The organism is Wenzhouxiangella limi (assembly GCF_010499265.1).
Taxonomy (GTDB): Bacteria; Pseudomonadota; Gammaproteobacteria; order Xanthomonadales; family Wenzhouxiangellaceae; genus Wenzhouxiangella; species Wenzhouxiangella limi.
This window is the reverse complement of record NZ_JAAGSC010000034.1, coordinates 1-57,003: the sequence shown is the minus strand read 5'-3', so window position 1 is coordinate 57,003 and position 57,003 is coordinate 1. Positions and strand designations below refer to the sequence as shown.

53 protein-coding genes and 1 pseudogene (1 of these 54 only partly in view) are annotated in these 57,003 nt (G+C 65.3%); 24 read left to right on the top strand and 30 right to left on the bottom strand.

Going from position 1 to position 57,003, the window contains the following annotated elements; all coding sequences use genetic code 11:
* The 10 genes from G3I74_RS04405 to G3I74_RS15660 all read right to left on the bottom strand — a co-directional run.
* Positions 1-237 carry the 5' portion of a prepilin-type N-terminal cleavage/methylation domain-containing protein gene (locus tag G3I74_RS04405; RefSeq protein WP_164210378.1) on the bottom strand. 192 nt of this gene lie to the left of the window's left edge, so only the first 237 of its 429 coding nucleotides appear in the window; it begins with the start codon at positions 235-237; its stop codon lies off the left edge, out of view.
* Entirely contained in the window at positions 234-788 is a 555-nt protein-coding gene (locus G3I74_RS04400; protein ID WP_164210377.1) for a GspH/FimT family protein, read from the bottom strand. The genes G3I74_RS04405 and G3I74_RS04400 overlap by 4 nt, the downstream gene beginning before the upstream one ends.
* Positions 785-1,192 carry a type II secretion system major pseudopilin GspG gene (gspG, locus tag G3I74_RS04395; RefSeq protein ID WP_203594537.1) on the bottom strand — a complete coding sequence of 136 codons (408 nt, stop codon included), beginning with the start codon at positions 1,190-1,192 and terminating at the stop codon, positions 785-787. The genes G3I74_RS04400 and gspG overlap by 4 nt, the downstream gene beginning before the upstream one ends.
* 43 nt (positions 1,193-1,235) lie before the next feature.
* The gene (locus G3I74_RS04390) at positions 1,236-2,447 is read right to left on the bottom strand and encodes a type II secretion system F family protein (protein WP_164210375.1); all 1,212 of its coding nucleotides are present in this window, start codon (positions 2,445-2,447) and stop codon (positions 1,236-1,238) included.
* An 11-nt stretch (positions 2,448-2,458) separates the two neighbouring features.
* Positions 2,459-4,213 (bottom strand): type II secretion system ATPase GspE, encoded by a 1,755-nt coding sequence (gspE, locus tag G3I74_RS04385; RefSeq protein ID WP_164210374.1) that lies wholly within the window; start codon positions 4,211-4,213, stop codon positions 2,459-2,461.
* Positions 4,214-4,279: 66 nt separating this feature from the next.
* Positions 4,280-4,900: an exosortase H-associated membrane protein gene (locus G3I74_RS04380; RefSeq protein ID WP_164210373.1), complete on the bottom strand. Its 621-nt coding sequence runs from the start codon at positions 4,898-4,900 to the stop codon at positions 4,280-4,282.
* Between the two features lie 4 nt (positions 4,901-4,904).
* Positions 4,905-8,735, bottom strand: a complete 3,831-nt coding sequence (gene purL / locus G3I74_RS04375) for a phosphoribosylformylglycinamidine synthase (RefSeq protein WP_164210372.1) — start codon at positions 8,733-8,735, stop codon at positions 4,905-4,907.
* A gap of 85 nt (positions 8,736-8,820) precedes the next feature.
* Positions 8,821-9,555, bottom strand: a complete 735-nt coding sequence (locus tag G3I74_RS04370) for a DsbC family protein (RefSeq protein WP_164210371.1) — start codon at positions 9,553-9,555, stop codon at positions 8,821-8,823.
* A gap of 92 nt (positions 9,556-9,647) precedes the next feature.
* A complete protein-coding gene (gene xerD, locus G3I74_RS04365; RefSeq protein ID WP_164210370.1) occupies positions 9,648-10,523 on the bottom strand; it encodes a site-specific tyrosine recombinase XerD in 876 nt (291 codons plus the stop codon).
* Between the two features lie 83 nt (positions 10,524-10,606).
* Positions 10,607-11,242 (bottom strand): hypothetical protein, encoded by a 636-nt coding sequence (locus G3I74_RS15660; RefSeq protein ID WP_203594536.1) that lies wholly within the window; start codon positions 11,240-11,242, stop codon positions 10,607-10,609.
* Between the two features lie 123 nt (positions 11,243-11,365).
* Between G3I74_RS15660 and G3I74_RS04355 the strand changes: the two genes are divergently transcribed.
* Positions 11,366-11,845, top strand: a complete 480-nt coding sequence (locus G3I74_RS04355; RefSeq protein WP_164210369.1) for an RDD family protein — start codon at positions 11,366-11,368, stop codon at positions 11,843-11,845.
* Here G3I74_RS04355 and lptG read toward each other — a convergent pair.
* Complete coding sequence (lptG, locus tag G3I74_RS04350; RefSeq protein ID WP_164210368.1) at positions 11,780-12,856, bottom strand: LPS export ABC transporter permease LptG; 1,077 nt, start codon at positions 12,854-12,856, stop codon at positions 11,780-11,782. The two genes, G3I74_RS04355 and lptG, sit on opposite strands and share 66 nt — an antisense overlap.
* Entirely contained in the window at positions 12,850-13,920 is a 1,071-nt protein-coding gene (gene lptF, locus G3I74_RS04345) for an LPS export ABC transporter permease LptF (RefSeq protein WP_164210367.1), read from the bottom strand. The genes lptG and lptF overlap by 7 nt, the downstream gene beginning before the upstream one ends.
* 55 nt (positions 13,921-13,975) lie before the next feature.
* Here lptF and G3I74_RS04340 point away from each other — a divergent pair, with 55 nt between their 5' ends.
* The 4 genes from G3I74_RS04340 (at position 13,976) to G3I74_RS04325 (ending at position 21,412) form a co-directional block, all read left to right on the top strand.
* Entirely contained in the window at positions 13,976-15,475 is a 1,500-nt protein-coding gene (locus tag G3I74_RS04340; protein ID WP_164210366.1) for a leucyl aminopeptidase, read from the top strand.
* The gene (locus G3I74_RS04335; RefSeq protein WP_164210365.1) at positions 15,465-15,866 is read left to right on the top strand and encodes a DNA polymerase III subunit chi; all 402 of its coding nucleotides are present in this window, start codon (positions 15,465-15,467) and stop codon (positions 15,864-15,866) included. The genes G3I74_RS04340 and G3I74_RS04335 overlap by 11 nt, the downstream gene beginning before the upstream one ends.
* Before the next feature lie 6 nt (positions 15,867-15,872).
* Positions 15,873-18,668 (top strand): valine--tRNA ligase, encoded by a 2,796-nt coding sequence (locus G3I74_RS04330; protein WP_164210364.1) that lies wholly within the window; start codon positions 15,873-15,875, stop codon positions 18,666-18,668.
* A 197-nt stretch (positions 18,669-18,865) separates the two neighbouring features.
* Positions 18,866-21,412: a TonB-dependent receptor plug domain-containing protein gene (locus G3I74_RS04325; protein WP_164210363.1), complete on the top strand. Its 2,547-nt coding sequence runs from the start codon at positions 18,866-18,868 to the stop codon at positions 21,410-21,412.
* A gap of 61 nt (positions 21,413-21,473) precedes the next feature.
* Here the strand turns inward: G3I74_RS04325 and rimI are convergent, their stop codons facing one another.
* The 3 genes from rimI to pssA are packed head-to-tail and all read right to left on the bottom strand — an operon-like array spanning position 21,474 to position 23,189.
* Positions 21,474-21,950, bottom strand: coding sequence for a ribosomal protein S18-alanine N-acetyltransferase (gene rimI / locus G3I74_RS04320; protein ID WP_164210362.1), 477 nt, complete (start codon positions 21,948-21,950; stop codon positions 21,474-21,476).
* The gene (locus G3I74_RS04315) at positions 21,950-22,396 is read right to left on the bottom strand and encodes a hypothetical protein (RefSeq protein ID WP_164210361.1); all 447 of its coding nucleotides are present in this window, start codon (positions 22,394-22,396) and stop codon (positions 21,950-21,952) included. Before G3I74_RS04315 ends, rimI begins: the two co-directional genes overlap by 1 nt.
* A complete protein-coding gene (gene pssA, locus G3I74_RS04310; RefSeq protein WP_164210360.1) occupies positions 22,383-23,189 on the bottom strand; it encodes a CDP-diacylglycerol--serine O-phosphatidyltransferase in 807 nt (268 codons plus the stop codon). Before pssA ends, G3I74_RS04315 begins: the two co-directional genes overlap by 14 nt.
* A 133-nt stretch (positions 23,190-23,322) precedes the next feature.
* Here pssA and G3I74_RS04305 point away from each other — a divergent pair, with 133 nt between their 5' ends.
* Entirely contained in the window at positions 23,323-25,026 is a 1,704-nt protein-coding gene (locus tag G3I74_RS04305; RefSeq protein WP_164210359.1) for a proline--tRNA ligase, read from the top strand.
* A gap of 21 nt (positions 25,027-25,047) precedes the next feature.
* On the opposite strand, the gene G3I74_RS04300 is transcribed toward G3I74_RS04305, so the two are convergent.
* Together G3I74_RS04300 and trhO are read right to left on the bottom strand one after the other, a co-directional pair.
* On the bottom strand, positions 25,048-26,157 hold the full coding sequence (locus G3I74_RS04300; protein ID WP_164210358.1) for a mechanosensitive ion channel family protein: 1,110 nt from the start codon (positions 26,155-26,157) through the stop codon (positions 25,048-25,050).
* Positions 26,154-27,092 (bottom strand): oxygen-dependent tRNA uridine(34) hydroxylase TrhO, encoded by a 939-nt coding sequence (trhO, locus tag G3I74_RS04295; RefSeq protein WP_164210357.1) that lies wholly within the window; start codon positions 27,090-27,092, stop codon positions 26,154-26,156. The genes G3I74_RS04300 and trhO overlap by 4 nt, the downstream gene beginning before the upstream one ends.
* Positions 27,093-27,442: 350 nt before the next feature.
* Here trhO and rpsB point away from each other — a divergent pair.
* From rpsB to lpxB, 13 genes and pseudogenes are all read left to right on the top strand, one after another.
* Positions 27,443-28,213: pseudogene (gene rpsB / locus G3I74_RS15840) on the top strand (30S ribosomal protein S2); the annotation flags it as partial.
* 338 nt (positions 28,214-28,551) lie between these two features.
* Complete coding sequence (gene tsf, locus G3I74_RS04285; RefSeq protein ID WP_164210355.1) at positions 28,552-29,421, top strand: translation elongation factor Ts; 870 nt, start codon at positions 28,552-28,554, stop codon at positions 29,419-29,421.
* 17 nt (positions 29,422-29,438) lie between these two features.
* Positions 29,439-30,182 carry a UMP kinase gene (pyrH, locus tag G3I74_RS04280; protein ID WP_164210354.1) on the top strand — a complete coding sequence of 248 codons (744 nt, stop codon included), beginning with the start codon at positions 29,439-29,441 and terminating at the stop codon, positions 30,180-30,182.
* A gap of 88 nt (positions 30,183-30,270) precedes the next feature.
* On the top strand, positions 30,271-30,828 hold the full coding sequence (gene frr, locus G3I74_RS04275) for a ribosome recycling factor (RefSeq protein ID WP_164210353.1): 558 nt from the start codon (positions 30,271-30,273) through the stop codon (positions 30,826-30,828).
* 1 nt (position 30,829) lies between these two features.
* Positions 30,830-31,558: a polyprenyl diphosphate synthase gene (uppS, locus tag G3I74_RS04270; protein ID WP_338063055.1), complete on the top strand. Its 729-nt coding sequence runs from the start codon at positions 30,830-30,832 to the stop codon at positions 31,556-31,558.
* A complete protein-coding gene (locus tag G3I74_RS04265; RefSeq protein ID WP_164210352.1) occupies positions 31,551-32,351 on the top strand; it encodes a phosphatidate cytidylyltransferase in 801 nt (266 codons plus the stop codon). Before uppS ends, G3I74_RS04265 begins: the two co-directional genes overlap by 8 nt.
* Positions 32,352-32,413: 62 nt before the next feature.
* Entirely contained in the window at positions 32,414-33,784 is a 1,371-nt protein-coding gene (gene rseP, locus G3I74_RS04260) for an RIP metalloprotease RseP (protein ID WP_164210351.1), read from the top strand.
* Between the two features lie 50 nt (positions 33,785-33,834).
* Entirely contained in the window at positions 33,835-36,264 is a 2,430-nt protein-coding gene (gene bamA, locus G3I74_RS04255) for an outer membrane protein assembly factor BamA (RefSeq protein ID WP_164210350.1), read from the top strand.
* Positions 36,265-36,288: 24 nt separating this feature from the next.
* Positions 36,289-36,861, top strand: a complete 573-nt coding sequence (locus G3I74_RS04250) for an OmpH/Skp family outer membrane protein (RefSeq protein ID WP_164210349.1) — start codon at positions 36,289-36,291, stop codon at positions 36,859-36,861.
* Between the two features lie 11 nt (positions 36,862-36,872).
* The gene (lpxD, locus tag G3I74_RS04245; RefSeq protein WP_164210348.1) at positions 36,873-37,922 is read left to right on the top strand and encodes a UDP-3-O-(3-hydroxymyristoyl)glucosamine N-acyltransferase; all 1,050 of its coding nucleotides are present in this window, start codon (positions 36,873-36,875) and stop codon (positions 37,920-37,922) included.
* Positions 37,915-38,382: a 3-hydroxyacyl-ACP dehydratase FabZ gene (fabZ, locus tag G3I74_RS04240; RefSeq protein ID WP_164210347.1), complete on the top strand. Its 468-nt coding sequence runs from the start codon at positions 37,915-37,917 to the stop codon at positions 38,380-38,382. Before lpxD ends, fabZ begins: the two co-directional genes overlap by 8 nt.
* On the top strand, positions 38,379-39,149 hold the full coding sequence (gene lpxA / locus G3I74_RS04235) for an acyl-ACP--UDP-N-acetylglucosamine O-acyltransferase (RefSeq protein ID WP_164210346.1): 771 nt from the start codon (positions 38,379-38,381) through the stop codon (positions 39,147-39,149). The genes fabZ and lpxA overlap by 4 nt, the downstream gene beginning before the upstream one ends.
* 22 nt (positions 39,150-39,171) lie before the next feature.
* Positions 39,172-40,347, top strand: coding sequence for a lipid-A-disaccharide synthase (lpxB, locus tag G3I74_RS04230; protein WP_164210345.1), 1,176 nt, complete (start codon positions 39,172-39,174; stop codon positions 40,345-40,347).
* Here the strand turns inward: lpxB and G3I74_RS04225 are convergent.
* The 3 genes from G3I74_RS04225 to G3I74_RS04215 are packed head-to-tail and all read right to left on the bottom strand — an operon-like array spanning position 40,334 to position 42,406.
* Positions 40,334-40,612: an acylphosphatase gene (locus tag G3I74_RS04225; RefSeq protein ID WP_164210344.1), complete on the bottom strand. Its 279-nt coding sequence runs from the start codon at positions 40,610-40,612 to the stop codon at positions 40,334-40,336. The two genes, lpxB and G3I74_RS04225, sit on opposite strands and share 14 nt — an antisense overlap.
* On the bottom strand, positions 40,602-41,072 hold the full coding sequence (locus tag G3I74_RS04220; RefSeq protein WP_164210343.1) for a TlpA family protein disulfide reductase: 471 nt from the start codon (positions 41,070-41,072) through the stop codon (positions 40,602-40,604). Before G3I74_RS04220 ends, G3I74_RS04225 begins: the two co-directional genes overlap by 11 nt.
* Complete coding sequence (locus G3I74_RS04215) at positions 41,069-42,406, bottom strand: virulence factor BrkB family protein (protein ID WP_164210342.1); 1,338 nt, start codon at positions 42,404-42,406, stop codon at positions 41,069-41,071. Before G3I74_RS04215 ends, G3I74_RS04220 begins: the two co-directional genes overlap by 4 nt.
* A gap of 156 nt (positions 42,407-42,562) precedes the next feature.
* Here G3I74_RS04215 and wrbA point away from each other — a divergent pair, with 156 nt between their 5' ends.
* Positions 42,563-43,153, top strand: coding sequence for an NAD(P)H:quinone oxidoreductase (gene wrbA / locus G3I74_RS04210; RefSeq protein WP_164210341.1), 591 nt, complete (start codon positions 42,563-42,565; stop codon positions 43,151-43,153).
* Positions 43,150-43,488 carry a DUF2069 domain-containing protein gene (locus tag G3I74_RS04205; protein WP_164210340.1) on the top strand — a complete coding sequence of 113 codons (339 nt, stop codon included), beginning with the start codon at positions 43,150-43,152 and terminating at the stop codon, positions 43,486-43,488. The genes wrbA and G3I74_RS04205 overlap by 4 nt, the downstream gene beginning before the upstream one ends.
* Here the strand turns inward: G3I74_RS04205 and G3I74_RS04200 are convergent.
* Positions 43,442-46,054 carry a hypothetical protein gene (locus G3I74_RS04200; protein WP_164210339.1) on the bottom strand — a complete coding sequence of 871 codons (2,613 nt, stop codon included), beginning with the start codon at positions 46,052-46,054 and terminating at the stop codon, positions 43,442-43,444. The genes G3I74_RS04205 and G3I74_RS04200 overlap by 47 nt on opposite strands.
* A gap of 28 nt (positions 46,055-46,082) precedes the next feature.
* On the opposite strand from G3I74_RS04200, the gene G3I74_RS04195 reads away from it, so the two are divergent.
* The gene (locus G3I74_RS04195; RefSeq protein ID WP_164210338.1) at positions 46,083-46,568 is read left to right on the top strand and encodes an asparaginase domain-containing protein; all 486 of its coding nucleotides are present in this window, start codon (positions 46,083-46,085) and stop codon (positions 46,566-46,568) included.
* Here G3I74_RS04195 and gcvT read toward each other — a convergent pair whose 3' ends face one another.
* From gcvT to rluD, 6 genes are all read right to left on the bottom strand, one after another.
* Positions 46,569-47,639, bottom strand: coding sequence for a glycine cleavage system aminomethyltransferase GcvT (gcvT, locus tag G3I74_RS04190; protein ID WP_164210337.1), 1,071 nt, complete (start codon positions 47,637-47,639; stop codon positions 46,569-46,571).
* 4 nt (positions 47,640-47,643) lie between these two features.
* Positions 47,644-48,936 (bottom strand): phosphopyruvate hydratase, encoded by a 1,293-nt coding sequence (gene eno / locus G3I74_RS04185; RefSeq protein ID WP_164210336.1) that lies wholly within the window; start codon positions 48,934-48,936, stop codon positions 47,644-47,646.
* A gap of 188 nt (positions 48,937-49,124) precedes the next feature.
* Positions 49,125-49,940, bottom strand: a complete 816-nt coding sequence (gene kdsA / locus G3I74_RS04180) for a 3-deoxy-8-phosphooctulonate synthase (protein WP_164210335.1) — start codon at positions 49,938-49,940, stop codon at positions 49,125-49,127.
* Entirely contained in the window at positions 49,937-51,577 is a 1,641-nt protein-coding gene (locus G3I74_RS04175) for a CTP synthase (RefSeq protein ID WP_164210334.1), read from the bottom strand. Before G3I74_RS04175 ends, kdsA begins: the two co-directional genes overlap by 4 nt.
* Before the next feature lie 142 nt (positions 51,578-51,719).
* On the bottom strand, positions 51,720-52,439 hold the full coding sequence (gene pgeF, locus G3I74_RS04170; RefSeq protein WP_164210333.1) for a peptidoglycan editing factor PgeF: 720 nt from the start codon (positions 52,437-52,439) through the stop codon (positions 51,720-51,722).
* Complete coding sequence (gene rluD, locus G3I74_RS04165) at positions 52,420-53,382, bottom strand: 23S rRNA pseudouridine(1911/1915/1917) synthase RluD (protein ID WP_164210332.1); 963 nt, start codon at positions 53,380-53,382, stop codon at positions 52,420-52,422. Before rluD ends, pgeF begins: the two co-directional genes overlap by 20 nt.
* A gap of 156 nt (positions 53,383-53,538) precedes the next feature.
* Here rluD and G3I74_RS04160 point away from each other — a divergent pair, with 156 nt between their 5' ends.
* On the top strand, positions 53,539-54,303 hold the full coding sequence (locus G3I74_RS04160) for an outer membrane protein assembly factor BamD (protein ID WP_164210331.1): 765 nt from the start codon (positions 53,539-53,541) through the stop codon (positions 54,301-54,303).
* A complete protein-coding gene (locus tag G3I74_RS04155; protein ID WP_338063054.1) occupies positions 54,288-55,199 on the top strand; it encodes a polyprenyl synthetase family protein in 912 nt (303 codons plus the stop codon). Before G3I74_RS04160 ends, G3I74_RS04155 begins: the two co-directional genes overlap by 16 nt.
* 12 nt (positions 55,200-55,211) lie before the next feature.
* On the opposite strand, the gene mog is transcribed toward G3I74_RS04155, so the two are convergent.
* The 3 genes from mog to G3I74_RS04140 all read right to left on the bottom strand — a co-directional run.
* A complete protein-coding gene (mog, locus tag G3I74_RS04150) occupies positions 55,212-55,799 on the bottom strand; it encodes a molybdopterin adenylyltransferase (protein ID WP_164210330.1) in 588 nt (195 codons plus the stop codon).
* Positions 55,800-55,874: 75 nt separating this feature from the next.
* Positions 55,875-56,432, bottom strand: a complete 558-nt coding sequence (locus G3I74_RS04145; protein ID WP_164210329.1) for a glutathione peroxidase — start codon at positions 56,430-56,432, stop codon at positions 55,875-55,877.
* 100 nt (positions 56,433-56,532) lie between these two features.
* Positions 56,533-57,003: NapC/NirT family cytochrome c (locus G3I74_RS04140; protein WP_164210328.1), on the bottom strand; the 471-nt coding region annotated here is incomplete at its 5' end.

Sequence of the window (57,003 nt, the reverse complement as noted above, 5' to 3'; positions counted from 1 at the left end):
GAAGCGCTCGTCGAAACGGCCCGAGGTCGTGCCCGGCTCGAGCATGTTCTCCAGGCCGGCCACGTCGAGCACCGACTGCGCCCACAGCGCGGCCTGGGTGTAATCACCGGCGCGGCGGGTGTTGCTCATCGAGGTCGACAGGATCTGCAGGGTGACGCCGAACAGCAGCGAAAAGACAACAAACGCGGCCATCACCTCAATCAGGGTGAAGCCCTGCTGGCGGCCAGAAAGGCTCACCAGTTGCGCTCCTCTTCCCGCTCGCGGTCGCGGCTGATTTCTCCGGTCAGCCAGGCCACGGCGATATGCCATTCGCGCTCCTGGGCCTGGAGCACGATACTGCCGCCGGTCGAGGCACCATCAGGGTAGAAGCGGATGTTGCCGATACCCTCCCCGGTCAGCTCGGAGCGGGCGGTGTTCATAGTGATCTCCAGTCCCTCGGGCAACTCGACCGGGTCGCGGCCGGCCGACTGCCAGGTGCGACGCTCGCTGTCGACGGTAAAGACCTGCTGGGCGCGCTGGATGATGGCCTGGCCGCGGGTGTGGCGCAGGCCGGCGACGATTTCACGCTCCACGCTGCGCAGCTCCGCGCCTTCGACCGAGCGACTAACCGACACCCCGACGACGGCAAACAGCAGCATGACCAGCATCATGACCACCATCAGCTCGATCAGGGTAAAACCACCGTGACCGCGCAGCCGCCGCGGCGCCCCGGACCGCCAAAGCGCGCGTCCGGGACCTGCATGCCTTTGCGCCAAAGCCGTCACCGCGATGCCGTCACCGCGACTCAATCCCAGTTGGCGATGCGGGCGTTGGGGCCTTCGCCGCCGGGGGCGCCGTCGGCGCCGTGGCTGAAAATATCGAAGGACCGGTGTTCGCCGGGATAGCGGTAGTTGTAGGGGTTGTCCCAGGGGTCGTTCAGGTTCGAGGCGTTGATGTACGGCCCGTTCCAGTTGTTGACGTTGGCCGGCCGCTCGACCAGTTCGCGGAGTTCGCGCGGGGCGCGGCCGGTATCCAGGTAGAACTCGTCGACGGCCATGGAGATGCGCTGGATCTCGGCGTCGGCCGCGCGCACCTTGGCGTCTTCGCCGCGCTGCATCACGTTGGGTACCACCAGGCCGGCAATCAGGCCCAGGATCACCAGGACCACCAGCAGCTCGATCAGGGAGAAACCCTGGGATGTCTTTGCTTTCATCATTCGTCTTACCTCGGGTTGGCGCCTTGAGCCCACGGGCTTTTTAGGCAATCAGTTCGTTGATACTCAGTATGGCCATCAGCACCGACATCACGATCACGCCGATCAGCATCGCCAGGCCCAGGGTCAGCGCCGGCACCAGCAGGGCCATCAGCCGATCGATCGTGGTCTTGACCTCGCGGTCGTAGGTGTCGGCGACTTTCAGCAGCATCTCGTCGAGCTTGCCGGTCTCTTCGCCCACGTTGACCATCTGCAGCGCCAGGCGCGGAAAATGATCGCTCTTGACCAGCGCCCGGGCCAGCGGCGAGCCGGTCTTGACCGCCTTGGCCGCCTCGGCCACGTCCTCGGCCAGCACCGTGTTAGTCATGACATTTTTCGCGATCGAAAGTGCCGACAACAGCGGTACACCGTTGACCAGCAGCGTCCCCGTGGTTCGGGTCAGGCGGGCGGTTTCGATCTTGGCGATCACGTCTCCGAGCCAGCGGGTGCGCAAAAACCGCCCGTCCCAGGCTCGCCGCGAGGCCGGCCGGCGCATCTGGCCGCGAAACCAGAGCACCAGCACCAGCGCGGACGCGATCAGCGCCCACCAGTAGTTCTGCAGCACATCGCCCACCCCGACCACAATCTGGGTCAGCAGGGGCAGCTCGCCGCCGAAGTCCTCGAACATGGGCGTGAACTGCGGGATCACGTAGACCATGAGCAAGATCAGCGAGGCCACCGCCAGCACCACCAGCAGGGCCGGGTAGATCAGCGCCGAGACCACGCCGTCCTTGAGCTCCTTGGCGCGCTCCATGTACTCGGCCATGCGCGCGAGCGTCTGGTCCAGCGAGCCGCCGATCTCGCCGGCCCGGACCATGTTGACGTAGAAGCGCGAAAACACGCCGTGGCGCTGCTCCAGACCCTCCGACAGCGAGCCGCCCTCGCGTACGTGGTTGCGGACCTGCTCGACCAGCTCGCGCACGCGCTCGCTGTCGGCCAGCTCGGCCAGAATGCCCAGCGAGCGGTCCAGCGGCAGGCCGGCGCCGAGCAGGGTGGCCAGCTGCTGGGTCAGATCGCCGACCTCGCGCTGCTTTAAACCGCGGCGACCGCGCAGCAGGCTGCCCAGGCGCAGGCCGCTGCCGACTTCTCTGGCCGAGACCGGGATATTGCCCATCTCCTGCAGCCGGGCGATGACCAGGTCCTGACTGGGGGCCTCCATCTCGCCGGTCAGGGTCTCTCCGGCCGGGGTGACCGCCTTGTACTCGAACAGCGCCATGGCGATCGCGCTCAGGCCTCCTGGGTCACGCGCAGGACTTCCTCGGCCGAGGTCTCGCCGGCCAGCGCCTTGAGCAGGCCGTCCTCGTACATGCTGCGCATGCCCTCGGCGCGGGCCTGGCGCTCGATGTCGGTGGCGGTGGCGTGCTTGATCACCATGCGCCGGATCTCGTCGCTCATGCGCAGGATTTCGTGGATCCCGGTCCGGCCGCGATATCCGGTGGGGCTGAGCTCGGAGGTACCGGGGCGATACAGGGTGACCGGATCGGCGTCGGTGAGCGCGCGCAGGCCCAGTTCCTCGACGAACTCCGGCAGGGCCTGGTAGGGCTCGCGCGTGGCCGGATCGAGCCGCCGGACCAGGCGCTGGGCCATGATGGCGTTGACCGTGGAGGTGAGCAGGTAGTCCTCCACGCCCATGTCCAGCATGCGGGTCACGCCGCCGGCGGCGTCGTTGGTGTGCAGCGTCGAGAGTACCAGGTGGCCGGTCAGGGCCGACTGGATGGCAATGCGCGCGGTTTCCAGGTCGCGCATCTCCCCGATCATGATGACGTCGGGATCCTGGCGCACGATGGAGCGCAGCGCGCTGGCGAAATCCAGCCCGATCGAGGCCTTGGCCTGGATCTGGTTGATGCCCTCGATCTGGTATTCGATCGGATCCTCGACCGTGATGATCTTGCGCTCCGGCCGGTTGAGCTGGCTCAATGCGGTGTAGAGCGTGGTGGTCTTGCCCGAGCCGGTGGGGCCGGTGACCAGGATGATGCCGTGCGGCATCTCCAGGGCCTTGATGAAGGTGTCGCGGGCGTCGTCGGCAAACCCCAGGCTGGTGAAATCCAGCACCACCGCCTCGCGGTCGAGGATACGCATGACCACGCTCTCGCCGTGGGCGGTAGGGACGGTCGAGACGCGCAGGTCCAGTTCCTTGCCGCCGACGCGGTGCATGATGCGACCGTCCTGCGGCAGGCGGCGCTCGGCGATGTTGAGCCGGGCCATGATCTTGACGCGCGAAATCACCGCGGCGGTCGACCGGGCCGGCGGCGCTTCGACTTCCTGCAGCACGCCATCGATGCGGTAGCGCACTTTCAGGCGGTTCTCGAAGGGCTCGATGTGGATGTCGGAGGCGCGCGATTCCACCGCGCGCTGCAGGATCAGGTTGACCAGGCGGATCACCGGCGCCTCGGAAGCCAGGTCGCGCAGGTGCTCGACGTCTTCCTCGTCGCTGCCCTCGCCGTCCCCGCCCAGGCCCTCGGCGATCTGGCCCATGGCCGACTTGCCGCCGCCGAAGTAGCGCTCGATGGTGTTGTCGATTTCCGAGGCGATCCCGACCCGGGCGAGCACGTCGCGACCGGTGGCCATTTTCAGCGCCTTGAGGGCGAAGTCGTCCTGCGGATCGGCCATCACGACCTCGATCCCTTCGTCCGTGGCGCGGATCGGCACCAGGTGCTGCTGTTTCATGTAGCGCACCGAGATATCGTCGACCTCGGGCGCGTCTTCGGGATAGTCCTTGTCGCTGATCATGGGAATATCGAGCAGCTCGGACTGGGCCCGGGCCAGGTCGCGCTCGGAGACCAGCCCGAGGCGGACCAGCAGCGTCAGCAGGTTGCCGCCGTGCTGCTCGCGGTAGGCGCGGGCGCGATTGAGATCTTCCTCGCGCAGCCGATCGCGCTCGACCAGCAGCCGGCACAGCTCGGCGGCGCGATCCTCGAGATGCACGCTGATGCTGGGCAGGAGACCGGAGTCGTCCTGGCTTGCGCTTGCCGCCATGTTCATTTTGAGCGAATCATCTCCCTGGGAGCCACTGGACCCTTCAACTGACCATGGTAAACCGCGATCGGTTCACAAAGGGCGCTGCAGGATGTCGTTTTCGATGAATGCACGATTCATCAGAATCCAGGTCGCGATCGGGACGACGGCCGGCAGCATCAGATAGCCAAGCTGATAACACAGCGCTATCAGGTTCATGTCCAGCCCCAGTCCAGCCGCGGCCGCGCCGGCTTCGGGGCTCGATCGGAAGGCCAGGTCGGTCAGGGTTTCCCAGAACACGCCCCAGGTAGTGACCAGGGTGACCACGACAAACCCGATCGTCATCTGGAAAAGCCGGCGTTTGACGCTCAGCGGCGTAGCCATGATCAGGCCGAACAGCAGCGCCATGCCCCAGGCATAGATCATGGGATTGACGTAAAGATTTACCGCGGCCATCCTGCCGTCGACCTCGCGCTCTAGGATGACCGCGGTCTGGACTTCGAGCTGGAAGCCGAGCTGGACAACCCGCTCGAAAATGTCGCCAAAAAAACCGGTCAAAAGCAAATCCGCCAGGCGCGCGGTTGGAAACATCAGCAGGCTGGCGGCGAAGAACCACAGGAAAAATCCAAGCGGCAGGTACAGCGCTGCCAGCAGGAACATCTCCTTGACCGGATTCTTGCCCGGCTTGTCCGTATGATCCGTAGGCTCCGTCATGGCTTCAGGCCGTTGCCACCCACTGGCGGGCATTGTGAAACATCCGCATCCAGGGCGAGCGCTCGCCCCACTCGGCCGGCGCCCAGGAAAAATTGACCGCCCGCAGCAGCCGCTCGGGGTGCGGCATCAGGATGGTTACCCTGCCGTCCTGGTTGCTCAAGCCGGTGATCCCGGCCGGCGAGCCGTTGGGGTTGTCGGGATAGCTTTGCGCGATCTGCCCATGACCGTCGACGTAGCGCAGGGCCACGACGCCGGCCGGCGCCTCGCCGTGGCCGAAATCGGCCCGACCTTCGCCGTGCGCGGTCACGATCGGCAGACGCGAGCCTTCCATGCCGGCAAAAAACAGCGACGGCGAGGGCTCGATCCGAACCTGGCTCAGGCGCGCCTCGAACTGGCGCGAGCGGTTGTGGACGAAGTCCGGCCAGGCTTGCGCGCCCGGGATAATGGAGCGCAGGCCGCTGAGCATCTGGCAGCCGTTGCAAACGCCCAGGGCGAAACGCCCCGGGTCAGCAAAGAACGACTGGAAGGCCTCGGCCAGCGCCGGGTTGTAAAGAATCGACCGGGCCCAGCCCTGCCCGGCGCCAAGCACGTCACCGAACGAGAACCCGCCGCAGGCGACCAGCCCCCGGAAGCCGGCAAGCGTCTGGCGACCGGTTTCAAGATCACTCATGTGGACATCCACCGCCTCGAACCCGGCCGCCATGAACGCCTGAGCCATTTCGCGCTGGCCGTTGACGCCCTGCTCCCGCAGGATGGCGACTCTGGGCTTCGCGCCGCCGGCCACCGACGGGGCAGCGGCCGCATCGAAACACAGCTCGGCGCCCAGCCCCGGTCGGTGCGGGTCGGCCAGCGCGGCATATTCCTCGTCAGCACACTCGGGATGGTCGCGCAGGCGCTGCATGCGATAGCTGGTCTGGCTCCAGGCCTGGGCCAGTTCCGTCAGCGGTCGGTAAAAACAGGGTTCGCCGGCCCGCTGGATTTCGAAGCAGCGCGTGTCGGTGGTTTGACCGACCACCCGCGTCTGCGCCGCCAGGCCCGCCTCGGCCAGGCGCTGTTCGACCTCCGGCCAGCGCCGCTCTGGAACCTGGACCAGCCAGCCCAGCTCTTCGTTGAACAGGGCGGGCAGCCCGTCGGTCTCGGCCAGCTCGAGCCGGACGCCGACGCGGCCGGCCAGCGCCATTTCCAGCGCGCAGACAAACAGTCCACCGTCGGAACGATCGTGGCAGGCCAGCGCCAAACCCTCGCGGATCAGGCCCTGCAGTGCCTCGAACGCCCGGCCCAGGCAGTCGGCATCCTCGATGTCGGGCAGCGCGCCCAGCGGGCGGTCCAGCACCTGGGCGAGGGCCGAGCCGCCCAGCCGCGATTTGCCCAGGTCGATCAGCACCAGGCGCGAGTCCACCGGCATCAGCTGCGGGGTCAGATGGCGCCGCACGTCTTCGACCGGCGCGAACGCCGAGACGATCAGCGACACCGGGGCGCGCATGCGCTGCTCTTGATCACCGTCATGCCAGACCGTCTGCATCGACAGCGAGTCCTTGCCGACCGGGATGGCCAGCCCCAGCCTGCAGCAGAATTCGCTGGCCGCCTCGACCGCCTCGCGCAGCGCCGCATCCTGGCCCTCGCTGCCGGCCGCGGCCATCCAGTTGGCCGACAGCTTGACCCGCTCGAGGCCGGGCACCAGGGCCGAGCCGAGGTTGGTGATGGCCTCGCCGACGGCCATGCGCGCCGCCGCGGCCGCATCCCAGATCGCCAGCGGCGTGCGTTCGCCGAGGCTCATCGCCGCGCCGGCCAGGCCTTCGTAATCGCTTAAGACAATGGCCTGATCGGCCACCGGTACCTGCCACGGCCCGACCATCTGGTCGCGCACGCTCAAGCCGCCCACGCTGCGATCGCCGATGGTAATCAGGAACTGCTTGCTGCCCACCGTTGGCAGCGCCAGCACGCGATCGCAGGCCTGGTCGAGATCGACATCATCCAGCCCCCGGTCTTCGACCGCCATGCCTGCGGAGACAGCGTCACGGTGCATGCTCGGCGGTCGCCCCAGCAGCAACTCCAGGTCCATGTCCACGGCCGGGGCGCCCAGCAGTGGATCCGCCAGGTGCAGGCGGCCCTGGTCGGTCGCCGGCCCGAGATCCGCCCAGGGACAGCGCTCGCGCTCACATAGCAGCGCGAATCGATCGCGGTTTTCGGGTGCGATGGCCAGCACGTAGCGCTCCTGGGCCTCGTTGCACCAGATCGCCATGGGCGAGAGGCCGGGATCGGCGCTGGGGATGGCGCGCAGATCCAGCTGGCCGCCAACGCCGCCATCGTGCAGCAATTCGGGCAGCGCGTTGGACAGCCCGCCGGCACCGACGTCGTGGATGGAGCGGATCGGGTTGTCCTTGCCCAGCGCCCAGCAGCGATCGATGACCTCCTGGCAACGGCGCTGCATTTCCGGGTTGCCGCGCTGCACCGACGCGTAGTCCAGCTCGGCATCCGACTGGCCCGAGCTCATCGATGACGCCGCCCCGCCGCCCAGGCCGATCAGCATGGCCGGCCCGCCCAGGACGATGATGCGATCGCCCGCGCGCAGCGGCTGTTTTTCGGTCTGGCCGCCGGCGATCATGCCGCTGCCGCCGGCCAGCATGATGGGCTTGTGGTAGCCCCACCAGTGTTCGTTCACCCTTGCGGAGAAGCTGCGGAAATAGCCCAGCAGCGCCGGGCGGCCAAACTCGTTGTTGAAGCGCGCCGCACCGATCGGCCCATCGCGCATGATCTCCAGCGCGCTGGCCAGCCGATCCGGCGGCTCGGGCGCGGTCTCCCAGGGCTGGAGCGCATTCGGAATACGCAGATCCGAGACCGAGAACCCGGTCAGCGCGGCGACCGGGCGGCCGCCGCGACCGGTCGCGGTCTCGTCACGAATCTCGCCGCCGGCGCCGGTGGCGGCGCCCGGATCCGGCGAGATCGCGGTGGGGTGATTGTGGGTTTCGACCTTGATCTGGATGTGGATAGCGCGCGGCTCGGTCCGGTAGACCGGATCGTCGGCGCGCGACAGCAGCATCTGCCCGGCAAACCCCTCCATGATGGCGGCGTTGTCGTCGTAGGCCACCAGCGTGCCCTGCGGGGTGCGGGCATGGGTTCGCCGGATCAGGCCGAAAAGGCTCGGTTCGCGCGCCTGGCCGTCGACGGTCCAACTGGCGTTGAAGATCTTGTGCCGGCAGTGCTCGGAGTTGGCCTGGGCGAACATCATCAACTCCGCATCGGTGGGATCGCGCGCCAGCCGCTGATAGGCCGAAACCAGGTAGTCGATTTCCCCGACGCTGAGCGCCAGACCCAGCGCTTGATTGACCCGGGTCAGTGCGGCAACCGGATCCTGGCCGAGCTCGACCCGACCCAGCGGCGCCGGGTCCGGCTGTGCAAACCAGCCGGACAGGTCGGCATCGGCAGCCACGGTCGTCTGGGTCATGCGATCGTGGAGCGCCTGCCGGGCCGACTCCGACAGATCGTGCACCTCGATGCCTTCGAAACTTAGCAGCTGGGCGCGTTCGATGCCGGCCAGGTGCGGCAGCTGGCAGCGACGCAGGATGTCGGCGGCTTTGCTGGCCCAGGGCGTGCGAGTGCCGGCCCGCGGCATGACCAGCAACGCCTGATCGGCACCGTCCGGCTGCCGCCAGGGCCTGGCGTGAAGCAGTCGACCCAGGCGCTGCTCGTCGTCCGCGGACAGGCGATCAACATCGAGCAGGAACAGCTCACGGGCCGCGACATCGATGCGGCAGCCTTGGGTCTGACTCAGGCTGTCGGCCAGCTGCCGGCGCCGGAAACCGGGCAGCGCATCCGGCCCGAGCAGAAAAATCATGGCGTTTTTCGCAACATGGGATATTGGGGTGCGGCGCCGCGCCTGCGGGGTCGTCCCGCCTGGTCGTCCGGCGGCGCGGTTCGGTTCAGGGACTCCCGTTGCCGGCTGCCAGTGTTTCCAGGCGTTGGCGTAGCTGATCCGGCGGCACGTACCCGGGAATCATGTCGCCGTCGAACGTCATCATCGACGGCGTGCCCGTCACGCCCAGGCTCTGGCCCAGCTGGTACTGCTCCAGTACCGGGTTGGGGCAGGTGGCGGCCCGCGGCGTACCGCCGCTCTTGGCCACATCCATCGCCGCCTGGCGATCATCGGCGCACCACACCGAAACCATCTTGTTATAAGTCTGGGAACCTTCACCGGCGCGCGGAAACGCCAGATAGTGGATGCGAATGCCGGCTTCATGGTACTCGTCCATTTTCTCGTGCAGGCGCTGACAGAAACCGCAGTCCGGATCGGTGAAGACCAGCACCTCATACTCAGCGTCGTCTTCGCCAAAGGTGACGAATTCGGACCGCTCCAGCTCATCGATCTGCTCTCGACGGACATCCGCCATGGCGGCATCGGTGAGGTCCTGCTGCGTTTCCAGGTCGATGACCCGGCCCTGAAACAGATAGCGTCCATCGTCGCTCATATAGATGATGTCGCTGCCCACGCGCACCTCCATGATGCCCGGCAACGGTGTTTCGGCAATGGCGACTTCCGAGGTGTCCGGCACCAGCGCCGAAAGGCGCTCTTCAATGGCAGCCGGGTCAGCGGCCACCGCGCTTGCTGCAAGGATGACACCGGCAAGCGCCAGCCCTGAGAGGTTGATTGGTTTCATTCCATTGTTCTCCTGACGAGGAATTTCGGGCGAGTGAATCGACACGGCTTGGAGTATAGAGCAGCCGACAAGTTTCCTGCCCGCCGAAGTACTCAGCCGCGCGGGTGATGGGCGGCGTGCAGCGCCTTGAGCCTGGAGCGGGAGACGTGGGTATAGATCTGGGTGGTGGCCAGATCGGCGTGACCCAGCAGCATCTGCACCGCGCGCAGGTCGGCGCCGTGATCCAGCAAGTGCGTGGCAAAGGAGTGCCGCAGCCGATGCGGATGAATGTTGCCGATGATGCCGCAGTCGCGCGCGTGCTTGCGGATACGCTGCCAGACGGCCTGTCGGCTCAGGGCCAGACCGCGGCAGGAGACGAAAACACGATCACCGACCGGCGAAAGACGGTCCCGGCCCCGTTTCAGCCAGCGCTCCGCCGCCTGCTGTGCGGGCTCTCCCAGCGGCACAAGCCGCTCTTTGCCGCCCTTGCCGATCACGCGCACCAGACCGCGAACCAGGTTGAGTCGCGCCAGGTCCAGCTCGACCAGTTCGCTGACCCGTACGCCGGTGGCGTACAGTATTTCCAGGATCGCGCGATCGCGCAGCCCCAGCGCGCTCCCGGCGTCGGGTTGTGACAGCAGGCGGCGAACCTCGGGTTCGGAAAGCAGATGCGGCAGGTGCCGAATTCGGGCGGGCGCCTGCAGATCGACCATCGGATTGTCTTTCAGATAGCCCTGGCGCTGCGCCCAGGCAAAGAACTGGCGCAAGCAGGAGACCTGCCGCGTCACGCTGGAGACGGCCGCACCCCGACGCAGACGTACCGACAGGTATTCCATCAACCGTGAACGGCTGACCGACAGAGCCGGACCATCGATCGCCAGCGCGAACTGCTCCAGATCCTGCCGATAAGCCTCCATGGTGTGGGCGGCCAGTCCTCGCTCAGACCAGATCGTGTCCAGGAAGGGATCGATCAGTTCAGCCAACAACATCTTCGGCCTCCGGAACGCGAAACGGGGTGACCCGAAGGCCACCCCGTTTCTTGATCTCCAGCCAACTTGCGAAAGCGGAGATCTCAGTTCTTGCCGGTCAGACGGGCCAGGCTGCTCTGGGCGGCCGATTCCAGATCGGTGATCTTGGCCCTGGCAGTTTCGCGGAAATCCTCCACCGCCTTGCGACGGTAGGCGACCTCGGAACTGGCCATGTCCATCACGGCCGCGCGAAGCTCTTCCACCGCGGCCAGCAAACGACCCATGGGCTCGCCGGCAGCCGCCGTCACCTTTTTCTTCTTGCCGCGCTTTTTCTTACCGCTTTTCTTCTTGGCGGCTTTTTTCTTGCCGGCTTTCTTCTTGGACGCTTTTTTCCTAGTTGCTTTCTTCTTGCCGGCCTTTTTCTTCCCGGCTTTCTTCTTGGACGCTTTTTTCTTTGAAGCCTTTTTCTTGGAAGCCTTCTTCTTGGTGGCTTTTTTCTTTGTTGCCTTCTTCTTGCTCGTTTTTTTCTTGCTGGCCTTTTTCTTGCCGGCTTTCTTCTTGGACGCTTTTTTCTTGGTGGTCTTCTTCTTCGAGGCCTTCTTCTTGGCGGCTTTTTTCTTCGTCGCCTTCTTGACGGGTGCCGCCGCATCCGGTGCCTCTGCGGCCGGCGTCTCGGACGATGTCACCGAGCCGTCGTCGGTTGCGACTTGTTCAAGTCGGGTTTCTTCCTGACTGTGCATGAATGCAATCTCCCTGCGCTTTGTTGAGTGGGTGAAGGATTGACGTTTGCCGAAGAGTAAAGTAGCTGCTTTGCAAAAGCAAATCAAAGCCTCGGAAAGGCTTGTTCAAAAGGCTTTGTTCGGATGCCAGCCATGGAATATTGCACACTGCCACGGCGCCTCGCCGCCATCGTCTATGATGCCTTGCTGATCATCGCGCTTTGGATGGCGGCAACGGCAATTGTCGTCGTGGTCCGACAGGCCGAGGTCGGCACAGCCAGTCTTGCCTTTCAGCTGTACTTGATGATCGTGGCCTGGCTGTACCTGGCCGTGTGCTGGCGCGCTGGCCAGACGCTGGGAATGAAGGCCTGGCGCATACGGCTTGTTGCCGACTCGCAACCGGTATTGTGGCGATCCACGTTGATTCGTTTTGCAACCGCGCTAGCGTCCTGGGCGATGTTCGGGCTCGGCTTTGCCTGGAGCCTGTTTCATCCGCAGCGCGCGACCTGGCATGACCTCGCCTCCGGCACCCGGCTGATCACGCTTCCCCGCACTCGCTCAAAGACGACGCAGGAAAACCACGCCCAGGACCATGATCAACAGAGGCGGCAACAACAACGATAACCACAAGGGCAGCGGCCAGACCATGGCCAGGCTCTGGGTCAGCCGACTGATCACGAAAAAGATCAGCCCCAGAATCACGCCAATGAACAGACCGGGGCTTCGCCCACCGCCGCGCCCGCCCCGGAAGACGAACGGCAGGGCCACCAGCACCATGGCCAGCACGTTGAGGGGAAAGAACATACGCTGCCAGAAAGCCTGCTCATAGGCGCCGGAATCCAGACCGTTGCGAGCGAGGTAACCGCGCATCCGATGGAGGTCTGACAAGGCCAGCAAGCGCGGACGACTGACCGCGGCGATGAACAGTTCCGGGCTGAGCCTGGAGGGCAGCCGCAGCGCATCGCGCGAGCCCATGCTGCCCGCCGCGCCGAGGTCACGAAAGCTGACCTTCTCCAGCAACCATTGATCGCCTTCGTGAACCGCACGCGCAGCACGAAGAATCTCGCGCGGCTGCATGTGCTCATCGAGTCGATAGATCAACGCATCGGCAAAGGTCAGGTCTTTTTCATCGCGCCAGACCGATTCGTTCAGGCGAATCATGAAAGCGCCATCGCGCAGCCACAAGCGTCCTGCATCGCCCACGTGCAGCTGCCCGCTTTTCGCTTGCTGGCGTTCGGCCCGCGCCCGGGTTTCAAGATCGGGAATCACCCATTCGGCCATGGCCGCCATGAGCAGCACGCAGACCGCCACCACGACGAGCACGCGCCAGGCCAGATGACCGCGATCGAAACCGGCCGCCCGCATGGCAACGATTTCATTGGCCGAAGCCAGTCCACCCAGGCCAAGCAAGGTGCCGATCAGCGCAGCAAAGGGAAAGACGTCGTACAGGCGGCGCGGGGTGGTCTGCAGCAGATACCACAGCATCTGCACAGCTCCATAGTCACCGCCCAGGGATCGCGCTTCGCGAATGAAGTCGATCAGCAGATGAATACCGAGCAGCAGCAGCCACGTCAGCACCATCCCGCCCAGAACCGCGCGGGCAACATAACCGCTCAGACGCGGGACAATCACCATCGCCGCTGGTGACGCAGCCAGAATGCCGCCGCTGCCAGCAGCAGTACGCCGTGAATCGGCCACAAGCCCGGACCGGCGATGGCGTCGCGCCGCTCCATTATGACCAGACCGGCCTGAATGGCATTGCTGTAGACCAGATACAACGCCAGGGCCACAACAATACTTCCCCAGCGGCCCTGGCGAGGCGAACGGTAAGACAGCGGAACGGCCAGCGCACCCAGGATCAGCGCGGCCAGCGGAGCGGCCAGACGCCAATGCCATTCACGGCGCTCGGCCGGGCTTTCCGGCGACAACAGCTGCGGCAGCCTTGCGGCCATTTCACCGCCTTCGCTGCCGCCCAACTCGGGGGGCGGCAGCCGGATGTCGTTGCGCGCAAAGCGCATTTCTCGCAGCGGCCCCCGTCCGGGATCCGGGCCGTGGCGTACCTGGTGCCCATCGAGAAGAGAGAGGTAACGGCTGCCGTCTTCGGCGTCCAGCCACATTCGTCCGGAGGCCGCGCTCAACACCTCGGGCTGTTCCGGATCATCGTGCTGAATCAGCACGTTCTCCAGCCGGCCGTCCCGGGTATCCATACCGCCGACATAGACCGTCAAGCGCCCGCGATCCAGACGCTCGAAACGACCCGGTTGCAGCCCGCCGACCACGGCCTGGCGAGCCGCTTCGGCCATGAGCGTTCCGGTCCGTTCGACGGCGTACGGCGCCAGCCAGCCCGACACCAGCAGCAGGGCCAGGGCCCAGGCCGAAACCAGCAAGCCCAGCGGCACGAAGCACTGGCCGAAACCAACGCCCGCGGCCCGAATCACGGTCATTTCACTTTGCTCATGGGCGCGTCCCAGCGCCAGCAGCAGACCGGTCATCAGGGCGAGCGGTCCGATCATCAAGATCGCTTCGGGCAGGCGCAGGACAAGCAGCAGCAGCACACTGGCACCCGGCAGCTCACCCTGCGCGGCCTCGGCCAGCAGCTCGGCCAGAAACAGCGCGGAGATCACCCCGAGCAGCACAAGCAGGGTCATGGTGCTGGCCACGAAAGCTTCGCGCATCAGGTGGCGGTGCAGGATCAACATCGTCAAGGGTGAGGTGGTTACAATGGCCGACTAGGTTCTTGAAGAGACTCAATTCATGCAGTTTACAACCACCCAGGATTCCCCCGTCAGCGTCGGCAGCGACTGTCTCGTTCTCGGTCTTTGCGAAGATCGGCAGTTCGGACCCGGTATGGCAGCCGTGGACCAGGCCAGTGACGGGTTTCTTACCCGTTTGCTCGAAAGCGGTGATCTGCCGACCAAATCGGGCAAGACCGTGCTTTTGCATGCGGTTCCAGGGATCGCCGCAGCGCGGGTCCTGGTCACCGGGCTGGGTAAGGCGGAAAAACGCGATGGCGTGGCTTTCTACAACGCCGTTCGAGCCGCTGGCAAGGCGCTGCGCCAGTCGCGCGCAACCAGTGCTCACTGCCTGCTGACCGAAGCTGAAGTGGCCGACTGCGATTCGCCAACCCAAATCCGACTGGCGGCGCTGGGGCTGGCGCACGGTAACTATGTCTACACCGCCACCAAGAAACCCGCCGCCGATGCCGCGCCGCCGACCGAACAGGTCAGCTTTGCCGACGGCGACGGGGTCCAGGCCCAGCTGGCCGTTGCCCACAGCATTTATCAAGGCATTGAGCGGTGTCGCGACCTGGGCGACCTGCCGCCCAACCTGTGCAACCCGCAGTACCTGGCCGATAGCGCCCGCGCGATGGCCGAGCACCACGACGGGCTCGACGTCGAGATCCTCGACGAACAAAAGATGACCGAGCTGAAGATGCACAGCCTGCTCGCCGTCGGTCAGGGCAGCGCCAATGAGTCCTACCTGATCCACCTCAGCTGGCGCGGCGGCAACGCCGACGATGCCCCACTGGCGCTGGTCGGCAAGGGCATCACCTTCGATACCGGCGGCATCTCGCTCAAGCCGCGCGATCTGATGGAACAGATGAAGTTCGACATGTGCGGTGCCGCCACCGCCATCGGCGTCATGGAGGCCGTCGCTCGCCTGAAGCTGCCGCTGAACGTCGACTGCGTCGTCGCCGCGGTGGAAAACATGCCCGACGGCAAGGCCTATCGGCCCGGCGATGTCATCACCACCATGTCCGGCAAGACCGTTGAAGTGCACAACACCGACGCCGAAGGCCGCATGATCCTGGCCGATGCCCTGACCTGGACGGGCAAGTTCGTCAAGCCGTCGGCGATGGTCGACATTGCGACTCTGACCGGCGCCTGCGTGGTGGCTCTCGGCCACCACGCCAGCGGCATCATGACCCACGACGATGCGCTGGCCGATGAACTGCTGAGCGCCGGCACCCGGGCCGCCGACCGCGGCTGGCGGCTGCCGCTGTGGGACGACTACCAGGAACAGATCGACACCCCGTTTGCCGACATGAAAAATATTGGCGGCATGCCGGCCGGCAGCGTCACCGCCGGCTGCTTCCTGTCGCGCTTTACCGAAGGTCAGACGTGGGCGCACCTGGACATCGCCGGTTCGGCCTGGCAATGGGGCAAACCCGAAAGCGCCACCGGGCGACCGGTCGGCATGCTGGTGCAGTGGCTGGTGGATCGGGCCGGGGGCTGGGGCGTCGTTGAGGGTTGACTTCTACGAAATGGGCGGGCGGTTTACCGACCCGCTGTTCGTTGCCGGCGTGCTGGTTGGCCGCGCCTGGCCGCAGGCAGCCACGATAGCCCTGGTGGCCCGACGGCCCGAGCTTGAAGCGCTGGATGAACTGCTGTGGAAGACGCCGGAAGGGCGCTTTTTGCCGCACGGCATCAACCAGCCCGAGGCCCCCATCCGGCTGCTTGAAGAGGCACCGGACAGCGCCCAAGTCCTGATCAACCTCGATCCCTCGGCGCCGCTGCCCGGCGGTCGCTTCGAGCGCGTTCTGGAAATCGTCCCGCCGGATGAATCGCTCAAGCAGCCGCTGCGCGAGCGCTGGAAAGCCTGGAAAACCAGGGGCGCCGACGTTCACCACCATTTACTCAAGTAGAGTTCAATGGACAAGACCTATAACCCGCACGAACTGGAGCAGCGCTGGTATTCGCGCTGGGAACAAAGCGGCTGCTTCATGCCATCGGGCCAGGGCGAGCCCTACTGCATCCTGCTGCCGCCGCCGAACGTCACCGGCACCCTGCACATGGGTCATGCCTTCCAGCACACGCTGATGGACGCGCTGATCCGATATCAGCGCATGCGCGGACGCGACACGCTGTGGCAGGTCGGGGTCGACCACGCCGGCATCGCCACGGAGATGGTCGTCACCCGCCAGATCGAGGCCGAAGGCGGCAAGCGCGACGACTACGCGCGCGCCGATTTCATCGACCGGGTGTGGCAGTGGAAGCACGAGTCCGGCTCGACCATTACCCGGCAGATGCGCCGTCTGGGCGCCTCGGCCGACTGGTCGCGCGAGCGCTTCACCATGGACCCCGACCTCAGCGAAGCGGTCATCGAAACCTTCGTGCGGCTGCATGAAGAAGGGCTGATTTATCGCGGCCCCCGCCTGGTCAACTGGGACCCGGTGCTGCAGACGGCCATCTCCGATCTCGAGGTCGTCAACAGCGACGAGCAGGGCAAGATCTGGTCGATCCGCTATCCGCGAAGCGACGGCCGCGGTGACGTGGTTGTGGCAACCACGCGACCCGAAACCCTGCTGGGCGATGTCTGCGTCGCCGTTCACCCCGACGATGCCCGCTATCGTGACCTGGTCGGCCAGAGCCTGGAACTGCCGCTGACCGGCCGGCAGATTCCCGTCATCGCCGATGACTACGTCGATCCCGAGTTCGGCACCGGCTGCGTCAAGATCACCCCGGGCCACGACTTCAACGACTGGGAGGTCGGGGCCCGCCACGGCTTTGCGCCGATCAACATCTTCACGCCCACGGCTACCATCAACGACCGGGCCCCGGCGCGCTACCGCGGCCTGGACCGCTTCGAGGCGCGCGAGCGCGTCATTGCCGATCTCAAGACCGAAGGTCTGCTGATCGAGGAAAAACCCCACGCCATGGTCGTGCCGCGCGGCGACCGCTCCGGTCAGATCGTCGAGCCCTACCTGACCAACCAGTGGTTTGTGAAAATGGACCAGCTCGGTCAGCTGGGACTGGAAATGGTCGAGTCCGGGCAGGTCGAGTTCGTGCCCGGCAACTGGATCAACACCTACCGCCACTGGATGGAGAACCTGCAAGACTGGTGCATCAGCCGCCAGCTGTGGTGGGGTCATCGCATCCCGGCCTGGTACGACGACGACAACAACATCTACGTCGGTCGCAGCGAAGACGAGGTTCGCGTGCGCCACCAACTCGGCGACGACATCGTGCTGCGCCAGGATGCCGACGTGCTCGAGACCTGGTTTTCCTCAGCCCTTTGGGCGCACTCGACGCTGGGCTGGCCCGACCCGGAACGGATGGCGGCAGAGGGCTTCGATCGCTATCTGCCCACCAGCGTCCTGATCACCGGCTTCGACATCATCTTTTTCTGGGTCGCCCGCATGATCATGATGACCGGCCATTTCACCGGCAAGGTGCCCTTCGAGCAGGTCTACATCACCGGCCTGATCCGCGACAGTCACGGTCAGAAGATGTCCAAATCCAAGGGCAACGTGCTCGACCCCATCGACCTGATCGACGGCATCGAGCTGGACCAGCTGGTCGACAAGCGCACCAGCTCGATGATGCAGCCGCACCTGGCCAAGCGCATAGCGAAAGCCACGCGCGAAGAATACCCTGACGGCATTCCCGCCTTCGGCGCCGATGCCCTGCGCTTCACCTTTACCGCGCTGGCCGGGCACGGCCGCGACATCAAGTTCGACCTGGCCCGCTGCGCCGGCTACCGGAATTTCTTAAACAAGCTCTGGAACGCGGCCCGCTTCACCCTGATGAACGTCGGCGATGCGACCTTGCCGGTTCCCGCCGAAGGTGAACTCGACACCCTGTCGCGCTGGATTCTGTCGCGCCTTGACCGCACCATCACCGAGGTTGACGAGGCGCTGTCGGACTATCGCTTCGATCTGGCCACCCGCGCTTTGTACGAATTCGTCTGGAACGAGTTCTGCGACTGGTACCTGGAGCTGTCCAAACCGGCGCTGCAGGAACAAGCCGCAGCCCGCGATCCGGCGACCGCGCGCGCCACCCGGCACACGCTGGCCCGCGTACTCGAGACCACGCTGCGGCTGCTGCATCCGTTCGTGCCCTTCATCACCGAGGAAATCTGGCAGCGCGTTCGCGTCCCGGCGGGCGTCGAGGCCGACAGCATCAGTCAGACCCGGTGGCCGCAGGCCGCCGCCCCGGATCCACAAGCCGAGTCTGACGCCGAGTGGCTCAAGGCCGTGGTTTCGGCCATTCGCTCGGCCCGGACCGAGCTTAACCTGGCGCCGGGCAAACCCATGCCGCTGTTGATCGAGGAGGGCAGCCCGGCCGACCTCGCCCGCCTCGAACGTTTTGGCGACCTGATCCGCAGTCTGGCCCGGCTGGCGCACATTGAGCCGGCCGACGACCGTCACGATCCCGCGACCTGTGCGACCGCACTGGCCGGCGAGCTTCGCATGCTCATCCCGCTGGCCGGCCTGGTGGATGTGACCGAGGAGCTGGCGCGACTGGACAAGCAGCTGGAGCGGGAGAAAAAGGGCCTTGAAAGCGTAGCCCGAAAGCTGGGCAACGAGCGTTTCGTTGCCAACGCCCCGGCGGATGTGGTGGAAAAGGAACGCGTGCGGCGCGGCGAGCACGAGAACGCGATCGCCGACTTAACCGAGCGCATCGAGCGCCTGCGGCACGTCGACGCAAGCCACACCCCCTCCTGAAAACGCTTTAACGAGACGTTTACGCCTCGCCCACAAACTTGTGGGTGATCGCGAAAGCCACTCGCGGCAACGTTCCAGTATCGCCGATGCGCTGGCGAAACGGTTGAAATAGGGCCGCAACTCCGCTATTGTGCGATGCGAACTTTTAACAAAAGTTTAAAAACATCCCCTGCAGACACCACGGAGAAAAACCAGACATGCTCATCGATCAGAACAAACAGTGCCGCCTGGCGCTCGCCATCAAGACCGCCCTGGTAGCCGGCACGTTTTCCCTCGTAAGCACTGTCGCGCTGGCGCAGTCGACCGACTCGGCCGAAGAGCAGGCCGAGGCCGCCAACACCATTGATCGAATCGCGGTCACCGGTACCCGTCGGCGCGACCGCACCGTCACCGACAGTTCCGTGCCGATCGACATCATTTCGTCCGAGGCGCTGGAGCAGACCGGCCTGAGCGAAACCAGCGCCATCCTGGCCCGCGTGCTGCCCAGCTTCAACTTCCCGCGGCCGTCGATCACCGACGGCACCGACCAGATTCGCCCGGCGCAGCTGCGCGGCCTGGCACCCGATCAGACCCTGGTACTGATCAACGGCAAGCGTCGTCACGCCTCCGCCCTGCTCAACCTCAACGGCTCGGTGGGCCGCGGCTCGTCCGCCGTTGATCTCAACCTCATTCCGCCCAACGCCATCGAACGCATCGAGGTACTGCGCGACGGCGCGGCCGCCCAGTACGGCTCCGACGCCATCGCCGGGGTCATCAACATCGTCCTGAAAGAGGGCGTGGAGCGTTTCAATGCGTCGGCCATCCTCGGCCGCCATCAGACCGGGCTTGACGGCGTGCCCCGTCCGGGTCCGGTGGCCGTGGGCGAGGACGGCTCGCTGGTCGTGTCCGAAGGCGCCAAGCGCACCGCCCGCGACGGCAAGACCGTCACCGCCCGGCTCGGCGGCGGTTTCGAGGTCGGCGAAGAAGGCTATTTCAACATCGCCGCCCAGTTCCGCGATCGCGACAGCACCAATCGCTCCGGGTTCGATCCGCGCCAGAACTATCCCCTGCTTGAAGACGGCAGCTACGACCCGCGCGAATTCCGCTTCGACCGCATCAACCACCGCTACGGCGATCCCGAAGTCAAGGAAATCTCCGCGTTCTTCAACGGCGCCGTGCCGCTGGGTTCGATGGAGCTGTATACCTTCGGCAACTATGCCTCGCGCGAAGGCGATGCCGGCGGCTTCTACCGCCGGGCGCTGGATGGCCGCAACGTGCTCGAAATCTATCCGGACGGCTTCCTGCCGTTGATCACCACCGATACCGACGACTCCAGCCTCGCGGCCGGCGTGCGCGGCGAGATCGGCGAGTGGTTTGTGGATGCCTCAATTGTCTATGGCACCAACGAGCTGGACTTCGGCGTCATCAACAGCTTAAACCGCTCGCTCGGCCCCACCAGCCAGACCGAGTTCGAGGCCGGCAGCCTGCGCAACCATCACATGGTCTATAACGTGGATGCCAGCAAGCTGTTCAACATCGGTGACATTCCCACCAACATCGCCTTCGGGGCCGAATTCCGCGACGAGGAATACGAACTGGGCGCAGGCGAACCCAACAGCATCGTCGAGGGACCTTTCGGCGGCGCGGCCGGCAGCCAGGTCTTCCCGGGCTTCACGCCGGAATCGGAGATCACCGGCGAACGCGACAACACCAGTCTGTACGCGGAGGTCGATGCCGACCTGACCCAGCGTCTGAACGCGTCTGCCGCGCTGCGCTACGAGGATTACTCGGACTTCGGCTCCACCCTGAACTGGAAAGTCGCCGGACGCTTCCAGGCCACGGACGCCTTCGGCCTGCGCGGTTCCGTTGCAACCGGCTTCCGGGCGCCCTCGCTGGCCCAGCAGTCGTTCACCTCCATCGCGACGGTGTTCGTCGACGGCGTCCCGACCGAGACCGGCACTTTCCGCCCGGACAGCGATGTCGCCCGGGCGCTGGGTTCGCCGGGGCTGGAAGAAGAAACCAGCTTTTCTTACTCGCTCGGCTTCGTCTGGCAGCCCATGCAGCGCCTCAACATCACCGCTGACTTCTTCCGCATCGATATCGACGACCGCATCGTGCTGTCGGAAAACCTCTCCGGTCCCGGGATCGAGGAACTGCTGGCAGGCACCGGCGCCAATCGTGCCCGGTTCTTCCTGAACGGCATCGACAGCGAAACCAAGGGCGTGGATATCGTCAGCACCTACAGCCTGGTGCTGGAAGAACGCGGAACGCTGGACTTCAACGCCGGCTTCAACTACACCGACAACAAGGTGGCCGATGTGCTGCCGCCGCCGGATGAACTGGCCGAAGTCGGCGTGACCGAAGACAACCTGTTCTCCAGCCGCGAGCAGCGTCGCTTCGAGATCGGTTCACCGAAGTCAAGCTTCAACTTCGGCGCCACCTGGCGCTACGGCAACTGGCGGGTAACCGGACTGACCACGCGCTTCGGCCGTACGGTCGATCCTCAGTCCGATCCCGCGCGCGACCAAAAGATGACGCCGAAATGGGTCACCGATCTGGAAGTCGGCTACCGGCCGAGCGAGAACTGGTCGATCGCGGTCGGCGCCAACAACCTGCTCGACGTCTACCCGGACACGCGCGAGGAAATGAACGACCGGGCCGGGGTCGGTACCACGACCTTCAACCGGATTTTCCCCTACTCCTCGTTCTCGCCGTTCGGCTTCAACGGTCGCTTCGTCTACAGCCGGGTGACCTTCGAGTTCTGATCAGCCGATCAGTATGAGCTTGTCGGCCGGGTCCATTTGGGCCCGGCTTTTTTGCCTCTGGCTAACCGGAACCGCCGTCCAGATAGCGGACCATGACCAGCGCGTCTTCGCGTCCGCTCTGGACCGGGTAATAGCCCGGCCGGCGCCCGACCTGGCTGAAGCCGCTGCGGCCATAAAGTCGGATCGCCCCCCGGTTCGACGGCCGCACCTCCAGAAACAGCCGATCGGCTCCGGCCACGGTCACCTCTGCGCTGACGTGCTCGAGCAGCAGGGAGGCCAGGCCGATGCGGCGCCGCGACGGATGCACGCAGAGGTTGAGCAGGTGGGCCTCATCCAGGGCCACGGAGTAGATCGCGTAACCGCACAGCCGGTCGGCGTCGGTCAACACCAGACAGCGATAGCCGATGCGCAGGCAGTCCCGGAAGATGCCCGCGCTCCAGGGGTGGCTGTAGGACGCCTGCTCGATCTCCATGACCGCCGGCACATCGTCCCCGACCATGGGGCGGATTGCCAGGCTGGGCTCGCGAACGGCTGCCATCAGGCGCTCAGTAACGGTCGCAGCGTCGTCCAGAACCGGCGCCGGGCACTCGCGCTGCCGGCGATTTCGTCCAGGCTCGGCGCCTGAATCAGTCCGGGCGCATCCATGACCCCAGGCGCAGGGCCGAAGGCAACGATGTGGACAATCCCGCGCGCCGAAAGCTCCGCTACCGCCAGCCCGGCGGTGCCACCCGTCGACCATTGGCCGAAGCGGCACTGATCGGCGCCCAGCAGCGCGGTAATATCGGCCATCAGCGTCGCCTGGCTGCCGTCCCAGGGCCGTTTCTGCACCAGCAGCCAGGATCCATCGCCCGAAGCCAGCCGAACCCGGGGCTCGGCGGCCGGTTCATTCTCCGCGGCGGCCTGCCCGGCCCGCACGCGCCGGCGCCAGACCTCGATACCCATGGCCGCCAGGCGGCTGTAGCTTGCCGAATCAGGAACCGCCATCGCGCTTTTCCCGGCGTCGCCGATGGCGCTGCTGGTAGCGGCCGCGTACCGTCATCACGGGACCGGACAAGGTGTAGACAATGCCAATGGTGAACAGCACCGCCGGCAGGTCGATGGCCAGCAGCACGATAACGACCAGCAGCAGGAAAATCCAGGCAAACGGGACCCGGTCGGAGGCCGGCCAGGCCTTGAAGCTGAAATAACGCACCCGCGAAACCATCAGGGTACCCAGCAGAATGGTCACCACCAGCAGCGGCCATGCCACGGTTGCCGGGTCGATGTCCCGGCTGATACTGAACCAGACCGAGGAGAGGATGGTTCCGGCGGCCGCCGGGCTGGCCAGGCCCTGGAAATACGCTTTTTCAGCGACCCCGGCCTGGGTATTGAAGCGCGCCAGCCGCAGCGCGGCGCAGGCGGCATAAAAGAACGCACCGAGCCAGCCGAGCTTGGCGGCCACCGTGTCCGGGTGACCGAGATCGCCCAGCGCCCAGGTAAAAACCAGCACCGCCGGAGCAATCCCGAACGAGACCATGTCGGACATGCTGTCGTACTGGACGCCGAAATCCGACTGGGTGTTGGTCAGGCGGGCGATACGCCCGTCGAGGCCATCGAGCAGCCCGGCGATCAGGATGGCCACGCAGGCAGCCACCGTCTGCTCATTGATGGCGGCAACAATGGCATAGAAGCCAGCCATGAGCGCGGCGGTTGTAAAGGCGTTGGGGAGCAGGAATGCCCCCCGGGCCGGACGTCGATCGCCCTTGTCGGCATTCAACTCTGGCGGCGGTTGCGGCATGGCGAGGCGCGGCAGAAATCGGTGTCTGCACAGATTATCACCAATGCTGAAAGACCTGACCGCCGCAACCGGCTTCCCGGCGGGAATCGCGGTAGAATCCAGCCAGCCTTCACATATCGAACCAACCTGACCCATGAAGACTTCCGCCTTTCATCTCGCCACCCAGCGAGAGGTGCCCGCCGATGCCGAAATCGTCAGCCATCAGCTGATGCTGCGGACCGGCATGATCCGCAAACTGACTTCCGGCATCTATACCTGGACGCCATTGGGGCTGAAAGTTCTGCGCAAGGTCGAGCAGGTTGTGCGTGAGGAAATGGACCGCTCGGGCAGTCTGGAGATGCTGATGCCGTCGGTGCAGCCGGCCGAACTCTGGCAGGAAAGCGGGCGCTGGGATGACTTCGGACCGCTGCTTTTGAAAATGGCTGACCGGGCCGGGCGCGAATTCGCCTTCGGTCCGACCCACGAGGAAGTCATTACCGAGTTTGCCCGGGCCGAAATCCGCTCCTACAAGCAGCTCCCGATCTGCTTCTACCAGATTCAGACCAAGTTCCGCGACGAGATCCGGCCGCGCTTCGGCGTCATGCGCGCGCGCGAGTTCCTGATGAAAGACGGCTACTCCTTCCACATGGACGAGGCCTGCCTGGGGCGCTTTTACCAGGTCATGTTCGACACCTACACCCGCATCTTCGAGCGTCTGGGTCTGGAGTTCAAGGCGGTTGAAGCCGACAGCGGCGCCATCGGCGGTGCGGTCAGCCACGAATTCCATGTCCTGGCCGATTCCGGCGAGGACCAGATCGCCCACGTCCCGGGCAGTCGCTATGCCGCCAACGTCGAGCGGGCCGAAGCCGTTGCCGAAGGCGAGGCAAACGCGCCGCAGGAAAACCTCCAGCTGGTCGACACGCCCGATGCCCGCACCATCGCCGACCTGGTCAAGCAGTTCGACGTGCCGATCGAGAAAACGATCAAGACCCTGGTGGTCGAAGCCAGCCGCTCCTCGGGCCAGGCGCTGGTCGCGCTGCTGCTGCGGGGTGATCACGAACTCAACGCGGTCAAGGCCGAAAAGCACCCGGACGTGGCCAGCCCGCTGCGCATGGCCACGGAGGAAGAAATCCGCGACGCCATCGGCGCCGGACCTGGCAGCCTCGGACCTTTCCGCCTGCCCATTCCCTGCATTGCAGATCGCCAGGTGGCCTTGATGAGCGATTTCGCGGCCGGTGCCAACAGTGACGGTCAGCATTACTTCGGGCTCAACTGGGGGCGCGACGTCGCCCTGCCCCGGACAGCCGACCTGCGCAACGTGGTCGCCGGCGACCCGGCCCCCGACGGCTCCGGCGCGCTGGAACTGCTGCGCGGCATCGAAGTCGGCCACATCTTCCAGCTCGGACGCAAGTATTCCGAGGCCATGAACGCCGTGGTCATGGACGAAAACGGGCGCGCCGTGCATCCGGCCATGGGCTGCTACGGCATCGGGGTTTCGCGCATCGTCGCCGCGGCCATTGAACAGAACCACGACGACAACGGCATCATCTGGCCCGAACCGATGGCGCCGTTCGACATCATGATCCTGCCGCTCAACGGCCACAAATCGCACCGCGTGCGCGAGCTGGCGGAAAAGTTTTACGGCGAGCTGCGCGCGGCCGGCCGGGAAGTCTTGCTGGAAGACCGCAATCTGCGCGCCGGGGTGATGTTTGCCGACGCCGAACTCATCGGCCTCCCGCACCAGCTGGTCATCGGCGACCGCGGCCTGGACAAGGGCGTGGTCGAATACCGGCGGCGCGGCGGCGAGAGTCGCGAAATCGCGATTGATGATGCAGTCGGAATCCTGACGGTGGATTGAGCGCGCGTAACCCGTAACCCGTCAATCCTCAGCCTTCCCCCGCATCCAGACATCGCGCTGCGGAAAGGGGATTTCGATCCCGGCCTGGCCCAGCTCCTTGTAGACCTTGATGTAGAGTTCGTGGCTGACCAGGCCGCGCTGGGACGGATGATTGACCCAGCACAGCAGCTCGAAATCCAGGCTGGAGTCGCCGAAGCCGCGCATGCGAACGCGAGCTGAAGGGTCGGCACAGACCGACGGGTGATCTTTCGCCACACTCTCCAACAGTTCGACCACCGCTTCGGCGTCCGAGCCGTAGGCCACGCCCACTTTCAAACGAATGCGAAACTTGACCCAGCGGCCGCCGGACTCGTTGTAGATCTTGGAGTTCGCCATCTCGGAGTTCGGCACCGTGATCTCGACATCATCCCGGGTCATCAGACGGGTTGAGCGAATACCGACCCGGGTGACCTCGCCGCGCTCGCCGCCGTCAAGCACGATGTAGTCGCCGACCTTGTAGGGCGCATCGGCGATGATGAAGAAGCCGGCAAACAGGTTGGCCAACGTATCGCGAGCGGCAAAGCCAATCGCGATACCGATCACGCCGGCCGAGGCCAGCCAGGCGGTGGGGTCGATCTCCCAGACTATCAGCAGCGCATACGCCGCCGTGCCGATGACAACGAGGGTCAACATCAGATCGAACAGCGGCAGCGTGCGCTCTTCGATGATGTTGAAACGATCGCGAACGCGTCCCAGGATCTCCAGCCCGACGTGGCCGGCACGCATGCCCGACTTGACCAGCCGCAGGATCAACAGGCTGAGCAGAACATTGATCAGCACGCCCTCGACCCGATCGCTCAGGCCGAGAACCTGGATCGCCAGCACGGCCGAAATATAGGCCACGATCAGGGCGGCAACGTTGGCGACAATGCGCAACAGCCGCGTATCCAGGCCGCTGTCGACGCCGGAGGTCAGCTTGCCACCCCAATGCAATACGATCATTCGGCCAATAATCGCCTGGGCCAGGCCGACGACCAGCACGACCAGCGCCAATGCCGGCGGATAGGCGGCAAGAAAATCCCAGGCGCCGATCAGCGCAGCCGGCAACCAGTCCGGCGCCTCGGTTGGCGGCACGCCGTTGGCGGTACTCATGTGTTGGGGACTTCCCGCTGGTCAGGCAACGGCGCCTGCGGACCCAGGTGGGACTGGCCGCGCGCGTGCGCCAGCGCGATCTGGCGCACGCGCTCGCGCACGCCGTCCAGCCGCTCCGGCTCGAAATGGCGACCGCAAAGCCGGCAATCACCGACCCGGTTCACCGGCGGCATGCCGTCGCTCGGCAGATCGTCATGCGGATGGCGACAACCGGCGCACACCGGGCGCTCGCTGGGCTTGAGCTCGTGATCCACGCTGACCCGATCGTCGAACACGAAGCACTCGCCGTCCCAGAGCGAAGGCTGACCGGCGTAGCGCTGCAGGTAAGCCAGAATCCCGCCGCGCAGATGGTAGACCTTCGAAAACCCGTCCGCCAGCAGTCTGGCGCTGGCTTTTTCGCAGCGCACCCCGCCGGTGCAAAACATCGCCACCGGTTGTTCCGGGTCCAGGTGATCGCGCGCCCAGTCGGCAAACTCGGTGAAACGGTCGATACCGGGATTGGCGGCACCGCGGAAACTGCCGATTCGATACTCGTAGTCGTTGCGGGTATCGACCAGCTGAAGGCCGGACTGCTCCAGCAATCGATGCCAGGCTTCCGGGTCCAGCGCCTCGCCGGTGCGCGCCCGGCCAGGATCCAGCGACGCATCGAAAGCGATGATCTCGGAGCGAATGCGAACCTTCAGGCGCAGAAACGGCACCGCTGCCACCGGCTGTCGATGGAGCACCGGATTGTCGATTCCGCATTCGCCAGCCAGCCGGACCAGCCATTCATCCAGCGCGTCCGGGCGGCCCCCGAGCGAAAAGTTGATCCCTTCCGGCGCGATCAGCACCGTGCCAAACAACTGCAGTTCGCGGGCCCAACCCAGCAGGCGGTCGCGCAACACGGCAAGATCGGACAGCGGGACGAACTGGTAGGCGCTGATCAACTCGTTCATGGCGTCATTGTAAGTCGTCGCGCCGCCGACGCGCGCAGATCAGCATGGCTCTGCACGGAAAACACGAGAATGTTGTTGCAGCAGCCCGCACCGCAGGGCTACAATTGCAGGGATTTGCCGAGCCGGTGATTGCTCGGCGGTCAAAAAACACACGCTGATCGTGACCTGCGTGCGGGGTTGCCCGCGTCGGATCGGAACCGGAATCTCCGGCTTTCGCCCGCCGCCAAGGTTCGCATGCAAGGGATCAGCGGAGGCCCAAACCCCGGACAAAGCGCGCACCACCGTCGCAGCGGCCATAGACCGTTCGCCCAGCTCAGCGCCTGCGTCCAGCAGAAACAAAGGAACCTGCAATGCCCAACGTTACCATGCGCCAGATGCTTGAAGCCGGCGTGCACTTCGGTCACCAGACCCGCTACTGGAACCCCCGGATGGAGCCGTTCATCTTCGGCGCCCGGGGCAAGATCCACATCATCAACCTGGAAGAATCACTGCCGCTGCTCAAGGAATCGCTGGATTTCCTGAGCCGTCTGGCCAGCCGCCGCGGCACGATCATGTTCGTCGGCACAAAGCGCGCCGCCGGCCAGGCCATCGCCGAGGAAGCGCAGCGCTGCAACAGCCCCTATGTTTCGCATCGCTGGCTCGGCGGCATGCTGACCAACTTCCGCACCGTTCGCGGATCCATCAATCGCCTCAAGGAACTCGAGCAGATGGAAAGCGACGGCAGCTTCGAGCGCCTGGTGAAAAAGGAAGTGCTCCAACTCACCCGCGAGCGCGACAAGCTCGAGCGCAGCCTGGGCGGCATCAAGGACATGAACGGCCTGCCCGACGCCCTGTTCGTGATCGACGTCGGCCATGAGTCCATCGCCATTGCCGAGGCCCGCAAGCTCAAGATTCCGGTCGTGGCGGTAGTCGACACCAACCACTCGCCGGAGGGCATCGACTACGTGATCCCCGGCAACGACGACGCCATCCGCGCCATCCGTCTTTACACACAGCTGGCTGCAGACGCCATCCTGGAAGGACGCGCATCGGCGCCGACGACCGCCGGCAATGCCGATGAATTCGTCGAACTCGACGCCGAAGGCAACCCGGTCGAGTCTGAAAGCGACGACAAGGCGCCGCGCAAGGCCGGCGGGCGTGTGGCCAAGAAAACCGCTCGCAAGAAAACCGCAGCCAAGGCCGCTGAACCAGCGCCCGAAACAGCGCCCGAAACACCGACCGAGGCGCCGGCTGAAACCGCCCCGACGCCGGAGACTGCGCCGGTCGAGCCGGCCCAGGCCGCGCCCATCACGAACGAGGCGGAAGCTGAAGCAACCGCAGAAGAAGCCGCCGAACCCAAAAAGGCTGCTGCCAAGAAGACGACCAAGAAAAAGGCCGCCAAAAAGAAAACGGTGACCAAAGCGGCCGCGGCAAAAGACGGCGACGCCTGAAGCCACCCGAATTGTCAAGGAAACCAAAGATGAGCATTACCGCAGCACAGGTCAAGGAACTCCGCGAGCGCACCGGCGCCGGAATGATGGAGTGCAAAAAGGCGCTGGTCGAGACCGACGGCGACATGGACACCGCCATTGAGCATCTGCGCAAGTCCGGACTGGCCAAGGCCGACAAGAAATCCGGCCGCGTCGCGGCCGAGGGCAGCGTGATCCAGGCCGGCGATGAGCACCACTCGGTCCTGGTCGAAATCAACTGCGAAACCGATTTCGTCGCCAAAGACGCCAATTTCCGGGCATTCGCCGAGGAAGTCGCCGAGCTCGCCCTGAACGTGGACAGCATCGACGCGCTCAGCGCAGAGAGCCTGGCCAGCGGCCAGAGCGTGGAAGATACCCGCCAGCAGCTGGTCGCCAAGCTGGGTGAAAACATCCAGCTGCGCCGACTGGCGCATCTGAAGACCGACAATGGCGTTGTTGCCAGCTACGTTCATGGCGGCCGCATCGGCGTCCTGGCGGCCACCACCGGCGACGACGTCGAGCTGGCGCGCGACATCGCCATGCACGTGGCCGCGCTCAACCCGGCCTATCGTGACGTCGCTGACGTGCCCCCCGAAGCAGTGGCAAAGGAAAAAGACATCCTCGTCGCCCAGGCTGCCGAAAGCGGCAAACCGCCGGAAATCATCGAGAAGATGGTGTCCGGTCGGCTGAACAAGCATCTGGCCGAAATCACCCTGACCGGCCAGCCGTTCGTCAAGGACGGGGATATCACCGTGGGCAAGCTGGTCAAGGGCAAGGGCATCGAGGTGCTGGAGTTTGTTCGCCTGGAAGTGGGCGAAGGTATCGAGAAGGAAGAAAGCGACTTCGCCGCCGAAGTCATGCAACAGGCTCGGGGCGACTGATCGGCTCCGTGGCAGGCATGTCCGACAGCGATGACAACGCCGCGAGCAATGCGCCGCACGGCATTCGCCGGGTACTGCTGAAAATCAGCGGCGAAGCCCTGCTGGGAGAACTGGACTACGGCATTGACCCCAAGGTCAGTTCGCGTATCGCCGCTGAAGTGGCGGCGGTCATCGAGGCCGGCGTCGAGATCGGCGTGGTCGTTGGCGGCGGCAACATCTTTCGCGGCAAGGGGCTTTCGGCCTCCGGCATCGACCGGGTCACCGGCGATCACATGGGCATGCTGGCCACGGTCATGAACGCGCTGGCCATGCAGGACGCGCTCGAGCGGGCCGGGGTGACCACGCGAGTGATGTCGGCGGTCTCGGTTCGAGAGGTCTGCGAGGATTACATTCGCCGACGCGCCATTCGACACCTGCAAAAGCAGCGCGCCGTGATCTTTGCCGCCGGCACCGGCAACCCGTTCTTCACCACCGATACCGCGGCCAGCCTGCGCGCGATCGAGATCGGGGCCGATCTGATGATCAAGGCCACCAAGGTCGACGGCATCTACACCGCCGACCCGATGACCGACCCGGAAGCCCGCCGCTACGACCACATCAGCTACGACGAGGTGATCGAGCGCAAGCTTCAGGTCATGGACACCAACGCCATCGTGCTGTGCCGCGACCAGTCGATGCCGATCCGCATCATCAACCTCAACCAGCCCGGTGAACTGCAGCGCCTGATCACCGGCGAAAACGTGGGGACGCTGGTCGGCTGAACGAGATCGGCTGCCGGACGGGGCCGCTGTGGACTTACAATGCCGGATTGACCGCCTTAAAAAGGCGCAGGCAATCAAGAGGTAGATCATGCTCAAAGAGATCAACGGCGAGGCCGACTCGCGCATGGCCAAAAGCGTCGGGGTTCTGCGCACCGAACTGGCCAAGATTCGCACTGGACGGGCGCACCCCAGCCTGCTCGAACACGTCACCGTCGACTACTACGGCTCCGAAGTACCGCTCAACCAGGCCGCCAACATCAACGCCGAGGATGCCCGCACCCTGAGCGTGGTCCCCTTCGACAAATCCATGGTCGGCAAGATCGAGAAAGCCATCATGACCTCCGACCTCGGGCTCAACCCGGCCACGGCCGGCGTCAACATTCGGGTGCCGCTGCCGGCGCTGACCGAGGAACGGCGCGCCGACCTGGTCAAGGTGGTCCACCAGGAGGGCGAACAGGCCAAGGTCGCCATTCGCAACATTCGCAGAGACGCCAATCATCAACTCAAGGAGTTTCAGAAAGAAAAGGAACTCACCGAAGACGATGTCCGTCGCGGCGAGACCATGATCCAGCAGCTCACCGATCGCTACGTTGCCGAGGTCGACGAACTCGTCGGCGTCAAGGAAAAGGAACTGATGGAGATCTGAGGTGAGTGACGCCGTCGATGTTCCTCGCCACGTCGCCATTGTCATGGACGGCAATGGGCGCTGGGCCATGCGCCGCGGAAAGCCGCGCTCGTACGGGCACCAGGCCGGCAGCGATGCGCTCAAACGCACCATCGAAGCCGCCATCCGGCGCGATATCGAGGTGCTGACGGTCTTTGCCTTTTCCTGCGAGAACTGGCGCCGGCCGAGAACCGAGGTGCGCAAGCTCCTCGACCTGTTTCTCAAGGCCCTCAACAAGGACGTGCGCGAACTGCACCAACACGGCGTGCGGATCAATTTCATCGGTGGCCGCTCCGTTTTCAATCCCAGCCTGCGTAACGGCATGGCGCAGGCCGAGCAGCTGACCTGCCGCAATCAGCGGCTGCAGCTCAATGTGGCGGTCAACTACAGCGGCCGCAGCGACATCGTTGCCGCCGCCCGGCGAATCGCCGCCAAAGCCGCCACCGGCAATCTGGCCGCCGAAGACCTGACCGAGGAGCACCTTGGTGAAGAGCTGACCCTGGCCTGCCTGCCGTCACCGGACCTTTTCATCCGGACCGGCGGCGAGAAGCGTCTGTCAAACTTTCTGCTCTGGCAAATCGCCTACACCGAACTGTATTTTTCCGAGGTGCTGTGGCCGGATTTCGGCGCCGAGGCGCTGGATGAAGCCCTGATGGACTATGCCGGTCGCGAACGTCGCTTCGGCGGGTTGAGCCAGGTCCAGAGTGCTTAAAACCCGGTTTCTCACCGCCGTGGCCATGGCGGCCGTGGGCCTGGGATTGCTGTTCTTCCTCCCGCCGGCAGCGTTTTCGATCGCCGCCGGCGTTTTGCTGTTGGGGGTCGCCGGCCGGGAAGCGGGTCGACTGGCCGGGCTTCCCGAGCCAATCCAGTGGCTGGCGTTTGCCGGTTGCCTGCTGCTGGTCGCGCTGGTTTTACACCTTTTGCTGAATTCGGCTCTGCCGGGGCTGGCGCTGAGCCTGGCGGTGCTTGCCTGGCTGGTCATGCTGCTGTGGCTGGGACAGCCGAACTTCGGGCGCCATCTGCGCGGCCTGAAGCTCGTCGCCCTGGCCGTTATCTTGCTGAGCGCCTGGCTGTCGCTTTCGCTGCTGCAGGCGCAATCGCCGTGGCTGGTGCTGCTGGTGGTCGGCATTATCGCCGCAGCCGATATCGGCGCCTATTTCAGCGGCAGGGCCATCGGCGGGGCGCGTCTGGCGCCGCGCATCAGCCCGGGCAAGACCCGCGCCGGGGCGCTCGGCGGTCTGCTGGCCGCAACCCTGGTCTCGGCCGGCACCGCGCTGGCCTTCCCCGGGGCGCCGTTCGCGCCCGGCCCGGCCGCAGCGATCGGTCTTGTCCTGGCCGCCGTGTCGATCGGCGGTGATCTGCTCATCAGCCTGTTCAAGCGCCAGCAGGGACTCAAGGACAGCTCCTCGCTGCTGCCCGGCCACGGTGGCCTGCTGGATCGCTTCGACAGCCTCGGCGCCGCGCTGCCTTTCTTCGCGCTGGCCTGGTTATGGTGGGGCCAGTGAGCGAACCATTTGCTCCCGGCATTGCCCATACAATACGCAGCCCATAGGATTCGCAAATTGGCATGGACATATTAGGCCCCGTTTTCTGGTTGCTGGTCGCACTCGGCCTGCTCGTGACCTTTCACGAGTTCGGACATTTCTGGGTTGCGCGCCGCTGCGGCGTACGGGTTTTGACGTTCTCGGTCGGGTTCGGCCGCGCCCTGTTTTCGCGCACGGCGCGCGACGGCACCTGCTACCAGGTCGCTGCCATTCCCCTGGGCGGCTACGTCAAGATGCTCGACGAGCGCGAGCAGACCGTGACGCCCGAACATCAGCACGAAGCCTTCAACCGCAAGCCGGTCGGCCAGCGCATGGCCATCGTTGCCGCCGGCCCCGTATTCAACCTGATCTTTGCTGTCGCCGCTTTCTGGTTGATGTTTGTCGTCGGGGTGCCGGAAACCCGCCCCGTGCTCGGTCCGACCACCGGCCTGGCGGCCGAGGCCGGCCTGAACGAAGGCGACATGATCACCCATGTCGACGGACGTCGGGCCGATTCCTGGACCCATGCGATGCTCGGGCTGATGAAGCCGGCGCTGGACCGCAGGGAAACAACCGTCGAGGTCGAGAATCGCTCCGGCGCCACCCGCTCGGTGCGACTGCCGCTGGGGCAGTTGGGCCCCGATTTCAACGAAGAAGACACGCTGGAACACCTGGGCATGCAGCCGTGGCGACCGCCGCTTCCGCCACGCATCGGCGAGGTTCAGGCCGGCTCAGCCGCCGATGCGGCCGGCCTGGCCGCCGGCGACCGTCTGGTCAGCATCGGCGACGAACCGGTTTCGGACTGGCGCGACATCGCCACGCTGATCCCGGCCCAGGCCCTGGACGAAAACGGCGAAGTTCGCACCATTGACCTCACGGTCGAGCGTGACGGCCGGGTGCTCGAACGCAGCATCACGCCGGCGCTCGACCAGGGACGTCCGGTCATCGGTATCCAGGCACCACCGCCCGACGCCGCGACCCAGGCCGAAATGCAGCGGGCGTTTGTCGTGCTGCGCCACGGCCCGGTCGAGGCGCTCGGCCAGGCCGTGGGTGAAACCTGGCGTCTGACCACCGCCACTCTGGGTATCCTGGGCCGCATGATCACCGGCAAGGCTTCGCTGAGCAACCTGTCGGGGCCGATCACGATCGCGCAGATGGCCGACAGCTCGGCGCAGCTGGGGCTGTCGCGGTTTCTGTTTTTTCTTGGTCTGATCAGCCTTTCGCTGGCCATCATCAACCTGATGCCCATCCCCATGCTCGACGGCGGCCACCTGCTCTACTACACGGTTGAGGTGATCAAGGGATCGCCGGTTTCCGAGTCGATCCAGATTGCAGGTCAGTACCTGGGGCTGGTCATGGTGCTGGGCCTGATGAGTCTGGCCATATTTAACGATATCTTACGTCTGATCACCTAAACTGCGGCGCCCTGCGGGGAGCATTTACCGGGGCCAAACGGAAAGGAATCATGAAACGACTCTGCTTGCTGCTCATCGTGCTGTTCGTCTCCGGTCATGCCGTTGGCGAGAGCTTCCGCATCGGCGATATCCGGGTCGAAGGGCTGCAAAGAATCTCGGAGGGCAATGTCTTCAGCTTCATCCCGGTCGAGGTGGGCGATCAGCTCACCCCGGCGATCGGACGCAGCACGATCCGCGATCTGTACCGGACCGGTTTTTTCAGCGACATCCAGCTGGCTCGCGAGAACGACACACTGGTGATCACGGTCCAGGAACGGCCGGCCATCGCCTCGGTTACCATCACCGGCAACCGCCAGATCAAGAACGATGACCTGATGCCGGCGCTGGCGGGCATCGGCATTGCCGAAGGCGAAATCTTTGACCAGCTCAGCCTGGACCGGGTCAGCCAGGAGCTGGTCCGGCAGTATTTCGGCCGCGGCTATTACGGTGTGGACGTCGACACGCGCATCAGCGAACTGGCCCGCAATCGCGTCGGCCTGTCGATCATCATCGACGAAGGCGACCAGGCCCGCATCCGTCACCTGAACGTGGTCGGCAACGAAAGCTTCAGCGAAGACGAACTGCGCGAGGACTTCGAGTCCCACACCACGCGCGGGCTGTTCTTCTGGCGCGGACGCAACCAGTACACCAGCGAAAAGCTGTCGGGTGATCTGGAAGCCTTGCGCTCTTTCTACCTCGATCGCGGCTTTATCGACTTCGCCATCGAGTCCACCCAGGTTTCCATCAGCCCCGACAAGCAGGACATTTTCATTACCGCCAACATCCGCGAGGGTGAGGTGTTCACCGTCAGCGACGTGGTCCTGACCGGTGAGCTGATCCTGGCCGAATCCACTCTGCGCCAGTTGATCATGGTGCAAGACGGCGGACGATTCTCGCGCAGCGATATCGAGCAGAGCGTGGACAACATCTCGGCCATCCTGGCCAACATCGGATACGCCTTCGCCAACGTCAACCCGGTCCCGCGCATCGACCGCGACACCAACGAGGTTGAAATCAACTTTTCCATCGACCCGGGCCAGCGCGTTTATGTGCGCCGGATCGAGTTCCAGGGCAACACCCAGACCAAGGACGAAGTGCTGCGCCGGGAGATGCGGCAGTTCGAGGGCGGCTGGTTCTCGCAGGCCGCGCTGGACCGATCGCGTCTGCGCATCCAGCGCCTGGGCTTTTTCGAAAACGTCAACGTCGAAACCAATCCGGTCGACGGCACCGAAGACCAGATCGATATCGTCATCAGCGTCGAGGAACAGCCCTCGGGCAGCTTTCAGGTCGGTCTCGGGTATTCGCAGATCCAGGGGCTGATTGCCTCGATCTCGGTCGAGCAGGACAACTTTCTGGGCTCCGGGCGGCGGGTCGGCTTTTCGGTCAGCCGCAGCCGGATCCTGACCCAGGCCAGCTTGAACTACACCAACCCCTTCTACACCGACGACGGGGTCTCGCGCGGCTTTTTCCTGCGCTACACCGAGTTCGACCAGGGCCGAGCCAACATTTCCTCGTTTTCGACCAGCCAGGCGGCGGCCGGGGTCAACTACGGCTTCCCCATCACCGAACTGAGCTTCCTGCGCTTCGGCGCCTCGGCCCAGCGGGTGGATATCAACCTGCCGGCCGTGTTTGTGCCGGAGGACCCGGAAGACCCCGACAGCAACATCGTCGTGCGGGTGCCGGCCGACCGCCCCTTGGGCATTTCGCTCGACGAAGACCAGGACGGCTTCCTGTCGAGCAGCGAGCGGCGCGTGACCACCTTCCGCTTCGATACCACCTTCTCGCGCGACAACCGCAACCATTTCCTCAACCCCACCCGCGGCTCGCTCAATCGGCTGACCGCAGAAATCGCCGTGCCGGGCAGCTCGCGCGAGTTCTACAAGCTCAGCTACCGTGGCCGCAAGTACTGGCCGATCGGCAGGCGGATGGCGTTCAGCCTGCGCGGCGACGTCTCCTACGGCGATGCCTACGACAGCTACGACAGCGATCTGGGCCTGGAAGCGGTCGAACCCGTGCGCCTGGCCGGCAACTGCCAGCTCGACGAGATCGTGACCATCGACCAGGGCCTGCCGTTCTACGAGCATTTCTTCGGCGGCGGCGTGTCCGACATCCGCGGCTTCGACGACAACTCGCTGGGGCCGAAGGATCAGTTCTGCCGCTCTGTCGGCGGCGACTTCAAGGTCGTTTTCGGGACCGAGCTGGCCTTTCCGATCCCGTTCGTCGAGGCCAGCGGCACCCGCCTGGCCTGGTTTGTCGACGTCGGCAACGTGTTCCGGGATGTCGACACCTTCGACAGCGACCTGCTGCGCGCCTCGACCGGCATCTCGCTGACCTGGCAGGCCCCGATCGGTCCGATCATCATCAACCTGGCCACCCCCTTGCGCGAGCGCGACGGCGACGATACCCAGGCGCTGCAGTTCACATTCGGACAGGTTTTCTAGGGCTTGATGGTGTAAATTGGCGGCATGCGCGCAACTCGGCATGCCAAGCTGGATGGACCAACGCTGCCGTGGCCGGCCCTCGCGCAGGCCGTCGTGCTGGTGTTTATCATTTTGTTGGCCGCCGATGCACGATCGGAAGAGGCCATCCGCATCGGCTACGTGGACATGAAGCGACTGTTCGAGACCGCGCCGCAGGTGGTCGCTGCACGCGAGTCCCTGGACGGCGAGTTCCGCCCGCGCAACGAGGCGCTGCTGGCCGACGAGAATCGACTGCAGGAACTCGAGCAGGCGCTGGCCGAAAGCCGGCAGCTGGACGCGGAAACGCGCTTGGAGCTTGAGCGCGATATCCGTAACCTGCGGCGGTCCATTGATCGTCGGCGCGAGGACCTGCGAGAGGAACTGCGCTTTCGCACCAGTACCGCCACCCAGGCGCTGGAAGAAACCATCGAGGTGGCCGTGCAGCAGGTCGCCGAAACGCGCGGATACGACCTGATCCTGACCAGTCCCGTGGCCTACGCCGCCGCCAGCATCGATATCACCGACTACATTCTCGACTGGCTGGCCGAGGACTTTGACGGGCGCGACAACGGACGCTGACCACCAGAGCCATGCAAACCGCTACACGGACATTCCGGCTCGAGGAACTGGCTGGCGCACTCGGCCTGGCGTTCACCGGCAACCCTGATTGCTCGATCCGCGACGTGGGTACGCTCGACAGCGCGGACCCCGACGCGGCGACGTTCCTCGCCAACCCCGCCTACAAGCCGGCCCTGGCATCCACCCGAGCCGGGGTCGTGGTCATGAAACCCGACATGGCCGAGACCTTCAACGGCAACGCCCTGCTCAGCGCCAACCCTTACGCGGACTGGGCGCGTTTGATCGAACTCCTGCGACCCCAGCCGGCTGCGGCCGCGGGCATCCATCCCAGCGCGGTTATCGCCGATGACGCCCAGATCGACGACAGTGCCCACATCGGCGCCCAGGTTGCGGTCGGTGCCGGGGTGCGGATCGAAGCGCGGGCCGTCATCGGCCCAGCTTGCGTCATCGACGACGGCGTCTGCATCGGAGAATCCGCCCGGCTGGTCGGCCGGGTCTACGTCGGCGGCGGAGCGCATCTGGGCCGGCGGGTCATCGTCCACCCCGGCGTTGTCATCGGCGCCGACGGTTTCGGCCTGGCCATGGAGCAAGGCGGCTGGCGCAAGGTGCCGCAGGTCGGTAGCGTGCGGATCGGTGACGACTGCGAAATCGGCGCCAATACCACGATCGACCGGGGCGCCATCGAGGACACCGTCCTGGAACACGACGTTCGCGTCGACAACCAGGTCCAGATCGCGCACAACGTGCATATCGGCGCGCATACCGCCATCGCCGGCTGTGTCGGCATTGCAGGCTCGACCCGGATCGGGCGGTACTGCATGATCGCCGGTGCCAGCGGCATTGCCGGCCACCTCGACATCTGCGACTCGGTCATCATCACCGCCATGAGCACCGTGCTGGACTCCATCGACCAGCCCGGCGAATACGGCTCGGGCATTCCCGCCCGGCCGCACGCGCGCTGGAAACGCCTGCTGGTGCGGCTGGGCCAGCTCGATGAATGGGCGCGGCGACTGCGTCGCCTGGAACAATCGAACAACAACGGACCTTCCCGGCATGAATGATTCAAGCACCATCGATATCGAGCAGATCTTCAAGCTGCTGCCCCACCGCTATCCCTTTCTGCTGGTCGACCGCGTGCTCGACTTCCAGCACGGTCCACCGCCGCGCATTCGCGCGCTCAAGAACGTGACCTTCAACGAACCGTTCTTCCAGGGCCACTTTCCCGGTCATCCCGTGATGCCCGGCGTGCTGCTGCTGGAGGCCATGGCCCAGGCGGCCGGCTGCCTGGCGCACCTGGCCAAGAGCGCCGAGCCCGCGGAACGGCAGCTGTTCTATCTGGTCAAGATCGACAAGGCGCGCTTCAGCCGGATCGTGGTGCCGGGTGATCAGCTGATCTTCGACGTCGAGCAGAAACGCCTGATGCGCAACATGGGTGTCTACCACGCCCGCGCCCTGATCGGCGAGAAAACGGTGGCCAGCGCCGAAATCATGTGCGCCGCCAAACCGGATCCGGCTGCATGATTCACCCAAGCGCCATCGTCGACGCAACCGCACGTCTTGCGCCGGATGTCGAAGTCGGCGCCTACACCATCATCGGACCGGGGGTGGAGATCGGCGCCGGTTGCCGCATCGGACCGCACGTGGTCATTACCGGTCACACCCGAATCGGGCCGAATAATCGCATTTTCCAGTTTGCCTCGATCGGCGAGGAGCCCCAGGACAAGAAATTCGCCGGGGAGGATTCCACGCTCGAAATCGGCGCCGGCAACACCATCCGCGAGAACGTGACCATCAACCGCGGCACCGCCGACGGCGGCGGCGTGACGCGGCTGGGCGACGAGAACTGGATCATGGCCTATTGCCACATCGCCCATGACTGCCAGGTCGGCTCGCAGGTCACCATGGCCAACGGCGCTACTCTGGCCGGCCACGTCATCGTCGGTGATCACGTCATTTTTGCCGGCTATTCGGGCGCCCACCAGTTCTGCCGTATCGGCGATCACGCCTTTCTGGGCATGTACGGCGGCGTCAGCCAGGACGTCCCGGCCTACGTGATGGTATCCGGCCAACCGCCGCGCCCCCGGGGAATCAACAGCGAAGGCCTCAAGCGGCGCGGCTTTTCCGCCGAACAGATCCGCAATATCCGCGAGGCCTACCGACTGATTTACCGCAGCGGCAAAAGCCGCGACGAGGCGCTGGCCGAGCTGGAAGCGCGCGCCGTCGAGCAACCTGAGCTCGAACGCATGATTCACAGCGCGCGCGCCAGTTCCCGCGGGCTGCTGCGCTGATGAGACCGGCGACCCACTAGGAATGTCCGGGCGAGAGCCGCTGCGCCTTGTCCTGGTGGCCGGCGAAGCCTCCGGCGATCTGCTCGGCGGCGATCTCGCGCGAGCCCTGAAACGGCAGCGACCGGATCTCGAACTGGCCGGTATTACCGGCCCGCACATGCGCTCGGCCGGAGTGGAGACCTGGTTCGACGTTGAAGCGCTCAGTGTCATGGGTCTGACCGAGGTCCTGCGCCACTTGGCCCGACTGATCCGGCTCAGGAAAAACCTGCGCCAGCGGATTCTCGGCTGGCCGGCCACGGCCCTGGTCACCATCGACGCACCCGATTTCAACCTCGGCCTGGCGCGGCAGCTTCACCGGCGCGGCCTGACCACTATCCACTACGTCTCGCCGTCGGTTTGGGCCTGGCGAGCAGGTCGTATTCCGCGCATTGCCCGCAGCCTCGATCTGCTGCTGACGCTGTTTCCCTTCGAGCCCGCGCTGTATCGGCCGCACGGGCTGGACGCGCGGTTCGTCGGCCATCCCCTGGCCGACGAACTCCGCGCCGGGCCCGACCGGAGCGCGGCGCGGACCACGCTGCAGACCGGCAGCGAAAATCCCGTCATCGCCCTGCTGCCCGGCAGCCGTGAAGGGGAGCTGACGCGCCATGTCGGCCTGCTCGCCGCCACCGCACGGCTCTTGCGCAGGGCGCATCCGGCAGCCGATCTGGTGATGCTGCTGTCCGGACCCCGCCATGCAGCGCTGGCCCGCGAGCTGGCCGGCAGCGCGCTGGAGCAGGCCGGCGTCCGGCTATTGAGCGATGTGACCCGCAGCGGTCTGGCGGCCGCCGACGTCGCCATCGCCGCGTCCGGCACGGTCACCCTGGAGGCCTTCCTGCTCGAATGCCCGCTGGTGGTCTACTACCGATTGGCGCCGGCGACTTTCCATCTGGCGCGGGCGCTGAAGCTGGTGCGCTCGCAATTCGTCTCCTTGCCCAATATCCTGTGCCAACACCGGCTGGTCCCGGAACGACTGCAGGGGGAGGCAACACCCGAAACCCTGCTGGCTGACGTCAATGCCTGGCTGGCTCAGCCGGAAAGAACGCGCCAGTACCGGCAGCAGGCCGCAAAGTGGCGACAGCGCCTGGGCTGTCAGGCAGGCGAGCAGGCCGCGCGCGCCGTGCTTGCCCGGCTTGGGGGTGAAGCGCTCAGCCGGTCTTGAAATCTTCGTCGGGAACGCGCTCGTCCTCAGGCTGAAAGGAAACCACATCATCCACGCGCGCAGCGCGGGGTCCCCGGCGCAACCAGGTCGCCAGCTGATCCAACCGCTCGGATTCCCCACGGGCCGCCACCTCGACCGTCCCGTCGGAGCAGTTGACGGCGTAGCCGGCCAGGCCCAGCTGTTCGGCCTTTCGGCGCGTGGAGTCGCGGAAGAAAACCCCTTGGACGCGCCCGGAGATGCGCCAACCGCGAAGTTCAGCTGCCATGATCGGCAATCCAGTCAACGATCATGGTGCTGGTGACCGGCCCCAGCCAGGTATTGACAATCCGGCCAGCGCCATTGACCAGATACGTGGTCGGCAGCGCGCGCGGGGCGCCGAGGCTTTCAGGCGGATTGAAGGTATCGACCAGCAGAATCGGATAGCTGGCCGGGTATTTCTCCAGGAACTCGACGAAATCCTCGGGTTCGGTGTCTTCAAAAGCCAGCCCCAGAACGGTAATGTCATCGTGCGCGTCGTGCAGCTGCGACAGATCCGGGATTTCCTTGCGGCAGGGCGCACACCAGGTCGCCCAGTAGTTCAGCACCACCCATTCGCCGCGGTAATCGCTCAGGCGCACGACCTCGCCCGCAAGCGAGGGCAGTTCGACCTCGATCGGCTCATCGGCCTGGGCTGGAACGACCATCACGGCCATCAGCATCAGCAGGGACATCAGTAGTGTTTTCATGGTTTCTCCGGAGCAGATTTCAGCAGCGACTTGATCGAACGCTTCAACAGTGGACCGGCCGCCTCGTCGACGGCTTTCAGACCTTCGACCAGCGCGCGGTCCCAGTGGCTTTCCTGCGGCAGACGCTCGATCTCCTCAACCGGCAGGGTGAAAACCCCGCTACGGTAGAGATCATCCAGGCTCAGCTCGTCCAGATCAGCCGACAGCAACCAGTCCCCATCATCGTCGGCGTGAATGAAGCGGGCGTCATGAAACCAGGCCAGGATTCGCCGCAGCTGGCTGTCGCTGGCCGCGGCTTCCAGGGTCAGCAGATCCGGCAACGAGAGCGCCTCGCCGCGGCGCTGGGCCTGCCAGAAATGGCCCAGCAGGCGGATCGCGAGCAGCAATTCATGGCGCCGGCCCCAGCGCCAGCCGGCGCGTCGATAGTGAAACGTGGTCAGGGCTGCGGCCACGCTCGCCCCTAAAAGCACGACCACCCAGGACAGATAAATCCAGACCAGGAACAGCGGGATCGTGGCCAGGGCGCCGTAAACGCGCTCGTAGGTCGGGAAATTGGTCACGTAGAGCACGAACCCGGCCTTGGCCAGCTCGAACATCAGCGCCGACAGCACCGCGCCGGCCAGGGCATGGTGCCAGCGCACCCGGCGATTGGGCACCACGATGAACACCAGCGTAAAGCCGATCAGGGCGACAAAGAACGGCGCCGTTTTGAGCATGATCTGCTGCAGGAAACCGCGCACGATCTCCGGGGCCAGCACGGGGAGCGCGGCCAGGTAGGACGTCAGCGCGAGGCTGGCACCGACCAGCAGGGGCCCCAGGGTCAAAACCGCCCAGTAAATCACCAGCCTGCTGGTCGGCCGGCGCTGGGTACGCACCCGCCAGATCCGGTTTAAGCTTTTTTCGATCGAAGACATCAACAGAATCGCGGCGACGATCAGAAACGCCGTGCCGGCCGCGGTCAGATCGGCGGTGCGAGAGACGAACTCGGTGATGTATTCATGAATCACGTCCCCGGCGGCCGGGACGAAGTTGGCGAAGATATAGTTTTCCACCTCGTCGGCCCAGCGATCAAAGACCGGGAAGGCGGAAATCACGCCCAGGGTTACCGCCATCAGCGGCACCAGGGCCAGCAGGCTGGTATAGCTCAGCGCCCCGGCGGCCTCGAAACTGCGGTCTTCGCGAAAGTGTGCCCACAGATGGCGGGCGAATGCCCTGAGCCAGCGCGGATCCTTCAGCGCCTCCAGCGGCGTATGCGCACGGCCCGTTGACAGCGCCGGCTTACCGTTTACGCTCTGGGCTTGGCATTTATCAGAACTGCTGCTGATGGCACTCATCCTTGATCACGATCGACGTTGCTCCGCTCGCCGCCGGATTTTGGCGACGCTCTTCCAGTCCGGCCCGGATACCGAGAACCTGAAGTATCTCAAACAACCGCCTGGACCGGGGCGATTGCCCGCCATCCTGCCAAAACGCGGGCCGGAGACGCGCCGGTGACTGAAATCCTCATCGTCTGTCATTCGGTCCATGGCAACACCCTGGCCATGGCGCGCGAAGTCGCCCGCGGCGTCGAATCGGTCGAGGGCTCGGCCGCGCGCCTGCGAACGGTCGCGCCGGTGACCTCAGCCATCGACCCGACCGCGCGCGAACCGGCCGCCGACGGCCCAGCCCTGGTCGATAACTCAGACCTCGAGGCCTGTGACGGGCTGGTCCTGGGCAGCCCGACCCGCTTCGGCAACATGGCCGCGGCAGTGAAGTACTTTCTCGACGGCACGGCCGGAGAGTGGTTTTCCGGCACCCTCGCCGGCAAGCCGGCGGCGGTCTTCACCTCTACCGGCAGCCTGCATGGCGGCCAGGAGGCGACCCTGCTCAGCATGATGCTGCCGCTGCTTCACCACGGCATGCTGCTGGTCGGCCTGCCCTACTCCGAACCCGAACTTTCCACGACCCGCAGCGGTGGCACGCCCTACGGTGCAAGCCACCTGGCCGGCAAGGACAGCGATCGCTCCCTGGATGAAGACGAAGCGCGCCTGTGCCGCGCCCTGGGGCAACGGGTGGCCGACATTGCCCGTCGCCTGCGATGATCCGGCTGAGCTGGTGCCGCTGGTCGCTGGTGGGCTTGCTTGTTCTGCAGCTGGCCTGGTTCAGCTGGCTGGGCCCGCCCACCGGGTCGGCCCGGATCGTGGTGCTGATACTGGCTGCCGGGCCGCTGGCGTTCGCGCTGCCCTTTGCCTGGAGCCTCAGACCCCGACCGCTGGTGGTCACAGGCTTGCTGCTGCTGATCTACTTCTCGTTTGCGGTCATGGAGGCCTGGGCCAGTCCCACCGCGCGCGTACCGGCACTGCTGCAGATCGCGTTGATCCTTGCCTTTTTCACGGCCCTGGCGACGATTCGACGTCAGCCGGCCCGGCGGCGCTGACCGTGCGCAACTGATTCAGCAGCCGGCGGGCGTGATCCGCCTCCGGCGAGGATTGACCCTGCTCACGCAGGCGCAGCGGCAAATCCTGCCAGAACTGCTGAAATTCGAGCAGTCTCGAACGCCCCTCGTCGGCAAGCGTCGACAGCGGCCGTGCGGCGTTGCGGAACGTCCGGACCTGCTCTCGACCGACCAGCGCATTCAGCCCGCTGAAGGCCGAGCGCGCGGCAGCATCATGGCGAATCAGCCGCGGGTAGTGAATCTCCAGAACCCGCCGAATCAGGGCGCGACTGGCGTCGACCGAGGCCATGGCCACAGACAGCGAATCGTCTTCCGTATCGCTCAGCAGGCGTGAGGCGATCACCCGCTCCCTGCGGCTGACCAAGGCTTTCAGTTCGGCCTGGAGTCGCGCTTGCAGCACCGCTGGGCGCGGTGCTTCCAATACTTCGACTCGATCACCCGTAATGAACCAGTCGCGCCATTCAGCGCCCTGTTCCCAGTTGGCCAGCAACTGCGCGTCCGGCGTCGCCGGCGTGGCGGCAAAATACGTCAACCGGTTAGGCACCAGGCCGAGTCGATCCTCCGGCAGATGGCTGGCGACGGGCTGACCGGCAAGACCGTCCGGACAACTCTTTTCGAGAATTTCTTCGCTGGCCGCCGCGAACAGATAATGGCGCGACTCGGCGGCCGCCAGACGCTGGCGGAACACGTTCTGCTCGCCACTGCCGTCGTCGAAGGTACCGACCAGTTCGAAGCTTAGCCGGCCGAAGTAATTGGCCACCTGATCGTCGCCGGGTCGCGCCGGCCGCATTTCGCGATCCTCCCAGCGAACCTGGTCGTAGCACAGCGCGAGACTGCCGATGGCCAGCTGATCAGCCAGCAGATACGTATTGGGGAATAAACCCAGCAGGGCCCGGCTGACCGGCAGCACCGTGCGCGCACCACAGGTCGATCCACCGGCACAGGGTCGCACGACCAGGCCTTCTGGACGATAACCCGTCACCTGGTCGGCGGCGGCGTCTAAGTCAATATCGGAGCCGGGTCGAGTCTGTTCGGCGACGAACTCGCGGTAGGACGCGTCCAGGGCCAGGGCCAGCTCGGACAGCACCTGGCCGTGCCGGATCAGCAGGCGGCTGACCGGGTCGAGCCTCTGCCCACCCAGACCGGTCAGGCAATCCAGCCAGGCGACGCGTGAGGCTTCCTGATCCTCGATCTGTTCGCTAAGTTTCCCCATGGCGTTTTGCCAGCGCTGGTCCCCGAAAAACACCGGTCGCTGGGGGACCCAGCTGGCCAGTGCCTGGACCAGGATGGACCACTCAAGCGGATTGACCCAGGCCACCGGCTCACAGCTCGCCTGCAGTTGCCAGTCCAGGTGGCCATCCAGGTAACGCGAGCGCTGCCAGCTGAGCAATTCCGTTTCGCGACGCAGAAAGTCGGCGGCATAGGGTCCGCTGCCGCCGACCAGTTCCTCGCTGTCCAGCCCTTCGTCCAGTAGCACGAACAGGCGTTCCGGACACTGGTCAAAGGTCTCGCGCGGCAGCGGACCGACCAGATCGGGGTTGGGCAGACAATCCTCGACCGCCGCGACCAGATGCTCACGCACGGGTTGGTTCAGGTAGAAGGCGGCATCGGACACGAACAGCGCCAGTCGGAAATAGGCGTCGGTCAGCTCGGAAATGGCTGCATCGAGCGCCGGCGGCTGCTCGCCCAGATACGCCGCCGCATCCTGGATCTGCGCCAGCACCACCGGCAACTGCTCATCAATCCTGCGCAGGCGCATTGGATCGGCAGCCGTCATGGCAGCCAAAAGCGAAGCGATCGCATCGATTTCACTGCCCGGTTCGACGGCGGCCTGGATGACCAGCGCATCCATCAAATGCCATAGCGCCTGCAACTCCTCGCCCTGCGACCAGCTTGCCGAACTCAGGGAGCGCGCCAGAGCGCCCAGCCCTTCCAGACGCTCGCGGCCCGCCAGGCCGCTCAGCTCAGCGGCAAGCGAAGCCAGGGCGCGGGCCTGATCGCGCTGTTGGGGCGCTGCGCGGTTGGCCAGCGCCTGCTGGCCGGCCCAGAATGCCGAGATTTCCAGCGCTGGATCGCCGTCTTCCAGGCTCGCCAGCCTTTCCTCAACCCGGGCCCACACGGCGCCGGCGCGGAGCACGGCCTCGGGCATTGTCGTGTCCAGACCCTGGAGCAGCGTCTGCACCAGCAGTGGATCGGTGCCCATGGAGGCATCCAGCGGCCGGGCGCGAGCGTGGACCAGCCAGCCCAGCATGCCGTCGACCAGCGCGGTATTGGCTGGCTGTTGCCGCTCGGCCTGACGGGCCAGGGAGAGAAACCGTATATCTACCTGTTCTCGCCAGCGCTCCGGCTCGGCTCCGGGATCTTCCAGCCAGGCTGCTGCCGCCTGCGTGCGCAGGCGTGCTTCGGTCGCGGTCTGCGACAGCCAGTGCAATTGAGCGATCTCGTCCGGGGCCAGCGGCGGCAGCGACCAGGCCGGTAAGGCGAAGAGCACACCGGCGATGAGCAAGGGCAGGCATTTCATCGCCGCTATACTACTGCACTCGCTCATTCTCACCCGCATCTGATCGGACTCCAGCTTGGACAATCTCAACATCCTGACCACCGGCGGTACGATCGACAAGATCTACTACGACGACAAATCAGACTACAAGATCGGTGAACCGGAAATCGGTCGCATCCTCAAAGCCATGAACGTCGCTTTTCGCTGGGAGGTGCGGGCCCTGATGCGCAAGGATTCGCTGCACATGAACGACGCCGATCGCAGCCTGATTCGTCAGGCCGTGATGGCCAGCGACGACCGGTTTTATCTGATCACCCACGGCACCGACTCCATGACCGACACCGCCGCCGCGCTGGCCGATGCCGGTGATCGCGTCATCGTCATGACCGGCGCCCTGCATCCGGCGCGCTTTATCGATTCCGACGCCGTGTTCAACATCGGCTGCGCCATCGGCGCCGTGCAGACGCTGGCGCCGGGGGTGTGGATCGTCATGAACGGCCGCGTCTGGGACCCCGAGCACGTGCGCAAGAACCGCTCGGCCAACCGCTTCGAGGCGTGCTGACTAGACCTTGATCTGGCCGTTGCGCACGAACGGCGGCTTGACGATGCGGGCCGGCAGGCGCTTGCCGCGCAACTCAACCTCGGCCTCGGTCGACTCTCCGGCGGGAATACGCGCCAGCGCGATCGGACAGCCCAGGGTGGGCGAAAAACTGCCGCTGGTTACTGCTCCCTCACCCTCGGGCACATGCACCCTGGCCCCGGTGCGAGGGATCGCGCCCTTGCCCAAAACAAGCCCGACCAAACGCTGCGGCACACCGGCGGCCAACTGGGCCTCCAGCGCCCGGCGGCCGATGAAGTCGCGCTCCGGCGGGTCGAAAGCCACCGTCCAGGCCAGATTCGAGACCAGCGGCGTGGTCGTGGTATCCATGTCCTGACCGTACAGGTTCAAGCCTGCCTCCAGACGCAGCGAGTCGCGCGCGCCGAGACCACACGGAACCACCCCGGCCGCGGTCAAAGCCTGCCAGAACTCGACAGCCAACCCACCGGGCAGCAAAACCTCGAAACCATCCTCGCCGGTGTAGCCGGTGCGCGCAACGAAATATTCCCCTTGGCTGGCCGCGCGAAAAGGCCGGATCTCGCTCAAGCCCGGACCACCCAGCACCTCGACGACCTTGGCGCGGGCTTCCGGGCCCTGTACGGCGATCATGGCCAGATCGTCGCGCTCGCTGATCCGAACGTCGAAACCCTCTGCCTGGCGCTGCAGCCACGCAAGGTCGGCTTCGCGCGTGGCCGCGTTGACGACGGTCCGAAAAAAACCGTCCTCGATCCGGTAGGTGATCAGATCGTCGATCACACCACCCGCCGCGTCCAGCATGCAGCCGTAGAGCGCCTGGCCGTCGGCGATCTTGGCCACGTCGTTGGCCAGGACCCGGCGCAGGTAGTCCTCGACCTGGCTGCCGCGCAGATCCACCACGGTCATGTGCGAGACATCGAACATGCCGGCAGCGCCGCGCACGGCGTGGTGCTCGTCCATCTGCGAGCCGTAATGGATCGGCAGCGACCAGCCGGCGAATTCCACCAGCTTGCCGCCGGCAGCGACGTGGGCCTGATAAAGCGGGGTTTGCTTGCTCATGCGGTTAGCGTCCTTGGTACGGGGCGATGGCCGAGGAACCGGGATAGTGCGCCTGGGCACCGAGGCGGGCGTGGATGCGCAGCAGCTGGTTGTACTTGGCCACCCGGTCCGAGCGGCACAGCGAGCCGGTCTTGATCTGGCCGGCGCCGGTGGCGACCGCGATATCGGCAATGGTAACGCCCTCGGTCTCGCCCGAGCGGTGCGAGATGATAGTGCCGTAGCCGGCCTTGCGCGCCATGTCGACGGCTTCAAGGGTCTCGGTCAGCGTGCCGATCTGGTTGGGCTTGATCAGGATGGCGTTGGCGACATGCTCGTCGATACCGCGGGCCAAAATAGCGGGATTGGTCACGAACAGGTCGTCGCCGACCAGCTGAATCTTGTCGCCCAGCCGCTCGGTCAGAAGCTTCCAGCCCGACCAGTCGTTTTCGTCCATACCGTCTTCGATGGAAACAATCGGATAGCGCTCGACCAGGCCGGCCAGGTAGTCCACGAAACCGCCGCTGTCGAAGTCGCGGCCCTCCGACGCCAGCCGATATCGACCGTCGTGGAAAAACTCGCTGGAAGCCACGTCCAGGGCCAGCGCGATCTCCTTACCCGGGCGGTAACCGGCCTGCTCGATGGCGTTCATCAGCAACGCCAGCGCCTCTTCGTTAGAGCCCAGGTCCGGGGCAAAGCCGCCCTCGTCGCCGACGGCGGTGTTGAGCCCGCGCTCGCGCAGGATGGCCTTGAGGGCGTGGAAGATCTCGGTGCCGGCCTGCAGCGCGGCGGGGAAATCGCCCACGCCTACCGGCATGATCATGAACTCCTGGATATCGACCCGGTTGTCGGCGTGGGCACCGCCGTTGACGATATTCATCATCGGCACCGGCAGGCTGGGCGGCTGGCCGCCGGTTGCTAGCAGGTACTCATACAGCCACTGGCCGCGCGAGCGGGCCGCGGCGTGCGCCACTGCAAGCGAAACACCCAGCAGGGCGTTGGCGCCCAGGGCCGACTTGTTGTCGCTGCCGTCGAGCTCGATCAGGCGCCGATCGAGCCCGCCCTGGTCATCGGCCGCCATGCCTACAAGCGCCGGGGCGATGCGTTCGTTGACCGCCGCAACCGCCTGCAGCACGCCCTTGCCCAGGTAGCGGCGGGCATCGCCGTCGCGCAGTTCAACGGCCTCGCGCTGGCCCGTGGATGCGCCCGAAGGCACCGCGGCGCGCCCGACGCTGCCGTCGGCGAGCACCACCTCGGCCTCCAGCGTCGGATTGCCGCGCGAATCGAGAATTTCGAGGGCCTGAATCGTCTTGATTTTCATTTCTTTATGAGCCGTCTTGAATGACAGGGAACCGCGGATGAACGCAGATGAACGCGGATTAATAAATCGAGCATAGTCGCGCCGGTCGACAAACTACAAGGACTGGCGGTGCGGGAACCTTGCGCCGAATCTAAGCCCGCTGATCGAATGTGTGCTTTTCATCTGCGTTTATCCGCGTTCATCTGAGGTTATATTCTTTTCTTCACCACCTGATCGATAGCAACCAGCGTCTCCAGCATGGCGCGCATATCGGCCAGGCGCATGGAGTTGGGTCCGTCGCACAGCGCGCGATCGGGGTCCGGATGGGTCTCGCAGAACACCCCGGCGATGCCGACCGCCACGGCGGCTCGGGCCAGGACCGGGATGAACTCGCGCGCCCCGCCCGAAGACTCGCCCTGCCCGCCCGGCATCTGGACCGAGTGGGAGGCATCGAAGACCACCGGGCAGCCGGTCTCGCGCATGATCGCCAGACCGCGCATGTCGGTGACCAGGTTGTTGTAGCCGAACATGTAGCCGCGCTCGCACACCATCAGCTGCTGGTTGCCGGTGGCCGCCGCCTTTTCGATCACCCGGGTCATTTCCCAGGGCGAGAGGAACTGGCCCTTCTTGATGTTGACCGGCTTGCCGGCGCGCGCGACGTTCTGGATGAAGTTGGTCTGGCGGCACAGGAAAGCCGGGGTCTGGAGCACGTCGGCGACCGCCGCGACCTCGTCGATGGGAGTGTCTTCGTGGACGTCGGTCAGCACCGGCACGCCAAGCTGGCCCTGCACCGCCTGAAGAATTTTCAGGCCATTCTCGAGGCCCGGTCCGCGATAGCTTTTGACCGAGGTGCGGTTGGCCTTGTCGAACGAGCCCTTGAAAATATAGGGAATGCCGAGCTCGGTGGTCAGTTCGCGCAGGTGCCCGGCCACGTCGAGGCACAGCTGTTCGGATTCCAGCGTGTCGGGGCCTGCGATCAGAAACAGCGGCTGATCCAGGCTGACCTCGAAATCACCCAGTTTCATGTCACGGACTCCTGGCGAGCCTGGCGCCGGGCCAGGGCGGCGCGGATGAAGCCGGTAAACAGGGGATGCCCCTCGCGCGGCGTTGAAGTGAATTCCGGGTGGAACTGGCAGCCCAGAAACCACGGATGGTCGGGCAGCTCCACCATTTCGACCAGGGTGCCATCGACCGAAAAGCCGGACAGCTTCATGCCGTGCTCGGTCAGGATGTCGCGGTAGCGGTTGTTGAACTCGTAGCGGTGGCGATGGCGCTCCAGGACCTCGTCCTTGCCGTAGAGCTTGCGCGCCAGGGTATCGCTGACCAGGCAGCAGCGCTGGGCTCCCAGGCGCATGGTGCCGCCGAGATCGGACTGCTCGTCGCGCAGCTCGCGCTGACCCTTCTCGTCCATCCACTCGGTGATCAGGCCGATCACCGGATCGGGCGCGTCAAGCCTGATTTCGGTGGAATTGGCCTGGTCCAGACCGCAGACGTTGCGGGCGAACTCGACAACGGCCGTCTGCAGCCCCAGGCAGATCCCCAGGTAAGGAATGCCGTTTTCGCGGGCGTGGCGGATGGCGGCGATCTTGCCCTCGAATCCACGCTCGCCGAAACCGCCGGGCACCAGCACGGCGTCGACATCGGCCAGCATGTCCACGCCGCTGGCCTCGATTTCCTCCGATTCGACCGGCTTGATGCGTACCGTCACCCGGTCGGCCAGCCCGCCGGCCAGCAGCGCTTCGTTAAGCGACTTGTAGGCATCGGCGTGCTCGACGTACTTGCCGACCATGGCGATGGTGACCTCGTGCTCGGGCCGGGCGCGGCGTTCGACCACGTCCTCCCAGTCCGACAGATCCGGCGGCGAGGCCTTGATCCCGAGCCGGTCGAGGACGATGCGATCCAGGCCCTGGCGGTGGTAGAACAGCGGGATCTTGTAGATGTTGTCGACGTCGACCGCCGAGATCACCGCCTCGGCCGGGACGTTGGTAAACAGCGCGATCTTCTTGCGCTCGCCGTCGGAGATCATGCGCTCGCAGCGACACAGCAGCACGTCGGGCTGGATGCCGATCGAGCGCAGCTCCTTGACCGAGTGCTGGGTCGGCTTGGTCTTGATCTCGTTGGCCGCTTTCAGGTACGGCACCAGGGTCAAGTGCATGAACATCGCCTGGCGGCCGTACTCGGAGCCGAGCTGGCGAATGGCTTCCAGGAACGGCAGCGACTCGATATCGCCGACCGTCCCGCCGATTTCGACCAAGGCCACGTCGTAGCCCTCGACTGCCTGGTTGACCGAATCCTTGATCTCGTCGGTGATGTGCGGGATGACCTGTACGGTCGAGCCCAGGTAGTCACCGCGGCGTTCCCTGGCGATCACGTTGGCGTAGATGCGCCCGGTGGTGAAGTTGTTGCGCTGGGTCATGCGGGTGCGCACGAAGCGCTCGTAGTGACCCAGATCCAGGTCGGTCTCGGCGCCGTCCTCGGTGACGAACACCTCGCCGTGCTGGAAGGGGCTCATCGTGCCGGGATCGACGTTGATGTAGGGGTCAAGCTTGAGCAGGGTCACGCGCAGGCCGCGCGCCTCGAGGATCGAGCCCAGCGAGGCGGCCGCGATACCCTTGCCGAGCGACGAAACGACGCCACCGGTTACGAAGATCAAAGAGGTCATGCCCGGAGATTCCTGCACAGATGAGGACCGGGATCACATTCTAACCGAAAAGCCCGCCGACCCCGGCTTCGAAGCCTCGCGCGCCGGGGCCGAACACCCGCGACGCGCGGGCTCGCGAATCTTGCTCGAGCGACTCCATGATTCATTCCATCCAGATCAGGGTGGCCATGCGGCCGCACTGGCCGTCGCGTCGATACGAGAAAAAGCGCTCCGGATCAGCCGCCGTGCACAGCCCGCTATCGAGCACCGTGCCCACGCCTGCCCGAACAAGCAGCTGGCGGGCAATGTCTTTGAGATCGCATCGCCATGTCCCTTGTGCGTCGGCGAAAAAACTGGTCGAAAGATCCAGCTCCAGGGCCTCGAACGCCGAGCGCACCGCCTCGCCGACCGCATACTGCGGCGCGCTGATGCCCGGCCCGATCCACGCAGTCAGTCGACCGGGGCTGACCGGCAGGGCTTGCACGACAGCGCCCGGGATATCGGCGGCCAGCCCGCGCCAGCCGGCGTGGGCCGCCGCGACCACACCGCTTTCGGCATCGGCCAGCAGCAGCGGCAGACAGTCGGCGGCCTGGATCGCGAGCACCGCACGCCGCCGATCGGTCCAGGCCGCATCGGCCTCGATGCCGGGGTGCCAGTCATCCACAGGGATGACGCCCGTGCCGTGAACCTGCTTGAGCCAGCGCGCCGGACCTGGCAGCTGTTGCTCTAGCCGTTTGCGGTTTTCGGCTACAGCGGCCGGATCATCGCCGCAGTGGCCGCCCAGGTTCAGGCTGGACCAGGCACCGGTGCTGACGCCGCCGGTGCGGGTCGTGCTGAAGGCCTGGATGCCGGCCAGCGACCAGTCAGGCCGGATCGGGTTCATGGCCCGGCTCCAGTCGTTCGATCAGGTCGGTCAGATCGGCCGGTAGGGGTGCGTTCACAGCCACCGTCTCACCGCTTTCGGGGTGGGCCAGCTCAAGCCGGACGGCGTGCAGCGCCTGGCGGCCGAAGCCCTGCCAGGCTTCGCGCTGGGCGGCCGTCAGACCGGCCGGCGCACCGCTGCGGCCATAGACCGGATCGCCGACGATAGGATGGCGAATATGGGCCATGTGCACCCGGATTTGATGCGTCCGCCCGGTCTCGAGGCGGACGTCCAGCAGCGTGGCGCCCGTCAATCGACGACCGATGCGGTAATGCGTGATCGCGGCGCGGCCGTCAGCGCGAACAACCTGCCGGCGACGGTCGACCGGGTGTCGACCGATCGGTTCGTCGACCCGCCCTCCGGCAATCAGATCACCCCAGACCAGGGCTTGATAGCGCCGATGAATGGCGCGGTCCTTCATGGCCGCGACCAGGCGGCGATGGGCCCGCGGCGAGCGCGCGATGACCAGGCAGCCGCTGGTGTCCTTGTCCAGCCGGTGCACCAGGCCCGCCCGCGGCAGGGCCGCCAAAGCCGGATCATGGTGCAGCAGCGCGTTGACCAGAGTCCCGTCCGGATTGCCCGAGCCGGGATGGACGACCAGTCCCGCCGGCTTGTCGACAATCATCAGCACTTCGTCTTCAAACAGGAGATCCAGGCCAATCGCCTCGGGTGCGGGCGCGTCGGCGCGCGCGGCCAACTCGGTCTCCAGCGACACCTGATCGCCCGCCGCGACCGAGTGGCGCGGCTTGACCCATTGTCCGTTGACGCGAATCTCGCCGGCGCGAATCCAGGCGGCCAGCCGACTGCGCGAGAAATCCGGCCACTCGGCAGCCAGCAGCTGGTCCAGGCGCTGACCGGCCTGGTCGGACTGCACAAGCAGACGATGCGCGACGCGTTCGCCCACTACCGGGCCACGCCCAAGGCGCTGCGCGTCGCGGTTAACGGCGATTTATCCTGTAATCTGCGATCATGACTGGTCATCTCGGTCACTGACCCTTATCATTGCGTCCCAATTATGCAGACTCTAACCCCTTCCCGCCGGCGGCACTGGCCGCTCGCCGTGCTCGCTCTTCTCGTCCTCGCCCTGGCTACCGGCTGCAATCGGGAAACCCGCGAAGATGAGCGCGGTGCCGAGGAGCTTTATGCCGAGGCGCAGCGCGCCCTGACCGCTCGCAATTACAGCAACGCCATCGAGCTGTATCGCCAGCTGACGATACGCTTTCCGTTCGGCCGCCACGCCGAGCAGTCGCAGCTTGACATGGCCTATGCCATGCACCGCGCCGGCCAGCCCGAACGCGCGCTGACCACGCTGGACCGCTTCATCCGCACCTACCCGACGCACCCGAACGTCGACTATGCCTGGTACCTGAAGGGCCTGGTGCATTACGAAGAAGCCATGGGATTCCTGCGCCGGCTGTTTCCCGACCAGGTGGTCGATCGCGACCAGCAAAGCGCCCGCCGATCGTTTTCTGATTTCCGCGAGCTGATTCAGCGTTATCCGCAGAGCCGTTACGTGGCCGATGCCCGCCAGCGCATGGTGTTTTTGCGCAACGTGATGGCCGATTACGAGATCGAGGTCGGCGAATACTATTTCCGTCGCGGTGCTTACGTGGCGGCCATCAACCGGGCCCGCTACACCATCGAGCATTATCCGGGGGCGCCAGCCAACGTTGACGCCCTCCAATTGCTGGAGCGCTCGTATGAGCGCCTGGAGCTCGAACAACTGGCCGAAGATACCCGCGACGTTCTCGAATACAACTACGCCGACCTGCTTGACGAGAGCGAGCGCGAGAGCTTTCTCCAGCGCCTGTGGCCGTTCGACTAGACCCGGCAGACCGCGAGGCGCGTTTCGAAGCACACCTCGAACGCCTCGAGGGTGAACTGGAACGGCGCAGCCGCCAGAGCGGCGATCCCGATTCGGCTCTTTGCCGGGCCATGCGCTACGCGCTGCTCAACGGCGGCAAGCGGCTGCGGCCCCAGCTGGTCTACGCCAGCGCCGAAGCACTGGGACTGGCACCGCAGCGGCTTGATGCAGCGGCCTGCGCGGTCGAACTGATCCACTGCTACTCGCTGGTTCACGATGACCTGCCCGCCATGGACGATGACGACCTGCGCCGCGGGCGGCCCACCACCCATCTGGCCTTCGATGAGGCCACCGCCATTCTTGCCGGCGACGCACTGCAGGCCCTGGCCTTCGAAGCCCTGGCCTCCGAACCCGGATTGAATCATCCCCTGCCGGCCGCGGCCGCGATGATTGCCGAGCTGGCCTCAGCGTGCGGGGCGGCCGGCATGGCCGGCGGCCAGGCTCAGGACATGGCGCTGGAGCGACAACAACCCGACCGGGACACGCTGGAAACCATGTTTCAGCTCAAAACCGGCGCGCTGATCCGGGCTGCGGTGATGATGCCCACGGCGCTGGTTCCATCCCTGCCGGGCACGCAGGTCGACGACTTGCGTGAGTTCGCTGAACTGATCGGTCTGGCGTTCCAGATCCGCGACGACCTGCTTGACGTGGAGGGCCAAACCGAGGTCATCGGCAAGACCGCCGGCGCCGATGAAGCCCACGGCAAGGCGACCTGGCCGGGCCTGTTCGGGGTTGAGGCGGCCTATTGCCGCATCGCCGAACTCGATGACCGGGCGCGCGCCGCGTTGAACCGATTCGAGGGCAACAGCGAGGCCCTGCACTGGCTCGCCGATCGCCTGGTCCACCGCCAGAGCTGAACAACCAAGTCCCTACCGGCGCCGCGCCGATTTGGGCCGGAACGCTTTGCAGATTTCGTCGTAGGTTTCCAGGTAAGGCCCGCCGATCAAATCAATGCAGTAAGGCACGGCGGCAAAAATGCCGTGCACCGGCGGTGCCGCATCGGGCAGGCCGGCCAGGGTTTCGGCAATGGCCTTGGGCTGGCCCGGCAGGTTGATCAGCAGCGCCCGGCCGCGCACCACGGCGACCTGCCGCGACAGGATCGCGGTCGGCACGAACGTCAGGCTGATCTGGCGCATCTGTTCGCCAAAACCCGGCATCACGCGGTCAGCCACGGCCAGCGTGGCTTCGGGGGTCACGTCTCTTGGCGCCGGACCGGTACCGCCGGTGGTGAGCACCAAGTTGCAGCCCGCCTCGTCGACCAGCTCGGTCAGCGTCGCGCTGATGGTGTCCTGCTCATCCGGAATCAGGCGCGTCTCCCATTCCAGCGGGTTTTTCAGCGCTCGGCCCAACCACTCTTTCAGCGCCGGAATTCCCGCGTCCTCGTAGACGCCGCTGGACGCCCGGTCGCTGACCGAGACGACGCCGATGCGGGCCGATTCATAGTCTGGTTCTGTCACGATTGCGTACTTCCCTTGCCGGTTTTCGTCTGCCGAAGTTTGCCACAGACGTCCGCCGCCCCAGACGCCGGGCAATCAGCTCGAAGGCGATGTCAGGGCAGAAACCACGGCCTGCTCCAGTTCACTGTCCAGCGGTTCGACCCGGGAGCCAAAGCTTTCTATAACCCCACCGTCTCTTCCGATCAGATACTTGGTGAAGTTCCACCGTGGGGCCTGCTCGGCTTCGGCCAGGGCGGCAAACAGGGCGTTTGCGTCTTCACCGAGCACGCCGGTCGTGGCGAACATCGGAAAGGTCACGCCGTAGTTCACGTAGCAGACATCGGCGGTGTCTTCCTCGGCGTCCAGTTCCTGATTGAAGTCGTCGCTGGGAAAACCCAGCACGACCAGGCCATCGTCGCGATATTTCTGGTACAGACCCTCCAGGTCGCTGAACTGGCCGGTAAAGCCACAGCGGCTGGCGGTATTGACCACCAGCAGCACCTTGCCAGCGTAGGCCTCACACAGGTTTTCTTCCTGGCTGGACGCGAGTCGCCGATGCGAAAAATCCAGCAGATTGTCGCAGGCGGCGGCCGCCGCATCGGTCGCGATCAGCAGCAGCAGGCCGGCGACAACCAGTTGCAGTCGTATTTTCATTTTTAGTGTTTCCTGAAGATGCACGTCCCGGCAAGATCGTCGAAGCGCGATCAAGCCTTAGTGAAGAGGCCTGACCGGCAAACCGGCCAGGCCCGGTGCCTCAGGCCTCCGGATACGGATGGGCCACGCCCGTGTGGCAGTCGATGCAGGTTTCGCGCTCGGCTTCGTCGCGGTTTTTGTTCATGGTATGCATACCAACCGCCATACGGCTCATGTTTTCCGGCGGTGGATCGTCATAGACACGCGCATGGCAGGCCTGGCAGGTTGAAGAATCGATCGAGCGCAGGTAGTCGTGGGTCAGCTCCGCCCATTCCATCCGATGCTCCTCGAGATGTTCCTGGGTGTTGAACCCCTCCGTGGTAAAGAACCGCCACAGATCAGGCGACACCGCGATCTTTTTTTGCAGGTAGGCAAACGGTTCGCGCGGCAGATGGCAGTCGCGGCAGTTCACCACGATCCCCGACTCGTTGTCGCCGTGCACCGATTCCAGCACCTCGTCGCGCAGCGAGTGATTGCTGTGGCAAGTCATGCAGAAGTCGTCGGTACTGGTCGCATGCAGCGTGGTCTGGCC

Bases quoted from the DNA above. Each gene is read 5' to 3' on its own strand.
- gspG (WP_203594537.1), bottom strand. From the start codon at position 1,192: ATGAAAGCAAAGACATCCCAGGGTTTCTCCCTGATCGAGCTGCTGGTG.
- G3I74_RS04390 (WP_164210375.1), bottom strand. From the start codon at position 2,447: ATGGCGCTGTTCGAGTACAAGGCGGTCACCCCGGCCGGAGAGACCCTG.
- gspE (WP_164210374.1), bottom strand. From the start codon at position 4,213: ATGAACATGGCGGCAAGCGCAAGCCAGGACGACTCCGGTCTCCTGCCC.
- G3I74_RS04380 (WP_164210373.1), bottom strand. From the start codon at position 4,900: ATGACGGAGCCTACGGATCATACGGACAAGCCGGGCAAGAATCCGGTC.
- purL (WP_164210372.1), bottom strand. From the start codon at position 8,735: ATGATTTTTCTGCTCGGGCCGGATGCGCTGCCCGGTTTCCGGCGCCGG.
- G3I74_RS04370 (WP_164210371.1), bottom strand. From the start codon at position 9,555: ATGAAACCAATCAACCTCTCAGGGCTGGCGCTTGCCGGTGTCATCCTT.
- xerD (WP_164210370.1), bottom strand. From the start codon at position 10,523: ATGTTGTTGGCTGAACTGATCGATCCCTTCCTGGACACGATCTGGTCT.
- G3I74_RS15660 (WP_203594536.1), bottom strand. From the start codon at position 11,242: ATGCACAGTCAGGAAGAAACCCGACTTGAACAAGTCGCAACCGACGAC.
- G3I74_RS04355 (WP_164210369.1), top strand. From the start codon at position 11,366: ATGCCAGCCATGGAATATTGCACACTGCCACGGCGCCTCGCCGCCATC.
- lptG (WP_164210368.1), bottom strand. From the start codon at position 12,856: ATGGTGATTGTCCCGCGTCTGAGCGGTTATGTTGCCCGCGCGGTTCTG.
- lptF (WP_164210367.1), bottom strand. From the start codon at position 13,920: ATGTTGATCCTGCACCGCCACCTGATGCGCGAAGCTTTCGTGGCCAGC.
- G3I74_RS04340 (WP_164210366.1), top strand. From the start codon at position 13,976: ATGCAGTTTACAACCACCCAGGATTCCCCCGTCAGCGTCGGCAGCGAC.
- G3I74_RS04330 (WP_164210364.1), top strand. From the start codon at position 15,873: ATGGACAAGACCTATAACCCGCACGAACTGGAGCAGCGCTGGTATTCG.
- G3I74_RS04325 (WP_164210363.1), top strand. From the start codon at position 18,866: ATGCTCATCGATCAGAACAAACAGTGCCGCCTGGCGCTCGCCATCAAG.
- rimI (WP_164210362.1), bottom strand. From the start codon at position 21,950: ATGGCAGCCGTTCGCGAGCCCAGCCTGGCAATCCGCCCCATGGTCGGG.
- G3I74_RS04315 (WP_164210361.1), bottom strand. From the start codon at position 22,396: ATGGCGGTTCCTGATTCGGCAAGCTACAGCCGCCTGGCGGCCATGGGT.
- pssA (WP_164210360.1), bottom strand. From the start codon at position 23,189: ATGCCGCAACCGCCGCCAGAGTTGAATGCCGACAAGGGCGATCGACGT.
- G3I74_RS04305 (WP_164210359.1), top strand. From the start codon at position 23,323: ATGAAGACTTCCGCCTTTCATCTCGCCACCCAGCGAGAGGTGCCCGCC.
- G3I74_RS04300 (WP_164210358.1), bottom strand. From the start codon at position 26,157: ATGAGTACCGCCAACGGCGTGCCGCCAACCGAGGCGCCGGACTGGTTG.
- trhO (WP_164210357.1), bottom strand. From the start codon at position 27,092: ATGAACGAGTTGATCAGCGCCTACCAGTTCGTCCCGCTGTCCGATCTT.
- tsf (WP_164210355.1), top strand. From the start codon at position 28,552: ATGAGCATTACCGCAGCACAGGTCAAGGAACTCCGCGAGCGCACCGGC.
- pyrH (WP_164210354.1), top strand. From the start codon at position 29,439: ATGTCCGACAGCGATGACAACGCCGCGAGCAATGCGCCGCACGGCATT.
- frr (WP_164210353.1), top strand. From the start codon at position 30,271: ATGCTCAAAGAGATCAACGGCGAGGCCGACTCGCGCATGGCCAAAAGC.
- rseP (WP_164210351.1), top strand. From the start codon at position 32,414: ATGGACATATTAGGCCCCGTTTTCTGGTTGCTGGTCGCACTCGGCCTG.
- bamA (WP_164210350.1), top strand. From the start codon at position 33,835: ATGAAACGACTCTGCTTGCTGCTCATCGTGCTGTTCGTCTCCGGTCAT.
- G3I74_RS04250 (WP_164210349.1), top strand. From the start codon at position 36,289: ATGCGCGCAACTCGGCATGCCAAGCTGGATGGACCAACGCTGCCGTGG.
- lpxD (WP_164210348.1), top strand. From the start codon at position 36,873: ATGCAAACCGCTACACGGACATTCCGGCTCGAGGAACTGGCTGGCGCA.
- fabZ (WP_164210347.1), top strand. From the start codon at position 37,915: ATGAATGATTCAAGCACCATCGATATCGAGCAGATCTTCAAGCTGCTG.
- lpxA (WP_164210346.1), top strand. From the start codon at position 38,379: ATGATTCACCCAAGCGCCATCGTCGACGCAACCGCACGTCTTGCGCCG.
- lpxB (WP_164210345.1), top strand. From the start codon at position 39,172: ATGTCCGGGCGAGAGCCGCTGCGCCTTGTCCTGGTGGCCGGCGAAGCC.
- G3I74_RS04225 (WP_164210344.1), bottom strand. From the start codon at position 40,612: ATGGCAGCTGAACTTCGCGGTTGGCGCATCTCCGGGCGCGTCCAAGGG.
- G3I74_RS04220 (WP_164210343.1), bottom strand. From the start codon at position 41,072: ATGAAAACACTACTGATGTCCCTGCTGATGCTGATGGCCGTGATGGTC.
- G3I74_RS04215 (WP_164210342.1), bottom strand. From the start codon at position 42,406: ATGAGTGCCATCAGCAGCAGTTCTGATAAATGCCAAGCCCAGAGCGTA.
- G3I74_RS04205 (WP_164210340.1), top strand. From the start codon at position 43,150: ATGATCCGGCTGAGCTGGTGCCGCTGGTCGCTGGTGGGCTTGCTTGTT.
- G3I74_RS04200 (WP_164210339.1), bottom strand. From the start codon at position 46,054: ATGAGCGAGTGCAGTAGTATAGCGGCGATGAAATGCCTGCCCTTGCTC.
- gcvT (WP_164210337.1), bottom strand. From the start codon at position 47,639: ATGAGCAAGCAAACCCCGCTTTATCAGGCCCACGTCGCTGCCGGCGGC.
- eno (WP_164210336.1), bottom strand. From the start codon at position 48,936: ATGAAAATCAAGACGATTCAGGCCCTCGAAATTCTCGATTCGCGCGGC.
- kdsA (WP_164210335.1), bottom strand. From the start codon at position 49,940: ATGAAACTGGGTGATTTCGAGGTCAGCCTGGATCAGCCGCTGTTTCTG.
- G3I74_RS04175 (WP_164210334.1), bottom strand. From the start codon at position 51,577: ATGACCTCTTTGATCTTCGTAACCGGTGGCGTCGTTTCGTCGCTCGGC.
- pgeF (WP_164210333.1), bottom strand. From the start codon at position 52,439: ATGAACCCGATCCGGCCTGACTGGTCGCTGGCCGGCATCCAGGCCTTC.
- G3I74_RS04145 (WP_164210329.1), bottom strand. From the start codon at position 56,432: ATGAAAATACGACTGCAACTGGTTGTCGCCGGCCTGCTGCTGCTGATC.